General features: G+C 66.3%; 56 protein-coding genes (2 of these 56 only partly in view). 38 read left to right on the top strand and 18 right to left on the bottom strand.

All coding sequences use genetic code 11. The annotated features are described in order from the left end of the window. On the top strand, window positions 1-1125 hold the 3' portion of the coding sequence (locus IAE24_RS01745) for an alpha-hydroxy acid oxidase (RefSeq protein ID WP_013800969.1). It extends 51 nt beyond the left edge of the window; only the last 1125 of its 1176 coding nucleotides appear in the window; the start codon falls outside the window, past its left edge; the stop codon is at window positions 1123-1125. A gap of 63 nt (window positions 1126-1188) precedes the next feature. Here IAE24_RS01745 and IAE24_RS01740 read toward each other — a convergent pair whose 3' ends face one another. After that, the gene (locus IAE24_RS01740; protein WP_013800970.1) at window positions 1189-2889 is read right to left on the bottom strand and encodes a 2-isopropylmalate synthase; all 1701 of its coding nucleotides are present in this window, start codon (window positions 2887-2889) and stop codon (window positions 1189-1191) included. 295 nt (window positions 2890-3184) lie between these two features. Between IAE24_RS01740 and IAE24_RS01735 the strand changes: the two genes are divergently transcribed. Continuing rightward, window positions 3185-4081, top strand: a complete 897-nt coding sequence (locus IAE24_RS01735; protein WP_199960004.1) for an AraC family transcriptional regulator — start codon at window positions 3185-3187, stop codon at window positions 4079-4081. Between the two features lie 15 nt (window positions 4082-4096). Here the strand turns inward: IAE24_RS01735 and IAE24_RS01730 are convergent, their stop codons facing one another. Then, window positions 4097-4645, bottom strand: a complete 549-nt coding sequence (locus IAE24_RS01730; RefSeq protein ID WP_013800972.1) for a DUF3455 domain-containing protein — start codon at window positions 4643-4645, stop codon at window positions 4097-4099. 314 nt (window positions 4646-4959) lie between these two features. Here IAE24_RS01730 and IAE24_RS01725 point away from each other — a divergent pair, with 314 nt between their 5' ends. The 5 genes from IAE24_RS01725 to IAE24_RS01705 all read left to right on the top strand — a co-directional run bounded on the left by IAE24_RS01725 (window position 4960) and on the right by IAE24_RS01705 (window position 10696). After that, window positions 4960-5544, top strand: coding sequence for an RNA polymerase sigma factor (locus IAE24_RS01725; RefSeq protein ID WP_199960002.1), 585 nt, complete (start codon window positions 4960-4962; stop codon window positions 5542-5544). Window positions 5545-5581: 37 nt separating this feature from the next. After that, window positions 5582-6409 carry an anti-sigma factor gene (locus tag IAE24_RS01720; RefSeq protein WP_200016348.1) on the top strand — a complete coding sequence of 276 codons (828 nt, stop codon included), beginning with the start codon at window positions 5582-5584 and terminating at the stop codon, window positions 6407-6409. A gap of 232 nt (window positions 6410-6641) precedes the next feature. Further along, window positions 6642-7580, top strand: coding sequence for a DMT family transporter (locus tag IAE24_RS01715; protein ID WP_199959997.1), 939 nt, complete (start codon window positions 6642-6644; stop codon window positions 7578-7580). A 42-nt stretch (window positions 7581-7622) separates the two neighbouring features. Further along, entirely contained in the window at window positions 7623-8945 is a 1323-nt protein-coding gene (gene dinB, locus IAE24_RS01710; protein ID WP_199959995.1) for a DNA polymerase IV, read from the top strand. Between the two features lie 191 nt (window positions 8946-9136). Beyond that, window positions 9137-10696, top strand: a complete 1560-nt coding sequence (locus IAE24_RS01705) for a methyl-accepting chemotaxis protein (RefSeq protein WP_013800977.1) — start codon at window positions 9137-9139, stop codon at window positions 10694-10696. A 23-nt stretch (window positions 10697-10719) separates the two neighbouring features. Here IAE24_RS01705 and queF read toward each other — a convergent pair whose 3' ends face one another. The 4 genes from queF to IAE24_RS01685 form a co-directional block, all read right to left on the bottom strand. Then, window positions 10720-11568, bottom strand: a complete 849-nt coding sequence (gene queF / locus IAE24_RS01700) for an NADPH-dependent 7-cyano-7-deazaguanine reductase QueF (protein ID WP_199959987.1) — start codon at window positions 11566-11568, stop codon at window positions 10720-10722. 156 nt (window positions 11569-11724) lie between these two features. Beyond that, window positions 11725-12609: a 2OG-Fe(II) oxygenase gene (locus IAE24_RS01695; RefSeq protein WP_199959985.1), complete on the bottom strand. Its 885-nt coding sequence runs from the start codon at window positions 12607-12609 to the stop codon at window positions 11725-11727. Between the two features lie 80 nt (window positions 12610-12689). Continuing rightward, the gene (gene yaaA, locus IAE24_RS01690) at window positions 12690-13475 is read right to left on the bottom strand and encodes a peroxide stress protein YaaA (protein ID WP_199959983.1); all 786 of its coding nucleotides are present in this window, start codon (window positions 13473-13475) and stop codon (window positions 12690-12692) included. A gap of 118 nt (window positions 13476-13593) precedes the next feature. Beyond that, complete coding sequence (locus IAE24_RS01685; RefSeq protein ID WP_013800981.1) at window positions 13594-16728, bottom strand: Rne/Rng family ribonuclease; 3135 nt, start codon at window positions 16726-16728, stop codon at window positions 13594-13596. Window positions 16729-17051: 323 nt separating this feature from the next. On the opposite strand from IAE24_RS01685, the gene IAE24_RS01680 reads away from it, so the two are divergent. From IAE24_RS01680 to IAE24_RS01660, 5 genes are read left to right on the top strand one after another with little or no spacing between them, the layout of a single operon-like run. Then, on the top strand, window positions 17052-17306 hold the full coding sequence (locus IAE24_RS01680) for a hypothetical protein (protein ID WP_230355005.1): 255 nt from the start codon (window positions 17052-17054) through the stop codon (window positions 17304-17306). Next, window positions 17264-18325 (top strand): RluA family pseudouridine synthase, encoded by a 1062-nt coding sequence (locus IAE24_RS01675; protein WP_199960035.1) that lies wholly within the window; start codon window positions 17264-17266, stop codon window positions 18323-18325. The genes IAE24_RS01680 and IAE24_RS01675 overlap by 43 nt, the downstream gene beginning before the upstream one ends. 24 nt (window positions 18326-18349) lie before the next feature. Continuing rightward, a complete protein-coding gene (locus IAE24_RS01670; protein ID WP_012207078.1) occupies window positions 18350-19036 on the top strand; it encodes an HAD family hydrolase in 687 nt (228 codons plus the stop codon). Window positions 19037-19085: 49 nt separating this feature from the next. Continuing rightward, the gene (locus IAE24_RS01665; protein ID WP_197944088.1) at window positions 19086-19454 is read left to right on the top strand and encodes a Rieske (2Fe-2S) protein; all 369 of its coding nucleotides are present in this window, start codon (window positions 19086-19088) and stop codon (window positions 19452-19454) included. Window position 19455: 1 nt separating this feature from the next. Then, window positions 19456-20502, top strand: a complete 1047-nt coding sequence (locus IAE24_RS01660) for a S49 family peptidase (protein ID WP_012207076.1) — start codon at window positions 19456-19458, stop codon at window positions 20500-20502. Window positions 20503-20588: 86 nt separating this feature from the next. On the opposite strand, the gene IAE24_RS01655 is transcribed toward IAE24_RS01660, so the two are convergent. After that, a complete protein-coding gene (locus IAE24_RS01655) occupies window positions 20589-21380 on the bottom strand; it encodes an SAM-dependent methyltransferase (RefSeq protein WP_013800987.1) in 792 nt (263 codons plus the stop codon). Next, the gene (locus IAE24_RS01650; RefSeq protein ID WP_063328139.1) at window positions 21377-21997 is read right to left on the bottom strand and encodes a Maf family nucleotide pyrophosphatase; all 621 of its coding nucleotides are present in this window, start codon (window positions 21995-21997) and stop codon (window positions 21377-21379) included. Before IAE24_RS01650 ends, IAE24_RS01655 begins: the two co-directional genes overlap by 4 nt. 25 nt (window positions 21998-22022) lie before the next feature. Here IAE24_RS01650 and IAE24_RS01645 point away from each other — a divergent pair, with 25 nt between their 5' ends. The 25 genes from IAE24_RS01645 to purT all read left to right on the top strand — a co-directional run bounded on the left by IAE24_RS01645 (window position 22023) and on the right by purT (window position 44687). Then, window positions 22023-22580: a YceD family protein gene (locus IAE24_RS01645; protein WP_034396686.1), complete on the top strand. Its 558-nt coding sequence runs from the start codon at window positions 22023-22025 to the stop codon at window positions 22578-22580. 137 nt (window positions 22581-22717) lie between these two features. Next, window positions 22718-22900, top strand: coding sequence for a 50S ribosomal protein L32 (gene rpmF, locus IAE24_RS01640; RefSeq protein ID WP_012207072.1), 183 nt, complete (start codon window positions 22718-22720; stop codon window positions 22898-22900). Between the two features lie 113 nt (window positions 22901-23013). After that, window positions 23014-24054 (top strand): phosphate acyltransferase PlsX, encoded by a 1041-nt coding sequence (gene plsX, locus IAE24_RS01635; protein WP_013800990.1) that lies wholly within the window; start codon window positions 23014-23016, stop codon window positions 24052-24054. Window positions 24055-24059: 5 nt separating this feature from the next. Further along, on the top strand, window positions 24060-25037 hold the full coding sequence (locus IAE24_RS01630) for a beta-ketoacyl-ACP synthase III (protein ID WP_013800991.1): 978 nt from the start codon (window positions 24060-24062) through the stop codon (window positions 25035-25037). Window positions 25038-25093: 56 nt separating this feature from the next. Then, window positions 25094-26038 carry an ACP S-malonyltransferase gene (fabD, locus tag IAE24_RS01625; protein WP_034398898.1) on the top strand — a complete coding sequence of 315 codons (945 nt, stop codon included), beginning with the start codon at window positions 25094-25096 and terminating at the stop codon, window positions 26036-26038. Continuing rightward, entirely contained in the window at window positions 26035-26781 is a 747-nt protein-coding gene (fabG, locus tag IAE24_RS01620) for a 3-oxoacyl-ACP reductase FabG (RefSeq protein ID WP_013800993.1), read from the top strand. Before fabD ends, fabG begins: the two co-directional genes overlap by 4 nt. Before the next feature lie 149 nt (window positions 26782-26930). After that, on the top strand, window positions 26931-27170 hold the full coding sequence (gene acpP, locus IAE24_RS01615) for an acyl carrier protein (RefSeq protein WP_003058049.1): 240 nt from the start codon (window positions 26931-26933) through the stop codon (window positions 27168-27170). 39 nt (window positions 27171-27209) lie between these two features. After that, a complete protein-coding gene (fabF, locus tag IAE24_RS01610) occupies window positions 27210-28454 on the top strand; it encodes a beta-ketoacyl-ACP synthase II (protein ID WP_099751101.1) in 1245 nt (414 codons plus the stop codon). Between the two features lie 85 nt (window positions 28455-28539). After that, on the top strand, window positions 28540-29061 hold the full coding sequence (locus IAE24_RS01605) for a hypothetical protein (protein ID WP_199959981.1): 522 nt from the start codon (window positions 28540-28542) through the stop codon (window positions 29059-29061). A gap of 38 nt (window positions 29062-29099) precedes the next feature. Beyond that, window positions 29100-29729 carry an RNA polymerase sigma factor RpoE gene (gene rpoE / locus IAE24_RS01600; RefSeq protein WP_043783676.1) on the top strand — a complete coding sequence of 210 codons (630 nt, stop codon included), beginning with the start codon at window positions 29100-29102 and terminating at the stop codon, window positions 29727-29729. Window positions 29730-29806: 77 nt separating this feature from the next. Further along, a complete protein-coding gene (locus IAE24_RS01595) occupies window positions 29807-30523 on the top strand; it encodes a sigma-E factor negative regulatory protein (RefSeq protein ID WP_013800997.1) in 717 nt (238 codons plus the stop codon). Window positions 30524-30827: 304 nt separating this feature from the next. Next, window positions 30828-32300, top strand: a complete 1473-nt coding sequence (locus IAE24_RS01590) for a DegQ family serine endoprotease (protein ID WP_063328587.1) — start codon at window positions 30828-30830, stop codon at window positions 32298-32300. 428 nt (window positions 32301-32728) lie between these two features. Continuing rightward, the gene (lepA, locus tag IAE24_RS01585) at window positions 32729-34537 is read left to right on the top strand and encodes a translation elongation factor 4 (RefSeq protein ID WP_012207063.1); all 1809 of its coding nucleotides are present in this window, start codon (window positions 32729-32731) and stop codon (window positions 34535-34537) included. Next, window positions 34537-35514: a signal peptidase I gene (lepB, locus tag IAE24_RS01580; protein ID WP_012207062.1), complete on the top strand. Its 978-nt coding sequence runs from the start codon at window positions 34537-34539 to the stop codon at window positions 35512-35514. The genes lepA and lepB overlap by 1 nt, the downstream gene beginning before the upstream one ends. 75 nt (window positions 35515-35589) lie before the next feature. Beyond that, window positions 35590-35943, top strand: coding sequence for a DUF4845 domain-containing protein (locus IAE24_RS01575; protein ID WP_199959978.1), 354 nt, complete (start codon window positions 35590-35592; stop codon window positions 35941-35943). A gap of 9 nt (window positions 35944-35952) precedes the next feature. Next, the gene (gene rnc, locus IAE24_RS01570; RefSeq protein ID WP_199959976.1) at window positions 35953-36636 is read left to right on the top strand and encodes a ribonuclease III; all 684 of its coding nucleotides are present in this window, start codon (window positions 35953-35955) and stop codon (window positions 36634-36636) included. Further along, window positions 36633-37667: a GTPase Era gene (gene era / locus IAE24_RS01565; RefSeq protein WP_012207059.1), complete on the top strand. Its 1035-nt coding sequence runs from the start codon at window positions 36633-36635 to the stop codon at window positions 37665-37667. The genes rnc and era overlap by 4 nt, the downstream gene beginning before the upstream one ends. Before the next feature lie 27 nt (window positions 37668-37694). Beyond that, window positions 37695-38465: a DNA repair protein RecO gene (recO, locus tag IAE24_RS01560; RefSeq protein ID WP_012207058.1), complete on the top strand. Its 771-nt coding sequence runs from the start codon at window positions 37695-37697 to the stop codon at window positions 38463-38465. Continuing rightward, a complete protein-coding gene (locus IAE24_RS01555; protein WP_043821481.1) occupies window positions 38462-39235 on the top strand; it encodes a pyridoxine 5'-phosphate synthase in 774 nt (257 codons plus the stop codon). Before recO ends, IAE24_RS01555 begins: the two co-directional genes overlap by 4 nt. Window positions 39236-39255: 20 nt before the next feature. Then, window positions 39256-39651 (top strand): holo-ACP synthase, encoded by a 396-nt coding sequence (acpS, locus tag IAE24_RS01550; RefSeq protein WP_013801000.1) that lies wholly within the window; start codon window positions 39256-39258, stop codon window positions 39649-39651. Window positions 39652-39710: 59 nt separating this feature from the next. Next, a complete protein-coding gene (gene nagZ / locus IAE24_RS01545) occupies window positions 39711-40802 on the top strand; it encodes a beta-N-acetylhexosaminidase (protein ID WP_199959974.1) in 1092 nt (363 codons plus the stop codon). Between the two features lie 111 nt (window positions 40803-40913). Continuing rightward, on the top strand, window positions 40914-42011 hold the full coding sequence (locus IAE24_RS01540; protein ID WP_197944083.1) for a 6-phosphofructokinase: 1098 nt from the start codon (window positions 40914-40916) through the stop codon (window positions 42009-42011). Between the two features lie 7 nt (window positions 42012-42018). Beyond that, on the top strand, window positions 42019-42678 hold the full coding sequence (locus IAE24_RS01535; protein ID WP_199959966.1) for a DUF1294 domain-containing protein: 660 nt from the start codon (window positions 42019-42021) through the stop codon (window positions 42676-42678). A gap of 18 nt (window positions 42679-42696) precedes the next feature. Next, on the top strand, window positions 42697-43359 hold the full coding sequence (locus IAE24_RS01530; RefSeq protein WP_199959955.1) for an HD domain-containing protein: 663 nt from the start codon (window positions 42697-42699) through the stop codon (window positions 43357-43359). Between the two features lie 110 nt (window positions 43360-43469). After that, window positions 43470-44687 carry a formate-dependent phosphoribosylglycinamide formyltransferase gene (gene purT / locus IAE24_RS01525; protein WP_199959953.1) on the top strand — a complete coding sequence of 406 codons (1218 nt, stop codon included), beginning with the start codon at window positions 43470-43472 and terminating at the stop codon, window positions 44685-44687. A gap of 67 nt (window positions 44688-44754) precedes the next feature. Here the strand turns inward: purT and IAE24_RS01520 are convergent, their stop codons facing one another. From IAE24_RS01520 to IAE24_RS01500, 5 genes are all read right to left on the bottom strand, one after another. Next, complete coding sequence (locus IAE24_RS01520; RefSeq protein WP_013801006.1) at window positions 44755-45423, bottom strand: mechanosensitive ion channel family protein; 669 nt, start codon at window positions 45421-45423, stop codon at window positions 44755-44757. Window positions 45424-45531: 108 nt separating this feature from the next. Continuing rightward, entirely contained in the window at window positions 45532-46554 is a 1023-nt protein-coding gene (locus IAE24_RS01515; RefSeq protein ID WP_180319604.1) for a GGDEF domain-containing response regulator, read from the bottom strand. A 192-nt stretch (window positions 46555-46746) separates the two neighbouring features. Next, on the bottom strand, window positions 46747-47763 hold the full coding sequence (locus tag IAE24_RS01510) for a hypothetical protein (protein ID WP_199959952.1): 1017 nt from the start codon (window positions 47761-47763) through the stop codon (window positions 46747-46749). Window positions 47764-47855: 92 nt separating this feature from the next. Beyond that, window positions 47856-49415, bottom strand: a complete 1560-nt coding sequence (lysS, locus tag IAE24_RS01505; RefSeq protein ID WP_013801009.1) for a lysine--tRNA ligase — start codon at window positions 49413-49415, stop codon at window positions 47856-47858. A 246-nt stretch (window positions 49416-49661) separates the two neighbouring features. After that, window positions 49662-50336 carry an LON peptidase substrate-binding domain-containing protein gene (locus tag IAE24_RS01500; RefSeq protein ID WP_199959950.1) on the bottom strand — a complete coding sequence of 225 codons (675 nt, stop codon included), beginning with the start codon at window positions 50334-50336 and terminating at the stop codon, window positions 49662-49664. Window positions 50337-50426: 90 nt separating this feature from the next. On the opposite strand from IAE24_RS01500, the gene IAE24_RS01495 reads away from it, so the two are divergent. Beyond that, window positions 50427-50984 carry a YggT family protein gene (locus IAE24_RS01495; protein WP_013801011.1) on the top strand — a complete coding sequence of 186 codons (558 nt, stop codon included), beginning with the start codon at window positions 50427-50429 and terminating at the stop codon, window positions 50982-50984. Between the two features lie 77 nt (window positions 50985-51061). Here the strand turns inward: IAE24_RS01495 and accD are convergent, their stop codons facing one another. The 5 genes from accD to truA form a co-directional block, all read right to left on the bottom strand. Further along, on the bottom strand, window positions 51062-51937 hold the full coding sequence (gene accD, locus IAE24_RS01490) for an acetyl-CoA carboxylase, carboxyltransferase subunit beta (RefSeq protein WP_013801012.1): 876 nt from the start codon (window positions 51935-51937) through the stop codon (window positions 51062-51064). 65 nt (window positions 51938-52002) lie between these two features. Continuing rightward, window positions 52003-52812, bottom strand: a complete 810-nt coding sequence (gene trpA / locus IAE24_RS01485; protein WP_013801013.1) for a tryptophan synthase subunit alpha — start codon at window positions 52810-52812, stop codon at window positions 52003-52005. Continuing rightward, a complete protein-coding gene (trpB, locus tag IAE24_RS01480) occupies window positions 52809-54065 on the bottom strand; it encodes a tryptophan synthase subunit beta (RefSeq protein WP_012207042.1) in 1257 nt (418 codons plus the stop codon). The genes trpA and trpB overlap by 4 nt, the downstream gene beginning before the upstream one ends. Further along, window positions 54043-54765 carry a phosphoribosylanthranilate isomerase gene (locus tag IAE24_RS01475; RefSeq protein WP_199959948.1) on the bottom strand — a complete coding sequence of 241 codons (723 nt, stop codon included), beginning with the start codon at window positions 54763-54765 and terminating at the stop codon, window positions 54043-54045. The genes trpB and IAE24_RS01475 overlap by 23 nt, the downstream gene beginning before the upstream one ends. Before the next feature lie 32 nt (window positions 54766-54797). Next, a protein-coding gene (truA, locus tag IAE24_RS01470) for a tRNA pseudouridine(38-40) synthase TruA (RefSeq protein WP_034396664.1) crosses the window boundary here: on the bottom strand, window positions 54798-55541 show its 3' portion. The gene runs 105 nt beyond the window's last position; only the last 744 of its 849 coding nucleotides appear in the window; its start codon lies off the right edge, out of view; it ends in the stop codon at window positions 54798-54800.

Here is a 55541-nt window from a genome sequence, read left to right as displayed (position 1 = left end):
GCCCAGCGCCGCGTGCCGCGCATGTTCTATGACTACGCCGACTCGGGCTCCTACACCCAGGGCACCTACCGCGCCAACGAGGACGACTTCCAGAAGATCAAGCTGCGCCAGCGCGTGGCCGTGAACATGGAGGGGCGCAGCACGCGCACCACCATGATCGGCCAGCAGGTGGCCATGCCCGTGGCCATTGCGCCCACGGGCCTGACCGGCATGCAGCACGCCGATGGCGAGATCCTGGGCGCGCGCGCGGCCCAGGCCTTCGGCATTCCGTTCACGCTGTCCACCATGAGCATCTGCTCCATCGAGGACATTGCCGAACACACGGCCCGCCATCCGTTCTGGTTCCAGCTCTATGTGATGCGCGACCGCCGGTTCATGGAGCGCCTGATCGAGCGCGCCCGTGCCGCCAACTGCTCGGCCCTGGTGCTGACGCTGGACCTGCAGATCCTGGGCCAGCGCCACAAGGACATCAAGAACGGCCTGTCCACGCCCCCGAAGCCCACGCTGCGCAACCTGGCCAACCTGGCGACCAAGCCGCACTGGTGCCTGGGCATGCTGGGCACCAAGCGCCGCACCTTCGGCAACATCGTCGGCCATGTGGATGGCGTGGCCGACATGAGTTCGCTGTCGTCGTGGACCGCCAGCCAGTTCGACCCCAGCCTGAACTGGGGCGATGTGGAGCGCATCAAGAAGCTCTGGGGCGGCAAGCTCATCCTCAAGGGCGTCATGGACGCCGAGGACGCGCGACTGGCGGCCGACAGCGGCGCCGATGCGCTCATCGTCAGCAACCACGGCGGCCGCCAGCTCGACGGCGCACCCTCGTCCATCGAGGCGCTGCCCGGCATTGCCGAGGCGGCGGGCAAGGACATCGAGGTCTGGATGGACGGCGGCATCCGCAGCGGCCAGGACGTGCTCAAGGCGCGTGCCCTGGGCGCCCAGGGCACGATGATCGGCCGCAGCTTCCTCTACGGCCTGGGCGCCTATGGCCAGGACGGCGTGACGCGTGCACTGCAGATCATCCAGAAGGAGCTGGAGACCACGATGGCCTTCTGCGGCCATACGCAGATCGATACCGTGGACCGCAGCATCCTGCTGCCCGGAACCTATCCGGGCGCCGTGCGCTGAACCGGCAAAAGCCGCACGAGAAAAGGACCGCCTCGGCGGTCCTTTTTCCTTTCAGGCTGCGCCTCAGGCTTGGGCAGGTACGCGCCGGCTTTCCGGCTGCGCCGCCACCAGCCGGCCCGCCGCATGCAGCACGGCCAGGATGGACGCGGTCACGATGTTGGCATGGCGCCCCGCACCGAAGCGCGTGCCCGCCACGCCGGGCAGGGCGGCCTCGACGATGGCCAGCGCCATGGCCCCGGCGCCCTGGCCCAGGCTGCGCTCCTCGTAGTGGTCAATGCGCAGCGCCACGCCCAGGTGCTGGCCGAGGGCGGCGGCCACGGCATCGATGGGGCCGCTGCCTTCGCCATACAGCTGCAGCCGAAGGCCGTCTGGCCGGACCACTTCCAGCGCAATGCCCTGGCCCTGGGCGCTGTCGAACAGGTGGTGGCTGCGGTAGTGCCAGGGAAGCTGCAGGGGTGCGAGGTAGGTGGCCTCGAACAGCTTCCACAGGTCGTCGCTGGCCAGCTCGGCCTCGCAGGCGTCCGCCTGTTTTTGCACCACGGCGCTGAACTCCACCTGCATGCGGCGCGGCATGGTCACGCTATGGTCGCGCTGCAGCAAAAAGGCAATGCCGCCCTTGCCCGACTGGCTGTTGACGCGAACGATGCTGTCGTAGGTGCGGCCCAGGTCCTGCGGGTCGATGGGCAGGTAGGGAACGCGCCAGGGCGCATCGGGCCGCTGCGCCGCAAAGCCCTTGGCGATGGCGTCCTGGTGCGAGCCCGAGAACGCCGTGAACACCAGGTCGCCCACATAGGGGTGGCGCGGATGGATGGGCAGGGCCGTGCATTCCTCCGCAATGCGCGCCACGGCGGCGATGTCCGAGAAATCCAGGCCCGGCGCGATGCCCTGCGTGTAAAGGTTCAGCGCCAGCGTCACCACATCGAGGTTGCCGCTGCGCTCGCCATTGCCGAACAGGCAGCCTTCCACGCGCTGGGCTCCCGCCAGCAGCGCCTGCTCGGCGCAGGCCACGCCCGTGCCCCGGTCGTTGTGCGGGTGCACGGACAGCACGATGTGCTCGCGCCGTTCCAGGCGGCGGTGCATCCACTCGATCTGGTCGGCGAAGACATTGGCCGTGCTCACTTCCACCGTGGTCGGCAGGTTGATGATCATGGGCCGCGCGGGGCCTGCATCCCAGGCGCGGATGGCCGCGTTGCACACGGCCAGCGACACGTCGAGCTCGGCCATGCAGAAGGTCTCGGGCGAGTACTGCAGCACCCATTCGGTCTCGGGGTGGGCATCGGTCAGTTCGCGCAGCAGGGCGATGTGGTGCTCCACCATGGCGATGATCTCGGGCACCTGCATGCCGAAGACGATCTCGCGCCAGGCTGGGGCAATGGCGTTGTAGAAGTGCACGATGGCGCGCCGCGCTCCGGCCACGCTGTCCACCGTGGCGCGGATCAGGTCCTCGCGCAGCTGGGTGATGACCATGGGCGTCACGTCGCCGGGGATCAGCCCGTTGTCGATCAGGTGGCGCACGATGCCGTAGTCGGTCTGCGAGGCCGAGGGAAAGCCCACCTCGATCTCCTTGAAGCCTATGCGCACCAGTTCATGGAACAGGCGCAGCTTGCGCTCGCGGTTCATGGGCTCGAACAGGGCCTGGTTGCCATCACGCAGGTCGGTGGACAGCCACACGGGCGCCTGGCTCAGCTGGCGTGAGGGCCATTGGCGCTCGGGCAGGTCGACGGCGGGGAAGGGACGGTATCTGGACGCGGGATTCTTCAGCATGCGGGCCTCGCAGGAAACGCTGGGGTTTGCAGCCACCGGATCGGCCGGCGGCCCCGCTCTCCTGGCTTCCCGGTGTGGGAAGCTGCGCCAGGCCGGGATCAGGGAGAGTCGGTGCGAAATGCGGCGCCTGCGCAGGCGCCCGGACCCCGGCCATGGGCCAGGGATAGTAGGGAGGGCGAGGGCAGGCGGTGCATGGTGCGATGGCGGTGAATCACAGGGAACAGGTGCCAGTTTGCGGGCAGGGTGCTTGTCTGTCTTTATAGAATTTCTCATTTTCTATATGGATCTGGACAATATGCGCACGACCCATGCCCCGGCTTCGGCAGCCGCCGTTCCCTGCAGCCATGCCGGGCTGCCCGAGCTGCAGGCCGCCGCACCGCTGCCGGTCACGGGCGTGGCCGCCGACTATCCGGCGGGGCTGGAGGTGGAGGAACACTCCCACGAATGCTGCCAGCTGCTCTACGCCGTGCAGGGGGTGCTGGAGGTGCGCGCAGGCAGCGGGCGCTGGGTGGTGCCGCCCACGCGCGGCGTCTGGCTGCGCTCGGGCGTGCCCCACGGCCTGCGCATGCGCGGCGCGGTACAGGTGCGCAGCCTGTTCGTCGATGCGCAGGCCGCTGCAGACCTGCCGGGTACGGACTGCGTGATCGAGGTCTCTCCCCTGCTGCGCGAGCTCATCAGCGAGGTGGCGCGCTGGCCTGCATCGGCACCGCCGGGGCGGCGCGAATCCATGGTGGTCGAGCTATTGCTGCAGGAACTGCGCCAGCCGCCCGTGGTGCCGTTTCACCTGCCCTGGCCGCAGGATGCGCGCATGGCCGCTGTCTGCCATGCGCTGGCCGAAGGAGAGGGGGCGGATGGCTTTGCCGCCGCAGCCGCGACAGGCGCCGCAACTGCCATAGGCGCCGCAACTGCCATAGGCGCCGCAACTGCCACAGCCGCCGACTGGGCCGCACGGCTGGCCATGGGCGAGAAGACCTTCCATCGCCACTTTCTGCAGGCCACGGGAATGAGTTTTGGCCGCTGGCGTCAGCGCGCACGGCTGCTGTCATCCATGCAGGCGCTGCTGGCCGGAAGGCCCATCGTGCAGGTGGCGCTGGAGGCCGGCTATGAAAGCCACAGCGCCTATTCGCTGGCCTTCAGGCGCCAGTTCGGCATGCCGCCCTCGGCCTTCGGGGCCAGGGGCGACAGGCCGTAGCGGGGCCGGGCCGCGTCAGGCGGCCTTCCAGATGATGTAGTCGGCCTGGTACTGCACGACCTGCTTCTGGCCCAGCGTGGAGCTGTTGCAGGCCATGGCAGGGGCCACGCCGCCGCGCGTGGCCACGCGCTGGATATAGGTCACGCCCTGCATGGCGCCCATGCCGGTGGCGGGCTCGGCCTTGACCAGTTGCATGGGGATGTTGCCCGCGCTGGACGGCGCCACGGCGACCTGGGTGGCCGTGACCTTGGAGCCGTCCTGGTGCGCCCAGGTGGCGGGCGGGCCGAAGTAGCGGCCGATGACGCGGCCCTGGCGGTCCGTCAAACGCGCATCGGGGCCGACAAAGGCCCATTCCTGCTCCATCGCCTGGTCCTTCTTGGCGCGGCATTCATAGGTGATCTGGCCTATGCCCACCGTCTCCATGGCAACCTTGTGGCCTGCGGGCACCTGCACGGCGGCCGGCAGGTCGGACTGGGAATAGCTCTTGCCCATGTCCATGGAGGAGCAGGCGCCAAGGGTCAGTGCGGCCATGGTGGCCAGGCCGAGGGGGAGGATGTAGCTCATGAAGGTCTCCAGGTCGATGGGTTGAGGGGTGTCGCCTTGGACCGCTTTCCGGGGCGCGACACAGGGAATACGCAGCAAGGCAGCCGCTGGATTCACCTGAATGGAAAAAAAATTTATCCGCATCCGGTTCGCAATGCGCTGCGTATTGCTCACGGAGGGCCGGTGCAAGCCGGGAGACCCCTGCCAGACCTTCTGCAACCCCCCCGGCTGAGCACCGATATGCCCCTTGAATCCGATCGAAAGACAGAACAAGCCCCCGGGCGGCCACGCAACAGTGCGGGCCACGGGGCCGCCCGCTCGCCCACAATGCGTGCATGGGCACCACACCAACCGACCAAGAGCTGATGGACCTTCTGGACCGCATCGCAGCGCAGGACGAGCCCGCGCTCCGCAGCCTGTACGAGGCCACCTCGTCCCGGCTGTACGGACTGGCGTTGCGCATCCTGCGGCACAAGGACTGGGCCGAAGACGTGCTGCAGGACAGCTACCTGCACATCTGGCGCGGCGCCTCGGGCTACCGGGGCACGCTCAGCCCGCCGCTGGCCTGGATGGGCCTGGTGGTGCGCAGCCGGGCCCTGGACTTTCTGCGCCGGCGCCGCGCCGAACGCCTGCACCTGAACGAAGAGTTCGACGAGGCGCAACCGGCGGCCCATGGCGGTGGGAACGATGAAAGCCAGGGACCGCTGCAACTGGCCGAGGCCAGCGAACAGGCCGTGGCGCTGTACCAGTGCCTGGAGCGGCTGGAAGGCCGCCAGCGTGAGGTGGTCAGCCTGGCCTATCTGCGCGACCTCAGCCATGGCGAGCTGGCGGGCCAGCTGCAACTGCCGCTGGGCACGGTCAAGACCTGGATACGGCGCGGCCTGGAGCAGCTGCGCCGCTGCCTGTCACGCCATGCGTGAAGCAGTTGACATGCTCTGAGCGGCCAAAGGATTTGCCATGAATATTTCCCGACACCCCGAACTGCTGGACCGGCTGGCCGCCGCTTACGCCCTGGGCACGCTGCGGGGCGCGGCACGCCGCCGCTTCGAGCAACTGGCCCGTGACCAGGCCCCGGTGCGCGCCGCCGCCTTGCTGTGGCAGGGCCGCTGGTCGGCCCTGTCCGAAATGCAGGCGCCCGTGCGCCCTGACGATGCGGTCTGGGTCCGTATCGATAACCTGCTGCAGGCCGAAAAGGCCCGCGCCGCCCAGGCGCACCGGCGGCGCGCCGACGATGCGCCTGGCATGGCCCGGCGCACGGAATCCGCCGTGGGCCGCGCCCTGGCCTGGTGGCGCGGCGCCGCCGTGCTGGGCGCCTGCGCCACCGTGGCGGCCGTGGCCGTGGGGCTGTGGTCGCACCAGGACCTGCGCCAAAGCGGCGAGCGCCAGCTGGCCGTGCTGAACAACCAGTTGCAGGCCACCCAGGCTGCGCTGCAGGCCGCGCCCCAGATCCAGTACGTGGCCGTGCTGGCCGACGACAAGGCCGATGCCTCCATGCTCGTGACCTTCGACCCCGGCAAGAACATCCTGGTGCTGCAGCGCGTGGGCGACTTCCATGAGGCCTCCGACAAATCACTGCAGCTGTGGGCCCTGCCGCCCCAGGGCGGCCCGCAATCGCTGGGCGTGCTGGGACGCGACAAGCTGGTCAAGCTGACCGCCGCGGCCGCCGAGGTCCAGGGCGTGCCTGCCCTGGCCATCAGCCTGGAGCCCAAGGGCGGCGTGCCCAGCCAGACCGGGCCCACGGGGCCGGTGCTGTTCAAGGGTGCGCTGATCCGGCGCGACCTGTAGCGCGCAGCGCAGGCCCGCTCGCCATTGGCGACGGCCGTGCTGCTGCACAACGCAGCCTGCTTGCCCTGGCCAGAGCAGGGCGCGCGTGCAGCGCTGGCTGGCCGGCCTCTGTTTCGCTGCCGGGCGCGGCAGCCTTCTCCAAGCGCGTGCGCCTGGTGCCCGACCGGCGGCTATGCTGGCCGGCACTCAGTCGCCCGCGCCTTGCCGGCGGTGCCTTCCCTTTTTTGCCGACATGCTTTCTTCCCTCCAAGACCTGACCTGGCTGTGGGTGCCCGTGGTGCTGTTCGCCGCAGCCGCCCAGACCGTGCGCAACACGGCCCAGCGCTCGCTGACCGCCGAGCTCGGCACCCTGCCGGCCACCCTGGTGCGCTTTCTGTACGGCCTGCCGTTTGCCGGCATCTACCTGCTGGCGCTGTACCTGGGAGGCGATGGCGCCTGGTCGCTGCCCCGGTTCTCATGGGCCTACCTCGGCTGGATCGCGCTGGGGGCCTTCTTCCAGGTCGCGGCCACGGCGGCGCTGCTGCTGGCCATGAAGGAGCGCAACTTCGCCGTGGCCGTCACCCTGTCCAAGACCGAGGTGCTGCAGGTGGCCCTGTTCGCCGGCATCTTCCTGCACGAGATGCCCACGGTCGTGGCCCTGTTGGCCATGGGGCTGGCCACCTTTGGCGTGCTCATCCTGTCGCTGCCGCCGCGCGGCCAGATGCTGTCGCTGTCGGCCTGGGCCAGCCGCTCGGCACTTTACGGCCTGGCCTGCGGTGCCTGCTTTGCCATTGCCACCGTGGGCTACCGGGGCGGCGCCGTGGAACTGGCGCGCCTGGGCGAGATATCTCCCTGGCTGTCGGGCGCCTGGGGCGTGCTGATCGCCCAGCTCATGCAGACCCTGGGCCTGGGCGCCTGGATCGCGCGCACCCACGCGCAGGGCCTGCGCCCCATCTTCCGCGCCTGGCGCGTCTCGCTGCTGGCCGGTGGCATGGGCGCGGCCGCCTCGCTGGCCTGGTTCACTGCCTACGCCATGCAGGGCGCGGCACCCGTGCGCACGCTGGGCATGGTCGAGGTGGTGTTCAGCTATATCGTCTCGCGCCGCGTGCTCAGCGAAAGCCTGAGCCGCCAGGAAATGATCGGCATGGGCCTCATGGTGCTCGGACTGGTGCTGATCTGCCTGCAGGGATGAATGGTCCAGGGCCTGTGTGAACAAGCCTTGCAAGCTGTATGAATGCACAGTTGCCGCAATAATGGCGGCGTGCCTGAAACGACACCCACGACACCCCCGACACCCGCAAGCCCTGCCGATGCTGCGCCCCCGCGCCGCATCGCCCACCTGGACATGGACGCCTTCTATGCCTCGGTGGAGCTGCTGCGCTATCCGCAGCTCAAGGGACTGCCCGTGGTCATCGGCGGCGGACGCCGCGCGCACGACGAGGCGCTGGATGCGCGCTACGCCGGCCGGCTGAACGAGATTCCGGTGGACGAGTTCTCGCGCCTCAAGGACTACGTGGGCCGGGGCGTGATCACCACGGCCACCTACCCGGCGCGCCAGTTCGGCGTGGGCTCGGCCATGGGCATGATGAAGGCCGCGCGCCTGTGCCCCCAGGCCATCCTGCTGCCCGTGGACTTTGCCGAGGTGCGGCGCTTCTCGCGCATGTTCAAGGAAATCATCGTCTCCATCGCCCCGCTGATGGAGGACCGCGGCGTGGACGAGGTCTACATCGACTTCACCGATGTGCCCGGTGGCCAGCGCGAAGGCGGGCGCGTGCTGGCGCGGCTGATCCAGAAAACCATCACCGATGCCACGGGCCTGACCTGCTCCATCGGCGTGGCGCCCAACAAGCTGCTGGCCAAGATGGCCAGCGAATTCAACAAGCCCAACGGCATCTCCATCGTCCAGCCCGACGATCTGCAGGCCGTGATCTGGCCGCTGGCCTGCCGCAAGATCAACGGCATAGGCCCCAAGGCCGACGCCAAGCTGCAATCGCTGGGCATACAGACCATTGGCGAGCTGGCCAAGCAAAGCCTGCCCCAGCTCGTGCAGTGGTTCGGCCGCGCCTACGGCAACTGGCTGCATGGCGTGTCCTGGGGGCGCGATGAGCGGCCCGTGGTCACGCACAGCGAGCCCGTCTCCATGAGCCGCGAAACCACCTTCGAGCGCGACCTGCACGCCGTGCGCGACCGGGCCGAACTGAGCGCCATCTTCACCGACCTGTGCGAACGCTTGGCCCAGGACCTGCAGCGCAAGGGCTACATGGGCCGCACCGTCGGCATCAAGCTGCGCTACGACGACTTCAAGACCGCCACGCGCGACCACACGCTGGAGCTGCCCATGGCCGATGCCGCCACCCTGCGCCGCGCCGCAGGCCAATGCCTCAAGCGCGTGCCCCTGGCCAAGCGGCTGCGCCTGCTGGGCGTGCGCGTGGGCAACCTCGTTCGCACGGCCGACTGGAATGCCACCGCCCACGACCCGCTGGCGCGCGAGCAACTGCTCAGGGGACCGGCCCAACCCGCGCCGGACAGCGATCCCTTTACACCTCAACTGTTCTGAATCATCACCACAAATCTGGCGCACACGCTGTAAACCCATGCACCAGTTCCGAGCATGAGACTGCGGTTGCCTTGCTGTGAGATGATTTGGAAATGTGAATTTGTGTTTCCGTTTGATGGATTCCGGTGGCTTCTGAGCGTTTTGCCATGCCATTTCACAAGAACAAGAGACATCCCAAAGGAGTGGTACCCATGCGCGTGAATTTGCCCGTCAGCCAGCTCAACTACGACTTTCCGGGCGATGAGCTGCTGGTATCCGTCACCAACACCAAGGGCGAGATCACCCATTGCAACCCGGCCTTCGTGCGGGTCAGCGGCTATTCCTACGAGGAACTGATCGAGCAGCCGCACAACCTGATCCGCCACCCGGACATGCCGGCCGCCGCCTTCAAGGACATGTGGCGCACCATCGCCCACGGCTACCCGTGGACTGCCCTGGTCAAGAACCGGCGCAAGAACGGCGACCACTACTGGGTGCGCGCCAACGTCACGCCCATCATGGAAGGCGGCAGACCGCGCGGCTACCTGTCGGTGCGCACCAAGCCCCGGCCGGACGAGATCGAAGCCGCCGAAGCCCTCTATGCCCGCATGCGCGCCGAAGCCGATGCCGGCCAGGAAACCCTGCGACTGCGCGGCGGTGAACTGCGCCGCCTGGGCCTGGCCGGGCTGTGGGACCGCCGCAGCGACCTGGGCCTGACAGCCCGCATGGCGCTGATGCTGGGCGGCGTGGGCCTGGCCGCCATGCTGCCCGACCTGCTGGGCTGGCAGGGCGCCGCAGCCTGGGGCACGCGCCTGGCCGCCTTGCTGGCGGGGGGCAGCTTTGTGCTGTGGCGCTTCCAGCAGCGCTGCGTGGCGGGCCTGGAGCAGGCCAGCGGCTTTGCCGCCGACATTGCCAGCTGCCAGCTGGGCACCAACATGCAGCACGACTACAGCGGCCCCATGGGCGCCCTGATGCAGCGGCTGCAGCAGATCCAGATCAACCTGCGCGCCGTGGTCGGCGACGTGCGCACCGAAATGCGCGGCTTTGCCACCACCGCCCACGAGATCGCCCAGGGCAGCTTCGACCTCGCGCAGCGCACAGAATCCCAGGCCACCAGCCTGCAGCAGACGGCGGCCTCGATGGAAGAGATATCGGGCACCGTCGCACAGACCGCCGACACGGCCCAGCTCATGGCCCATGAAAGCGACCAGAGCCGCCAGGTCGCCGGCAAGAGCGGCGCCGCCATCCAGGAAGTGGGCTCTGCCATGGAGCACATCCGCGGCTCCTCGCGCCGCATGGGCGAGATCATCGGCGTGATCGAAAGCATTGCCTTCCAGACCAACCTGCTGGCCTTGAATGCCGCCGTCGAAGCAGCACGCGCAGGCGAGCAGGGCCGCGGCTTTGCCGTCGTGGCCGGCGAAGTGCGCGCCCTGGCCCAGCGCAGCGCCTCCGCCGCCAAGGAAATCAGCGGCCTCATCAACCGCACCGTGGACGGCATCAACGATGGCAACGCCCGCATGGACGCCGCAGGCCGCACCATCGACGGCATGGTCGACGCCGTGGGCCGCGTCAGCGACCTGGTCCACCAGATCAGCATCGCCACGCGCGAACAATCCGTAGGCATCGCCCAGGTCAACGACGCCGTGGCCCAGCTCGACTCCGTCACCCAGCAAAACGCCGCCCTGGTCGAGCAATCGGCCGGCGCGGCGGGCTCGCTGCGCGCCAGCGCCCAGTCGCTGGAGCGGTCGCTGGAGGTGTTTACGTTGCGGTGAGGGGAAGGGGCCGGCCGCCTTTTTTACTGCCGCGCCGAGCGCACGTTGGCCGGCAAGGCGCCAGGATGGCTGGTGCGGAACGGGTTGATGTCCAGGCCGCCACGGCGCGTGTAGCGTGCGTACACCGAGAGCTTGAGGGGGCGGCAGCGGGTCCAGATGTCCATGAAGATGCGTTCCACGCATTGCTCATGGAATTCGTTGTGGTTGCGGAAGCTCACCAGGTATTGCAGCAGGCCTTCCTGGTCGATCTGCGCGCCGCTGTAGCGGATCTGCACGCTGCCCCAGTCGGGCTGGCCTGTGACCAGGCAGTTGCTCTTGAGCAGGTGGCTGACCAGGGTTTCGGTGACGGGGCCTTCTTCATGGTTGGCGTGCAGCAGCTCTGGGGCGGGCTGGTACTGCGTGCATTCCACGTCCAGGCGGTCCAGCAGCAGGCCATCCAGTTCCTGCACCATTTCCTGGTCGAATCGGTCCAGGCCGATGATCTTCACGCCGATGCTGCCCTTTTGCTCGCTGCCTCGCCACAGTGCTTCGGCCAGGTCGGTGCGCAGGCGTGCCTGGACTTCGGCCGCGTCGGCCAGGCGGGTGTTGTTGAAGCTGTTGAGGTAGAGCTTGAAGGACTTGCTTTCGATGAGATTGGGGGTCTCGCAGGGAATCGTGAAATGCACGAGCGCCACCTGCGGCTTGCCGCGCAGGTTGAGCCAGGACAGCTCGAAGGCCGTCCACAGGTCGGCGCCGAAGAAGGGCATCTGGCTGCCCTGAATGCCGATTTCTTCGCGCTTGGGCGCGCGGGGCAGGGGGAACAGCAGCGAGGGGGCGTACTGGTCGATGTAGGCGGAGCTTTTGCCCAGCTGGGATTGTTCGGGAGTGTTCATGGAAAAAGGGCCGGCCGTGCCGGCGCTGGTCAGGCATGGACGGTCCGCGCGGAGCGCGTGGACCCAGGCTTTGAAGCTAACTGAATTTCCATGCCCGCAGGCATGGGCGGCCATATAAGGTCAATAAGGGTCGGTGCGCCCGGGTTCGCTGGCTCTTCAGTGGAATTCGCGCTCGCGCAGCCATTTGGTGGCGATCCATTTCTCGCCGGCCAGCACGGGCGCGCCGCCGTGCAGGGTACGCGTGGAGGGATCGGGGCGCTCGTAGCTGAAGAAGACGGCGTTGCCCCGGCGCGGAACCACTTGCAGTGGCACTTCGGGAAAGATGGTGGCGCCGCCGCGCTCGGGCTCGTTCAGGTAGATGACCAGGGTGCCCACGCGCTGGCCGCCGCGCTTGAGGATGGTGGGCGTGCCGGGTTCGCCGGGCGCGAAGTAGTCGTGGTGGGGCTTGTATTCGGCGCCCGGGCCGTAGTGCAGCACCTGCAGGCCCTCGCCATGGTCCAGCGGCCAGCGCAACAGGCGGGCGATGCGTTCTTCCAGCTGGCTGACGATGCCGGTTTCCCCGCGCTGGAAGAACATGCCGTTGCTGGTTCGGTCGTCATTGATCTCTTCGCCGCCGCTTTGCGTGGCCACGGTGAGCGAGCGCGCCATGCGCGGACGTGCGGCAGCGATGATGGCGTCGCACTCCTCATGCGAGAGCAGGTTGCCGAAGACCACGATGCGCGGGTTGCGCATGCTGACCAGTACCTGGACCTGGCGGTCGCCGACATCGATGCTGCTGGGGTCCTGGGCAAGGTCCGGTTCGGGCAGGCTCGAGGCCGAGACGACGACGGCCGGTGGCGACACCTCGCCCTGTTCGGGCAGGTCCAGCGCCCGCCTTGCCAGTTCTTCGCTCCAGCCCACGTCGCGCATGGAGCGCAGCAGGGCCGCAGGCCCTATGCCGGATGCGCGCTGGTCGCGCACCCATTGCATGAGTTCAGGCGTGAGACCCACGGGCAGGTCCCGCGCGGCGGTCTGGGAATCTGGTGAGGATTTGAGGCTCATGGCGTGCAGTGCGGCCCTTGCCGCGGTGAATGGACTCCAAAGGCATCGAGGCCGGGGCCGGCCGGTGGGGCCGGCGAAGCTCAGTCAGCGGTCTTGCGACGGAACACCAGGCGCGCAGGCGTCGAGGAAGCTGGCGCCAGCGCGTAGCCCTCCAGATCGAAGGCTTCGAGTTCAGCCGCGCTGCGAGCGCGTCGTTGTATGGCAAATCGTGCCATCAGCCCGCGCGCACGTTTGGCATGGAAGCTGATGATCTTGTAGGCGCCGTTCTTGTAATCCTCGAATGCGCATTCCACCACCGGGGGCTTGAGGTGCTTCAAGTCTACCGATTTGAAGTATTCCTGCGAAGCCAGGTTGACGATGACGCGCTCGCCCGCCGGCTGCTTGGCCGCGCGCTGGTTCAGGTGCTCGGCAATGCGGCTGCCCCAGAACTGGTAGAGGTTGCTGCCATGCGCGGTTTCCAGCCGGGTGCCCATTTCCAGGCGGTAGGGCTGCATGCGGTCCAGCGGGCGCAGCACGCCATACAGGCCGCTGAGGATGGCCAGGTGCTGCTGTGCCCAGTCCAGGTCCTCGGCATCCAGGCTGCGTGCCTGCAGGCCCTCGTAGACATCGCCGTTGAAGGCGAGCAGCGCCTGCCGGGCGTTGGTGGCCGTGAAGCGCGGGCTGAAGGCCTCGTAGCGCGCCACGTTGAGCGCGGCCAGCTTGTCGCTGATACCCATCAGTTCCGACAGTTGCTGGGGCGACTGGCGGCGCAGCACTTCGATCAGCTCCAGCGGCTGTTCGGAGAAGACGGGCAGCGTGTGCGGCAGTTTCAGGGGCAGTGGCGTGTCGTAGTCCAGCGATTTGGCGGGGGAGAGCAGCAACAGCATGGCGGGACGGAAGCTCCTGGAAAGAGGTGGACGGAAGGCGTGGGGAGACAGATGAGGTGAGGGCGGAGGCGGAAACAAACAGGGGCCGCGAGGGCCCCTGTGTTGTCACTGTCTGTGGTCAGACCTGGGCCGCGCCCTGTGGCTGCGGCTGCTGCTCGAACGGCAGCTGCAGTTCGCTGAGGTCCTTGCGTGTTTCCACGAGGATCAGCGGGCCGTCATCCAGAGCGACCACGGGCGGGCGCTCGCGCACGACGCGCTCGGGCTGCGGTTCGGCGGCGATGGCTGCCTGGGCTGCCGCCACCTTGTCGGCATCGGAGCCCACCCATTGCAGGCCCGAAGCGGCGGCCAGCGCCTGCAGCTCGGACATGGGCAACTGGTAGGCCTGGACCTTGGGCAGGCCGCGTTCGGCGGTTGCTTCAACGGCCTTGGCTGCTGCGGGCGCGACTGCCACTGCGGCAGGAGCGGCCACGGGTGCAGGTGCTGCCACGGGTGCCACCACGGGGGCGGGTGCGACCGGCGCGGGGGTCACCGCAGCCACAGGCGCGGGAGCGGCAACCTGCTGCTCGGGCACGGGGGCCGCGACGGGTTGCTGCACCGCTTGGGCTGCTGCAGCTGCTGCGGGCTGCGCAGGCACTTGCGCTTCGGCCATGGCTTCAGAAGCCTGGGCTTCGGCGGCAGGGCTGGCTGCGTTGAAGTAGCTGCGGCGGGCAGGCTGGTCCTGCTCGGGAGCGGCGGCTTCGAAGGATTGGACGGCTTCGCCCTCCGCTTCGCGCGGTGCGCGCTCTGCACGGTCACCGCGATCGCCACGCTCGCGGCGGTCACGGCCATAGCGGTCGCGCGAACGGCGCTGGCGCGGCTGCTCTTCGCCGGAGGCGGGGGCAGCGTTGTCCAGGGACGGGTCCTGTTGCTGGGCCTGGTTGTCCAGGTTCTCTTCGGTCTCGGGAGCGACTTCGAACTGGCGGGGCTGGCGCTCGCTGCGTTCGGCGCGTTCACCACGTTCACCGCGCTCGCCACGTTCGCGGCGGCCTTCGCCGCGCTCCTGGCGCTCGCCACGCGGGGCGCGCTCGGGACGCTGCTCGATGGTGCTGCCATCTGCAGCGACAGCGGCCACGCCGTTCACGGCTTCCAGCGGCTGGCGGCTTTCACCGTCACGGCTGCGTTCACCACGGCCACGGCGTTCGCCGCGGTCGGCGCGCTCACCGCGCTCGCCACGATCCGGGCGCTCTCCACGCTCCGGGCGTTCACCGCGTTCAGTGCGCTCACCACGCTCGGCATTGCGGCGGTTGCGGTCACCGTTGCCGGCCTGGCGTTCGGCATTGGGGGCGCCAGCGCGCTCTCCATTGCGCTCCGAGCGCTCGCCACGCTCACCATTGCGTTCGTTGCGGCGGCCACGGTTGTCGTTGCGGCCGTCACGGCGTGCTTCGCGAGCGGGGGCTTCGGCGGCCGGAGCGGGCGCTGCGACTGGCGCAGGTGCCGCGCTAAAGCCGAACAGGCTCTTGAGCCAGGCAAAGAAGCCTTGCTCGCGGACCACGACGGGGGCGACGGCCGGTGCGGGCGCTGCAGCGGTTGCCGCAGGCTTGGCATCGCGCTGCTGGCCGTTGGCCGGGCGGTTGCGGCTGCCTTCGGGACGGGGCTCGGCGATGGGGGCCGGCATGTCGGGCAGCACGCCCTTGATCATGGGCGTCTGCTTGTTGGTGGGCTCCTGCGAGCGGCGCGTCACCGTGGTTTCCGCGTCCAGCTCCTCGGCCAGCTTGTAGCTGGCTTCCATGCTTTCCAGGCGCACGTCGTCGTGCTTGAGGCGCTCGAGCTTGTAGTGCGGCGTGTCCATGGACTTGTTGGGAACCATGATCACGTTGACGCGCTGCTTGAGTTCGATCTTGGTGATCTCGCCGCGCTTTTCGTTGAGCAGGAAGCTGGCCACTTCCACGGGCACCTGGCAGTGCACGGCGGCCGTGTTGTCCTTCATGGACTCTTCCTGGATGATGCGCAGGATCTGCAGCGCCGAGCTTTCCGTGTCACGCACGTGGCCGGAGCCACCGCAGCGCGGGCAGTTGATGTGCGCGCCTTCGGACAGGGCCGGCTTGAGGCGCTGGCGGCTCATCTCCATGAGGCCGAACTTGCTGATGGTGCCGAACTGCACGCGGGCACGGTCCTGGCGCAGCGCGTCGCGCAGGCGGTTCTCGACCTCGCGGCGGTTCTTGCTCTCCTCCATGTCGATGAAGTCGATGACGATCAGGCCGCCCAGGTCACGCAGGCGCATCTGGCGCGCGACTTCGTCGGCGGCTTCCAGGTTGGTGCGTGTGGCGGTTTCCTCGATGTCGCCGCCCTTGATGGCGCGGGCCGAGTTCACGTCGATGGAGACCAGCGCTTCGGTGTGGTCGATGACGATGGCGCCGCCTGAGGGCAGGGTCACGGTGCGCGCGTAGGCCGATTCGATCTGGTGCTCGATCTGGAAGCGGCTGAACAGCGGGGCGTCGTCACGGTAGCGCTTGACGCGGGCGGCATGCTCGGGCATGACGTGCTGCATGAACTGCTGCGCCTGCTCGTAGATGTCGTCGGTGTCGATGAGGATGTCGCCGATGTCGCCATTGAAGTAGTCGCGGATGGCGCGGATCACCAGGCTCGATTCCTGGTAGATCAGGAAGGCGCCCTTGGCCGACTTGGCGGCGCCGTCGATGGCGTTCCACAGCTTGAGCAGGTAGTTCAGGTCCCACTGCAGCTCGGGCGCGGTGCGGCCGATGCCGGCGGTGCGCGCAATGATGGACATGCCCTTGGGGTACTCAAGCTGGTCCATCGCCTCCTTGAGTTCGGCACGGTCCTCGCCCTCGATGCGGCGCGAGACGCCACCGCCGCGCGGGTTGTTGGGCATCAGCACCACGTAGCGGCCGGCCAGCGAGATGAAGGTGGTCAGGGCCGCGCCCTTGTTGCCGCGCTCTTCCTTCTCGACCTGGACGATCAGTTCCTGGCCTTCGCGGATGACTTCGTTGATGCGGGCCTGGCTGGGGGAGACGCCTTCGGCGAAATACTGCTTGGAGATTTCCTTGAAGGGCAGGAAGCCGTGGCGGTCCTCGCCGTAATCGACGAAGCAGGCCTCGAGGCTGGGCTCCACGCGCGTGACCACGGCCTTGTAGATGTTGCCCTTGCGCTGCTCGCGCCCTTCGATTTCGATTTCGTAGTCGAGCAGCTTCTGGCCATCGACGATGGCAAGGCGACGTTCTTCCGACTGCGTGGCGTTGATGAGCATCCGTTTCATGATGCGTTTCCTTTATTCGTTTTCTCTGGGGCGCGCCGGAGTGCAGCCTCTGCTGCCAGACCGTCACGCCTTTGACTTGTAATCAAAGACAGGCTCGCGAGGGAGCCGAGATGCCGGACTGACGCGTCGAAACGAAAGGAATCGCCGGATGCCTTGATGCTTGAGACCTGGCTCAAGTCAGCAATGGGGGCAAGGGCAGGGGGACGAGAGCGATGAGAGAGGCACGCCGTCCAGCTTCAAGCGAAGCTGCTGCACGTGCGGGGCAGGCGGGAGGCTTGGGGGCGGCAATGATCCTGGGCGCAGGCGTTTTCCTGCTCCACAGCGTGACCATCCATGCCCAAAAGATCCACATGCTCGCTTTTGATCCGCTGGCAGCGGTGGACGCCGGGTCCGACCCCTTCTGCCAGCTTGAGATTCCGTATCAGTGTTTCAATTCGTCAGCCACAACCGATGCAACGACGAACTTCGCAGGCCATCTTTTCCTGCTGTTTCGCGTGCATGACACCGGATGGCATCGACCTGCCTGTGCGGGGAAATGGTTGTTTGGACTAAACTCCATGAGAATCAACCACTTATAAATAGTTCGGCACAGGTGAAACACATTATAGAGGGCAAACCGGCAGACGACCGTTCCCTGAACGCAGCCACTGCCGCAGTGCGGCTGATCGAAGTCGATGACGATTCGGCCGGACAGCGGTTGGACAACTTTCTCATACGCCATCTCAAGGGCGTTCCCAAGACCCATGTCTATCGCATCATCCGCAGTGGAGAAGTGCGCATCAACAAAGGGCGCGTCAGTGCGGAAACCCGCGTTTCTACCGGCGATATCGTCCGCATACCGCCCGTGCGCATTTCCGAAAAAGTCGCCGAAAAGGCCGAGCGGCCAGCGCCAGCCAGGGATTTCCCCAGTCTGCTGGAAGACGAGCACCTGATCGCCATCGACAAGCCCGCCGGTGTGGCCGTGCATGGCGGCTCGGGTGTGAGTTTTGGTGTCATCGAGCAACTGCGCCAGGCGCGGCCGCAAAGCCGTTTTCTGGAGCTGGTGCATCGGCTCGACCGCGAGACATCCGGCATCTTGCTGGTGGCCAAGAAGCGCTCGGCGCTGACCCATCTGCAGGACCAGTTCCGCGAGCGCGAGACCGGCAAGACCTACCTGGCCCTGGTCCAGGGCACCTGGCCGGCCAACCACAAGGTGATTGATCTGCCGCTGCACAAATACCTGCAGGCCGACGGCGAACGCCGCGTGCGGGTGACCACGGTCGATGATCCTGACGGCATGCGCTCCGTCACGCTGGTGCGCGTTCGCAGCACGCTGGCGCCCCAGCCCCTGCTGGGACTGCCGGCCATGAGCCTGCTGGAGGTGACCATCAAGACCGGGCGCACGCACCAGATCCGCGTGCACCTGTCCAGCCAGGGGCACCCGATTGCGGGCGATGACAAATATGGCGACTTCGACCTGAACCGACGCCTGCAGAAACAGGGTCTCAAACGCATGTTCCTGCACGCATGGCGGCTACAGTTCACCCACCCGGCCAGTGGCGAGCGGGTGGAGCTGCGCGCCGAGCTTCCCGAAGAACTGGCCCGTTTCGCCGGCTGACGCTGGCTCCGACTCCTTGTAGATATGACAAATCCTGGTTCTTCCGAGATGCACCGTGCGCGCCGCTTCGATCTCATTGCCTTCGACTGGGATGGGACGCTGTCGGATTCCACCGCGGTGATCGTCAAGTGCATTCAGGCGGCCGTGGCCGATGTGGGGGGCACGCCTCCCAGCGATGAGGCGGCGTCCTATGTGATCGGCATGGCGCTGATGCCCGCATTGGCGCGTGCAGCGCCCGATGTGCCTCCCGAAAAATACCCCGAGCTGGGCAACCGCTATCGCCACCATTTCATCAAGCACCAGGACGACATCAGCCTGTTCGCCGGCGTGCTGCCCATGCTGGCGGCGCTGCGCGAGCGAGGGCACCTGCTGGCCGTGGCCACGGGCAAGAGCCGCCGTGGTCTGAACGATGCGCTGCAGGACCCGCAGCTGCGCGGCATGTTCGACAGCTCGCGCACGGCGGACGAGACCGCCGGCAAGCCGAATCCGCTGATGCTGCAGGAGCTGATGGCCGAATTTGGTGCGGACCCTTCGCGGGTGCTGATGATCGGCGACACCACGCACGACCTGGAACTGGCCCGCAATGCAGGCTGTGCCAGCGTAGGCGTGGGCTATGGCGCGCATCCCACCGACGGCTTTGGCGTGCTGAAGCCGTTGCATGTGGCGCAGAGTGTTGCGGATTTGCATCAGTGGCTGTTGGCCCATGGCTGAGTCGTCATGCCCGCGTCAGCGCGTTGATTCATGCTCGTGAGGTGTGCCGTTGACCGTTGAACGCATCGTTCTGTGCGCCAGCGATGCCCTGCAGGAAGGGGCGAATGCCGTGCCTTTCGACGTGGTCTACGCGGGTCATGCCTGCCGCGCATTCGCCATCCGCTTCGAGGGACAGGTGCATGCCTATCTGAATCGCTGCACCCATGTGGCCATGGAGATGGACTACCAGCCGGACCGCTTTTTCGATGACACCGGACGCTGGCTGCTGTGCGCAACCCATGGAGCGGCCTACGCGCCCGACAGCGGCGCCTGCGCTGGCGGGCCCTGCCGTGGCAGCCTTGTGAAAATCTCCCTGAGCGAAAGCGCGGGGGTGGTGCACTGGCATACTGCCGATAACCTGAAACCCGTCGAGTTCTGACATGACTTCCCCCATACCTCCGGAAAATCCTGGCTCCGCATCGCACCCATCCCCGGGGGCGGACCTGTGGGCCCGGGCCACGCCCGCCACGGCGGCTGCCGATGCGCGCACGGCGGCATCGAGTGGCTGGGAGCGGGAGGTGCTGGAAAAGCTGGTCTTCGCCACCATCAACGAGCAGCGTGCCTCGCGCCGCTGGCGCCTGTTTGGCCGCCTGCTGTGGACGGCGCTCATCCTCGTGGTGCTGTGGGTGCTGTTTGCCAAGGACACGGCGACCACGACCAGTTCCTCCCCGCACACGGCCGTGGTCGAGGTCAAGGGCGAGATCGCCGCAGGTGCCGACGCCAGCGCGGAATTCGTGGTGGCCGCCATGCGCAGTGCCTTCGAGGATTCGGGCTCGCGCGCCGTGGTGCTGCTGATCAACTCGCCGGGCGGCAGCCCTGTGCAGGCCGGCATCATCAATGACGAAATCGTGCGGCTCAAGGGCAAGTACGACAAGCCCCTGTATGCCGTGGTGGAAGAGACCTGCGCTTCGGCCGCCTACTACATTGCCGCCGCCGCCGATGAGATCTTTGTGGACAAGGCCAGCATCGTGGGCAGCATCGGCGTGCTCATGGATGGCTTTGGCTTCACCGGCGCCATGGAAAAGCTCGGCGTGGAACGCCGCCTGCTGACGGCTGGCGAGAACAAGGGTTTCCTGGACCCGTTCAGCCCCATGTCCGAAGGGCAGCGCGAACATGCCCACAAGATGCTGGGCCAGATCCACTCGCAGTTCATCAACGTGGTCAAGGCTGGCCGTGGTGACCGCCTGCATGAGACGCCCGAGACTTTCAGCGGCCTGTTCTGGACCGGCCAGCAGGCGGTGGAGATGGGCCTGGCCGACAAGCTGGGCAGTCTTGACTATGTGGCCCGTGAAGTGGTCAAGGCGGAAGAGGTGGTGGATTACACGCGCCGCGACAACGTGGCCGAGCGCCTGGCCAAGCGTTTCGGCGCGGCTTTTGGCGGCGGTGCGGTGCAGGCACTGCGTTCCAGCCTCCCGGCTCTGCGCTGATTCTTGCGGGGTTTCCCGCTCGGGTCTGCCAAGACGAAAAAGCCCGCCTTCTTGTCGAAGGCGGGCTTTTTCGCTGGTGGGCGGCTTCAGCGGCCGATGGAGAACACTACCGGCGTGCGGTTGTCCGGCGCTTCCTTGTGCTGGCGCCATTCGCGCACCAGTCGGCTTTCGATGCGGGCGCTCTCGAGCGTCAGGCCGCAGGCCAACGCCAAACGGGTATGGGGTTGCAGCGTCTGCAGCAGGGCTTGCCAAAGCGCGGCGTTGCGGTAGGGCGTCTCGATGAACTGCTGGGTCTGGCCTTGGCGCAATGCCAGGGCTTCAAGCTCCTTGATGCGCTGCACCCGTCCGCCGGCATCCTGGGGCAGGTAGCCCACAAAGGCATAGTTCTGTCCGTTGAGCCCGCTGGCGGCCAGTGCCAGCAGCAGCGATACGGGTCCGATCAGCGGCACGACGCGTATGCCCAAATCGTGCGCGGCGCGCACGATGGAGCTGCCGGGGTCGGCCACGGCGGGCATTCCGGCCTCGCTGACCAGTCCCATGTCGTGTCCGGCCAGCAAGGGGGCGAGCAGTGGCTTGGCGTCAAAGACGGCGGCACCCTTGTCGCCATGGTCCCCCTTCTTGTGTGCCTCGCGCGGCAGCTCGGTGATCTGCTGGGTCTGCAAGGGCTGGGCCAGTGCATGCAGCGCGTCGATGCGCTTGAGATAGGCGCGTGTGCTCTTGGCGTTTTCGCAGATCCAGTGGGTCAGCCGCGCAGCGGTGCGCAGTGTCCCGTCGGGCAGGACCTGCGTCAGCGGCGTTTGCTCATCGCAGCCGAAGTCCAGCGGCGCGGGCACCAGGTAGAGCGTTCCTGTCAGGGGCTTGGTGATGGCATCGCTCATGGCAGCACGGCTCCTGCGGCGCGCAGCAACTGGCATGTGCGGATCAGCGGAAGGCCGATCAGTGCCGTGGGGTCGTCGCTGACGATGGCGTCGAGCAGGGCAATGCCCAGGCCCTCGCTCTTGGCGCTGCCTGCGCAGTCATAAGGCTGCTCGGCGCGCAGGTAGCGCTCGATTTCCGCATCGTTGAGATCGCGAAAGCGCACCTGAACCGTCACCACGTCGGTCTCGGAAAAGCCGGTTTCCTGGCAGACCACGCTCACGGCAGTGTGGAAATTCATCTGGCGCCCGCTCATCTGGCGCAACTGTTCGGTGGCGCGTTCATGGTTGCCGGGCTTGGACAGCGGCAGGCCATCGAGCTCGGGCACCTGGTCGGAGCCGATGACAACGGCGCCGGGGTGCAGCGCAGCCACGGCCTGGGCCTTGGCCAGGGCCAGGCGCAGGGAAAGGGCGTGCGGTGTCTCTCCGGCCAGAGGTGTTTCATCGACTTCCGGGGAGACGGTCTGGAATGGCAGCCGCAGCCGCTCCAGGAGTTCGCGGCGGTAGCGTGAGGTGGAGCCAAGGATCAGGGGACGCGCCAGGCCGGGAGCCTGGGCTAAGGCGGGGTGGGGAGCTTGCATGCCCGGATTCTCTTACACTGCCCGCATGAGCAAGGAATTTTCTGCGGCCCGCCTCGATGTTCGCGCTTTCGCGCAATCGCAGGGCCATCTTCAGGACCAGACAACACTGTCAGTCTTCCCGCGTCTGGCCCAGGATGCGCAGCCGGATGCCGGTGACACGCACGGCCAGGTGCACTGGCAGGCGGACGGCGAGCTGGTCGAGCAGACCGGCGGCCCCGGTCAGGTGTGGCTGCATCTGCAGGCCGATGCCGTCGTGCCCATGGTGTGCCAGCGCTGCCTGGCCCTGGCGCCCATCACCCTGCAGGTTGATCGGTCTTTTCGCTTTGTTGCGGATGAAGCCACGGCCGAGTCCGAGGACGACGAAAGCGATGAGGACCTGCTGGTGCTCAGCCGCGAGTTCAATCTGCTCGAGCTCATAGAGGACGAGTTGCTCATGGAACTGCCCGTGGTGCCGCGTCACGATGTCTGCCCCGAGTCTGTGAGCTTGCAGTCCAGCGACGCGGACTTCGAGCAGGCCATCGAGGACAAGCCCAACCCGTTCGCCGTCCTTCGCGGCCTGGATGTGGGCAAATCCGCAGACTGATCGAGATGCCCGGAAAAAAGGTCGAGGCCGGGAAAAGCGATTGCGCTATAATCAAGGGCTTCGCGCGAAACCCCCTCGTGTCTTTAATGGGCTGATCGCGTTTTTTACCAACCCTTTTCAGATACACAGGAGCCATCATGGCTGTTCAGCAGAACAAGAAGTCCCCCTCCAAGCGCGGTATGCACCGTTCGCACAATGCACTGAATGTGCCTGGCATCGCCGTGGAACCCACCACGGGTGAAACCCACCTGCGTCACCACATCAGCCCCAACGGCGTGTACCGCGGCCGTCAAGTGCTGAAGAACAAGTCCGAAGCCTGACCTTCGACCGTTCCCGCAGAGCCCGCGGCTACAGTTTTCGTAGCGCGGGCTTTTGTTTTTTCTGATGGCCGTTCCTATCTTTCCAGGCCTCGCAACAGGCTTGCCAGTCGCTCATGATCACTTTGGCCGTTGACTGCATGGGGGGTGATCACGGCCCCCGCGTCACGCTCGCGGCGTGCCGCCAGTTCCTCGATTCCCATTCCGACGCCCGGCTGCTGCTGGTCGGCCAGCCCGATGCGCTGGCTGGCTTTGCGCATGAGCGCGCCAGCGTGGTGCCGGCCTCGGAAGTCGTCGGCATGGATGACCCGATCGAGGTGGCGCTGCGCAGGAAGAAGGATTCCTCGATGCGCGTCGCCATCCAGCAGGTCAAGGATGGCCAGGCTGCTGCTGCCGTGTCGGCTGGGAATACGGGTGCGCTGATGGCCATCTCGCGCTACCTGCTCAAGACGCTGGATGGCATCGATCGTCCCGCCATCGCTCCCCAGTTGCCCAATGCCAAGGGTGGTGCCACCACGGTGCTGGACCTGGGTGCCAACGTGGATTGCTCGGCTGAGCATCTGCTGCAGTTCGCCGTCATGGGCTCGGCTCTGGTGTCTGCGCTGAACAACGAAGAGGCGCCTTCGGTGGGCCTGCTCAATATCGGCGAAGAGCAGATCAAGGGCAGTGAAGTCATCAAGCGTGCGGGCGAACTGTTGCGCGCGGCAGGCAAGGCCGGTCACCTGAACTTCTACGGAAACGTCGAAGGCAACGATATCTTCAAGGGCACGACCCAGGTCGTGGTCTGCGACGGCTTTGTGGGCAACGTGGCCCTCAAGTCTTCCGAGGGGGTGGCGTCCATGATCTCCAATGCCCTCAAGCAGGAGTTCAAGCGCAACATCTTCACCAAAATGGCTGCAATCGTTGCCTATCCGGTGCTAACTGCGCTGATGAATCGTGTGGACCATCGGCGTCACAACGGTGCGGCGCTGCTGGGCCTTCGTGGGCTGGTGTTCAAAAGCCATGGGTCAGCCGATGCCTTGGCTTTCGAGCACGCGCTGAACCGCGCGTATGATGCGGCCCGCAACAACCTGCTCGACCGTGTCCGTACCCGCATCTCCGCAGCCCTGCCTCTTTTGCTGGCTGCGCAGTCGGAATCGGGACCGTCGGCGCCCTAATACAGATGAGACGCTACGCACGCATCACCGGCACGGGCAGCTACCTGCCACCCCGCCGACTCACCAATCACGATCTGGCAGCCGAGCTGGCTCAGCGTGGCATCGAGACCTCGAACGAGTGGATCGTCGAGCGCACCGGCATCCATGCCCGTCACTTTGCCGCGCCCGACGTGGCCAGCAGCGATCTGGCCCTGGAGGCGTCGAAGAAAGCGCTGGAGGCCGCTGGCTGCCAGCCACAGGACATCGACCTGATCATCGTCGCCACCTCGACGCCAGACATGGTCTTCCCGTCCACGGCCTGCATCCTGCAGAACAAGCTTGGCGCCAATGGCTGCGCGGCCTTTGACGTGCAGGCTGTGTGCAGCGGCTTTGTCTACGCTCTCACGGTGGCCGATGCCATGATCCAGTCCGGCGCCGCAAGCCGCGCGCTGGTGGTGGGTTCCGAAGTCTTCAGCCGCATCCTTGATTTCAACGATCGCACGACCTGCGTGCTGTTCGGCGACGGCGCCGGCGCGGTGGTGCTGGAGGCGTCCGAGCAGCCTGGGATCCTGGCGTCCGACCTGCATGCCGATGGCAAGCATGTCGGCATCCTCTGCGTGCCGGGCAATGTGTCCGGCGGACAGGTGCTTGGCGATCCGCTGCTGAAGATGGATGGACAGGCCGTGTTCAAGCTGGCGGTCGGCGTGCTGGAAAAGGCCGCCCGCGCGACGCTGGACAAGGCCGGGCTCACCGATGCCGATATCGACTGGCTGATCCCTCACCAGGCCAACATCCGCATCATGCAAAGCACGGCGCGCAAGCTCAAGCTGTCCATGGACAAGGTGGTGGTGACCGTGGACCAGCATGGCAATACCTCGGCCGCCTCGATCCCGCTGGCGCTGGACCACGGCGTGCGCAATGGCCAGGTCAAGCCCGGGCAGACCGTGCTGCTGGAAGGCGTGGGCGGTGGCTTCACCTGGGGTGCGGTGCTTCTCAAGATGTGATGCGGGATGCCTGCCTGACGGCAGGCTCCCATGGCGCGGCTTTTATTTTTGAAAATATGAAGAAGTTTGCATTCGTCTTTCCCGGCCAGGGTTCGCAATCGGTGGGCATGCTCGACGGATGGGGTGACCATCCTGTCGTGGCGCAGACGCTGGCCGAAGCCTCCGAGGCGCTGGGTGAAAACATCGGCCAACTGATCCAGCAAGGACCGAAGGAAGCCCTGGCGCTCACCACCAACACCCAGCCCGTGATGCTGGTGGCCGGTGTGGCCGCCTGGCGCGTGTGGCAGGCCGAAGGCGGCGCGCTGCCCGATGCCGTGGCAGGCCATTCGCTGGGCGAGTATTCCGCCCTGGTCGCCTCGGGCGTGCTGACGCTGGCCCAGGCTGCCCCGCTGGTGCGCCTGCGTGCTGCAGCCATGCAGGAGGCCGTGCCCGTGGGCACGGGCGCCATGGCGGCCATCCTGGGCCTGGACGCCGACAAGGTGCGCGCAGGCTGCGCCGAGGTCACGGCTGCCCTGGGTGGCGCTGAAGTCGTCGAAGCCGTCAATTTCAACGATCCTTCGCAGACCGTGATCGCCGGCAGCAAGGCTGCTGTCGAAAAGGCCTGCGAAGCCCTCAAGGCCGCAGGCGCCAAGCGTGCCCTGCCGTTGCCCGTGTCGGCGCCGTTCCATTCCAGCCTGATGAAGCCTGCGGCCGAAAAGCTCAAGGCGGCGCTGGCTGCCACGGCGCTGGCTGCGCCGCAGATTCCCGTGCTCAACAACATCGACGTGGCGGTCGAGCAAGACGCCGACGCCATCCGCGATGCGCTGTATCGCCAGGCCTTTGGCCCGGTGCGCTGGGTTGAATGCGTTCAGGCCATGAAGGCGCGCGGCATCGTGCATCTCGTCGAGTGCGGTCCCGGCAAGGTGCTCATGGGCCTGACCAAGCGGATTGACGCGGACCTGACGGCCGCTGCCCTCTATGATCCGGCCACGCTGGCCGACGTGAAAGAATCCCTCGCATGACTGACAACCAGAACAAGCCCCAGGTTGCCCTGGTGACGGGTGCCTCGCGTGGCATTGGTGCTGCCATTGCCCAGGAGCTGGCAGCGCGCGGCTACCGCGTGATCGGCACGGCCACCACCGACGGTGGCGCGGAAAAGATCGGCCAGGCTCTGTCGGCCCATGAGGGCTGCCGCGGCGTGAACCTCAATGTCACGGATGGGGCGGCCGTCGATGCCTTGATCGACAGCATCGTCAAGAATGACGGCGGCCTGCATGTGCTGGTCAACAACGCCGGCATCACACGCGACACCCTGGCCATGCGCATGAAGGACGACGACTGGGATGCGGTGATCGACACCAATCTCAAGGCGGTTTTCCGAGTCAGCCGTACGGCCATTCGGCCCATGATGAAGCAGCGTTTTGGCCGCATCATCAACATCACCAGCGTCGTTGGCGCCTCCGGCAACCCCGGTCAGGCCAACTATGCAGCCGCCAAGGCCGGCGTTGCCGGCATGACGCGTGCGCTGGCCCGTGAACTGGGCAGCCGCGGCATCACGGTCAACTGCGTGGCGCCTGGCTTCATTGCCACCGACATGACGGCGGAGCTGCCCGAAGAGCAGAAGAACGCCCTCAAATCGCAGATCGCCATGGGCGATTTGGGCCAGCCCAGCGACATCGCCCATGCCGTGGCCTACCTCGCATCTGCGGGTGCGGGATACGTCACCGGCCAGGAATTGCACGTCAACGGCGGCATGTACATGTAAGTGCTGCGGCGGCTGCGGGCAGACCCCTGCCAGAAGCCGGCGTTGCTTGCAACAGAAGAGGCCGTTTCCTCGCGACGGCCGGCTGAAGAGGGCCTGAGGCCCGAAGCAGCTAGAATCGCGGGTTCATTCACAACCCCCAGAGGGAAACCATGAGCGATATCGAAGCACGTGTCAAAAAAATCATTGCCGAACAACTCGGCGTTGAAGAGTCTCAAGTCACCAACGAAAAGGCCTTCGTGGCTGATCTGGGTGCTGACTCCCTGGACACGGTGGAGCTGGTGATGGCCCTGGAAGATGAATTCGGCATCGAGATCCCCGACGAAGACGCGGAAAAGATCACGACGGTGCAAAACGCCATCGACTACGCCAACACCCACCAGAAGGCCTGATAGGGCCCTGACCCGAGCGATCAGCAGAAGGTTTTACGCATGAGCCGTCGTCGCGTTGTCGTGACCGGCCTGGGTTGCATCTCCCCCGTGGGTAACACGGTGGGCGACGCCTGGGCCAATCTTTTGGCCGGCCAGTCCGGCATTGACCTCATCACCAAGTTCGATGCCTCGAACTTTGCCTGCAGGATTGCGGGTGAGGTCAAGGGATTCGATGTGGAGTCGTACATGAGCGCCAAGGATGCGCGCTCCATGGACACCTTCATCCATTACGGCATCGCTGCTGCGGCGCAAGCCGTGCAGGACTCAGGTCTGCCCACGGGCGAGGCCTTGTCGGATGATCTGGCCACGCGCATCGGCTGTGTGATCGGTTCGGGCATCGGCGGCTTGCCGCTGATCGAGAACACCCACGCGGAACTGGCTGCGCGCGGACCGCGCCGCATCACGCCGTTCTTCGTGCCTGCCTCCATCATCAACATGGTGGCTGGCCATGTGTCCATGCGCTTCGGCTTCAAGGGGCCGAATCTTGCTGTGGTGACTGCCTGCACGACCGGGCTGCACTGCATAGGCGAGGCGGGACGCATGATCGAATACGGCGATGCCGATGTGGTGGTGGCTGGTGGCACGGAAGCCACGGTCTCCCCCCTGGGCGTCGGCGGCTTTGCCGCCATGCGCGCCCTGTCCACGCGCAATGATGATCCCAAGGCCGCTTCGCGCCCCTGGGACAAGGACCGCGACGGCTTCGTGCTGGGCGAAGGCGCGGGCGTGCTGGTGCTGGAAGAGTACGAGCATGCCAAGGCCCGCGGTGCCAAGATCTACGCCGAACTGTGCGGCTACGGCATGAGTGCCGACGCAGGCCACATGACGGCACCCAACATGGACGGCCCGCGCCGCGCCATGCTGGCAGCTTTGCGAAATGCCGGCATCAATGCCGACCAGATCGACTATCTGAACGCGCACGGCACTTCCACGCCGCTGGGCGACCTCAACGAGACCAACGCCATCAAGGCGGCTCTGGGCGATCACGCCAAGAAAATCGTTGTCAGTTCGACCAAGTCCATGACAGGTCACCTGCTGGGCGGTGCTGGTGGCATCGAGAGCGTCTTCACCGTGCTGGCACTGCACGAGCAAAAGATTCCTCCGACCATCAACCTGGACAACCAGGACCCGGAGTGCGATCTCGACTACTGCGCCAATACGGCGCGGGACGCGACGATCGAGGTGGCGGTGAAGAACAACTTCGGCTTCGGAGGCACCAACGGAACGCTGGTGTTCAAGCGGATCTGAGGCCTGCGCAACGCACATGAAAAGCCCGCCCCGCAAGGGAGCGGGCTTTTTTATTTCGTGCATGTGCCAGGTGAAAGCAGGGTAAATGTCGGTCATGCTGCGGTTTTGCGACACTGCAGGCATGCCGTCTCGCCATGCGCCGCCCGCAGTTCGCCATCCGCTGAAGCCCTCGCGCACCGTGGCAGCATGCCTTTGTGCGCTTTGGCTGCTGGCCGCCATGCTTTTGCTGGCATGGGCCTTGAATCTCCAGTCAGGGTGGTGGCCTGCAGCCGTGGCCGTTGCGGTTTGCCTGGTTGCTGCTGCAGGCATGTGGCATGGATGGCACAGCCTGGGTAAAGGTTTCATCGCCTGGGATGGCGTGCAGTGGTCGATCGGCGAGGCGGATCCAGGCCAGGCTGCGCAGCCGGTGCTGCTGCAGGTACGAGCCGATGGTGGATCGTGGTTGTGGGTGCAGGTCCTTCCCCTGGTTTCCATGGTGCCGGCGGGGCCCTTGCGTTGGCGCAGCTCCCGCTGGCTTCTCCTGTTGTGCAGGCAGAGTCCGGAAACCTGGGGTGATTTGCGGCGTGCTGTATATTCCCCGGCCAGACCTACAGAACGGGCGCAATGACTGCGCCAGGGCCGCCGCGGCCCGTCTTCACCGATTTCATGACGCCTCCCGAATTCCCGCCTTCTTCTGCCGATAGCGACCTGGCTCTGGTCGAGCGCACCAACGCAGGAGACATGCGGGCCTTCGAGCTACTGGTCATCAAGTACCAGCGCCGCATCGAGCGCCTCATCGGCCGCATGGTGCGCGACGTGGACCTGGTGCCGGACATTGCGCAGGAAACCTTCATCCGCGCCTATCGTGCCCTGCACCAGTTTAGGGGTGATGCCCAGTTCTATACCTGGCTGTACCGCATTGCCGTGAATACTGCCAAGAAGGCGCTGCTGGACATGAAGCGCTCGCCGCTGATCACCGAAAGCGCGTTACACAACGGGGATGACGATGATGAAACTTCCCGGGTCAGCCAGGAACTAACCACCGAAGAAACGCCCGAAACGATCCTGGCAGCCCAGGAAATTGCCCAGGCAGTCAACGCCGCCATGGAGGCTTTGCCCGAGGATCTCCGACAGGCTGTCACGTTGCGGGAAATTGAAGGCCTGAGCTACGAGGAAATCTCGAACGCCATGGGTTGCCCCATCGGCACCGTGCGCTCACGGATTTTTCGCGCACGGGAAGCGATTTCAGCCAGGGTCAAGCCTTTGCTGGAGCGCCAGTCGGGCAAGCGTTGGTAGGCGTGACGGGGTTGTGGCCGCCGGGTGGTGCATTTTTTGGGTACAGGGTCTCAAAGCAGACAAGCAGGTGATTGATCATGAATGACGATCTGACGAAGCGCGAACAATTGTCGGCATTGGCTGATGGTGAACTCTCTGCCGCAGAGTTGCAGGCCGTGCTGGCCTATGCGGAAAGCGATGCAGGCCAGCAGGAGTGGCGCATGTACCACCTCGTGGGCGATGTGCTGCGGTCCCCGGAATTGGCGCATCACAGCCGGCACGATGTGCTCTCCGGAATCCGCGCCCAACTGGCCAACGAGCCTCGTCGTCCGCTGGTTTCCGTGGCCACTGAAGAGCTGGCGCAAATTGCGCATCCGGCGCAGGACCGGGCTGTGATCAATGGCGCGCCGCTGCGCGATGCGGCCAATGCCTCGGTATTCCGCTGGAAGATGGCGGCGGGCTTTGCCTCCGTGGCGGCCGTGGCTGCCATTGGTTGGAGCGTGATGCTGGGCGCGCCTGCCGGTCCCGGCGCAGCGCCGGGCCGGGCCCTGGCGGCCCTTGAGACGGGTGCTCCGTCGGCGCCGGTTGCGGTGGCTGGCAATGCCCAGGACTTCCCGCTTGGCGATACGGCCCAGTCTTCCTCGGTCGTGGCGGTGGCCGGACCCTACGGGCAGAGCGTGATGCTGCGTGATCCGCGCCTGGATGCGCTGCTGGCATCCCATCCGCAATACAGTGGGCCGGCCACGTTGCAGATGCCTGCCAGCTTCTTGCGCAACGCCAACTTCGCCTCGGCACCGCGCGCCAACCAGCGCTGAATCTCACAGGAGAGCATTGCTCTCCTGCCTTCTTTTGCACCCGCGTCCAGCCTTTCGGCATTGAAATGGACGCGGGTGCAGTCATTTGTGCTCCATGCACGGCGGCTTGTGCCCCATGCATGCTGCCGATTCGGGAACTAACCGCGTCTTTCAGGCTTCTGAGCCATCGTCTGGCCGATGCTCGCCAGGACTGCGCCAGAATGTGACGTTCGTCCGAAAGCAAGTCGGCTGCCATGTGTCCGAACAAACCGCCTGGGCGCGATGGCGTCGGGGCAACGTAATGATTGAGATGGAAAGGATGACCATGACCACTGTTCGATGGAAGACGCTGCAGTCCTGCACACTGGCCGGCGTTCTGGCGCTGGCTGCAGGCAGCGCAGGAATGCTGGTGCCGGTGAGTGCCGCCCATGCGCAAAGTGGCGCCGTGGTGCGGGGGCTGCCGGACTTCACCGATCTGGTCGAGCAGGTCGGCCCTTCCGTGGTCAACATCCGCACGCTGGAGAAGGTGTCGGCCAACTCTGCCGAGGCGCTGGGCATGGACGAGGACATGCTCGAATTCTTCCGCCGCTTCGGCCTGCCCGTGCCCAATGTGCCGCGCCAACGTCCCCAACCGCGTTCACAGCCTGACGAGGAGCAGCCGCGCGGCGTGGGCTCCGGCTTCATCCTGACGGCCGATGGCTTTGTGATGACCAATGCCCACGTGGTCGAAGGCGCTGACGAAGTCATCGTCACGCTGACCGACAAGCGCGAGTTCAAGGCCAAGATCGTGGGCAGCGACAAGCGCACCGACGTGGCCGTGGTCAAGATCGACGCCACAGGGCTGCCGGCCGTGAAGATCGGCGATGTGAACCGCCTCAAGGTCGGCGAGTGGGTGATGGCCATCGGCTCGCCCTTCGGCCTCGACAACTCCGTCACGGCGGGCATTGTCAGTGCCAAGCAGCGCGACACGGGCGACTATCTGCCCTTCATCCAGACCGATGTGGCCATCAACCCCGGCAACTCGGGCGGCCCGTTGCTGAACATGCGCGGCGAGGTCGTGGGCATCAACAGCCAGATCTATTCGCGCTCCGGCGGCTTCATGGGTATCAGCTTCGCGATTCCGATCGATGAGGCCGTGCGTGTCAGCGACCAGTTGCGCGCCACCGGCAAGGTCACGCGAGGCCGCATTGGCGTGCAGATCGGTCCGGTCACCAAGGACATTGCCGAATCCATTGGCCTGGGCAAGGCGCAGGGCGCACTGGTTTCGGCCGTCGAGCCGGATTCGCCCGCTGCCAAGGCGGGCGTCGAGGCCGGTGACGTGATCATCAAGTTCGACGGCAAGGCCATCGACAAGGTGGCCGACCTGCCGCGCCTGGTGGGCAATACCAAGCCCGGCACACGCAGCACCATCACCGTCTTCCGTCGCGGCGCAGCCAAGGATCTGACCATGGTGATCGCCGAGGTTGAGCCGGACGGCGCGGCTCCGCAGGCCAAGGCCACCGGCAAGGGCAGCACCCTGGTTTCCCAGCCGCTGGGCCTGACGCTGGCCGAGCTCACGGATGCCCAGAAGAAGGAGCTGGGCATCAAGGGCGGCGTGCGCGTGACGGCGGCCGTCGAGGCTGCGGCACGTGCGGGCCTGCGCGAAGGCGACGTGATCCTGCAGCTGGCCAATGTCGAGATCACGGGGCTCAAGAGCTTCGAGGCCACGCTGGCCAAGGTGGACAAGAGCAAGCCGGTGAACCTGCTGGTGCGCCGTGGGGAATGGGCACAGTATGTGCTGATCCGTCCGACGCGCTGAGGCCGCAGGGGAGGGCGGTTTTCCGGATCCTGGGGAATACCCTCGGAATCCTGACCCGGAGCCGCCCATGCCCCTTGGGGCATTGGGTAAAATGACCCACCAAAGCGTGACGGCTCAAGGCGTCAGAAACCTGTTTTCAAAGGGGATTGTTGCGGTGCAAAAGCACCGCACTATCCGGTGATCGACGGGCGAGAAATGGCTCGGCGGTTCTGTTGATAAACTGTTGATAAATAATTGTGACAGATCAAGCCCGGACCTTTGCAGGCCTTGTCAGGGCTTGGTTTTCAGCCCGTTTTGCCTACAATAAAGTCCCAACTATCGCAGTTGCCAGAGATTGTTGGTTCGGGGCGCGTCGTTCATGGACGCGCCCTTTTTTCTTGCGCGCCGGCCCTGTCGTTTTCCACTTTCACTAGCAGTCCTTCCCGTTGATGAACCACATCAGAAATTTTTCCATCATTGCGCACATCGACCATGGCAAGTCGACGCTGGCTGACCGCCTCATCCAGCGTTGCGGAGGCTTGGCTGACCGTGACATGGAAGCCCAGGTGCTGGACTCGATGGATATCGAGAAAGAGCGCGGCATCACCATCAAGGCGCAGACCGCAGCCCTGCAGTACAAGGCCAAGGATGGCCAGGTCTACAACCTCAACCTCATCGACACGCCCGGCCACGTTGACTTCTCTTATGAAGTCTCGCGTTCGCTGTCGGCCTGCGAGGGAGCGCTGCTGGTGGTGGACGCCTCGCAGGGCGTCGAGGCGCAGACCGTGGCCAACTGCTACACCGCGCTGGAACTCGGCGTGGAAGTGACGGCTGTTCTCAACAAGATGGATCTGCCCCAGGCCGATCCCGAAAATGCCAGGGCCGAGATCGAGGATGTCATCGGCATCGATGCCAGCGACGCCATTCCCTGCTCGGCCAAGACCGGCATGGGCATCGAGGAGATCCTGGAAGCGGTTGTCGCCAAGGTGCCGCCGCCAAAGGGCGATCCCAATGGCCAACTGCGCGCCATGATCATCGACAGCTGGTTCGACACCTATGTCGGCGTCGTGATGCTGGTGCGCGTGGTCGATGGTGAACTCAAGCGTGGCGAGCGCTTCAAGATGATGGCCTCGGGCGCTGCCTATGAAGCCAACAACCTGGGCGTGTTCACCCCGGCCGACGTGCCGCGCGACGTGCTGCGCGCTGGCGAGGTGGGCTACATCATTGCCGGTATCAAGGAGCTCAAGGCAGCCAAGGTGGGCGACACCATCACGCTGGAAAAGAAGCTTCCCAACAATCTGGGTCCTGCCACCGAGGCCCTGCCTGGCTTCAAGGAAATCAAGCCCCAGGTGTTCGCGGGTCTGTACCCCACCGAAGCCAGCGAGTACGACCAGTTGCGCGATGCGCTGGAGAAGCTGCAGCTCAACGATTCGTCCCTGCAGTTCGAGCCTGAAGTCTCGCAGGCGCTGGGCTTCGGCTTTCGCTGCGGCTTCCTGGGCCTGCTGCACATGGAAATCGTGCAGGAGCGCCTGGAGCGCGAATTCGACCAGGACCTGATCACCACCGCGCCGAGCGTGGTCTACGAAGTGGTCAAGGGCGATGGCGAGGTCATCCAGGTCGAGAACCCGTCCAAGATGCCCGATGCCGGCCGTATCGAGGAGGTGCGCGAGCCCATCGTCACCGTCCACCTGTACATGCCCCAGGACTATGTGGGCCCGGTGATGACGCTGGCCAACCAGAAGCGCGGCGTGCAGATCAACATGCAGTACCACGGCCGCCAGGTGATGCTCACCTATGAGATGCCGCTGGGCGAAATCGTGCTGGACTTCTTCGACAAGCTCAAGTCGGTCTCGCGCGGCTACGCCTCCATGGACTATGAGTTCAAGGAATACCGCGCCTCCGACGTGGTGAAGGTGGACATCCTGCTCAACGGCGAGAAGGTCGATGCGCTGTCCATCATCGTGCACCGCTCCCAGGCCACGTACCGCGGCCGGGCCGTGGTGGCCAAGATGCGCGAGATCATCAGCCGCCAGATGTTCGATGTGGCCATCCAGGCCGCCATCGGCGCCAACATCATTGCGCGGGAAACCGTCAAGGCCATGCGCAAGAACGTGCTGGCCAAGTGCTACGGCGGCGACATCACCCGCAAGCGCAAGCTGCTGGAAAAGCAAAAGGCCGGCAAGAAGCGCATGAAGCAGATCGGATCGGTGGAAGTGCCCCAGGAGGCCTTCCTGGCCATCCTGCAAGTGGAGGATTGATGCAAGCCATGCAATGGATTACGGCCGTCGTACTCGCGGCCTTCGTGGGCTATATCGGCGCCTGGTACACAGGCTTCATCGAGGGCAACTTCGCGCTGCTGCTGTTCCTGGCCACCGTGGTCACGGGCCTGTACTGGGTGGCCGAGCGGCTGTACTTCCTGCCGCGCCGCCGCCGCGCTGCCGTGGCCATCGAGGAGGCTGCCGTGGCACGCCGCGCAGAACTCGACCGCATGGGCATCGCCAAGACCGACATCGAGGTGTCGGAAGAGGCCAAGGGCCGCATCCTCATGCAGCCCTGGTGGCTGGACTGGACGGCAGGCCTGTTCCCGGTGATCGCGATCGTCTTCGTGCTGCGCTCGTTCCTGTTCGAGCCGTTCAAGATTCCGTCTGGCTCCATGATCCCCACGCTGCTCGTGGGCGACCTGATCCTGGTGAACAAGTTCACCTATGGCGTGCGCCTGCCGGTGATCAACACCAAGATCACGCAGGGAACGCCGCTGCAGCGTGGCGATGTGGTGGTGTTCCGCTACCCGCCCCAGCCCAGCCTGGACTACATCAAGCGGGTGGTGGGTCTGCCGGGCGACGAGATCGCCTACCTGAACAAGCGGCTGACGATCAATGGCAAGGAAGTCCCGGTCAATGCACTGCCCGACTTCTTCGACAAGGATGCGATGCGCTACTTCAAGCAGTACGAGGAGTCGCTGGGCGACAAGCCGCACCGCATGATCGTGAACCAGGACGTGCCCGCCTTCATCCAGGGCGCCAGCGGCTTCGAGTTCCGCGAGAACTGCCGTTACAGCGTCGAAGGCATCACCTGCAAGGTGCCGGAGGGCCAGTACTTCATGATGGGCGACAACCGCGACAACTCGCTGGATTCCCGCTACTGGGGCTTTGTGCCCGACAAGAACATCGTGGGCCGGGCTTTCTTTGTCTGGATGAACTTCGGGGATTTCAAGCGCATCGGCAGCTTCCATTGATCACATCACATGCATGCCTGAGGACCGCAGTGGCCCGGGCATGCGCGAGGGATTCACATCGGAGGAGGAAAAAGCATGTTGACATCGAACAACCGGCGTTCGCGCCAGCGCGGCCTGTCCTTTCTGGGACTGGTGTTTGTGATTGCCCTGGGCGTGGGCGTTGTGGCCGTGGGCGCACAATCCCTGCCGGTCTTCCTGGAGTACCAGGCCATCGTCAAGGCCGCCAACAAGGCGGCCAGCGAAGGCAATTCCGTGGCTGAAGTGAGGGCCAGCTTTGAGCGTTCCTCCGCCATCGATGACTTCACTTCAGTGAAGCCGGCTGACCTCGAAGTGACCAAAATCAACGACCGTGTGGTCGTTGGGTTCGAGTACTCACGCGAGATACACCTCGTGGGCCCCGCCTACCTGACCTATCGTTTTAAGAAGTAGACCCAATAGGTGCCTCCCTTACTGAATGCGCTGCAGTTGAGGCTGCAGCATCAATTTGCCGAGCCTGCATTGCTGCAGCGTGCCCTCACGCACCGCAGCTTCTCGGCAGACAACAACGAGCGCCTGGAATTCCTCGGTGACTCGGTGCTGAACCTTGCCATTTCCAGCCTGCTCTACCAGCGGCTCAGTTCCATGCCCGAGGGCGATCTGTCCCGCGTGCGCGCCAACCTGGTCAAGGAAGGCACGCTGCACCAGATCGCGCTGAGGCTGCAGTTGCCCGATCTGCTGCGCCTGGGCGAGGGTGAATCCAAGTCGGGCGGCAAGCAACGCCCCTCCATCCTGGCCGATGCGGTCGAGGCCCTGATCGGCGCGGTCTATCTGGATGCCGGCTACGCGGCGGGCGAGAAGGTGGTACACCATCTTTTCGAGGGCGTGGACATCAATCCCCACATGCGCGCAGCCGAAAAGGATGCGAAGACGGCCCTGCAGGAATGGTTGCAGGGACGGCGCATGAAGCTGCCGCAGTACGAGGTGGTCGCCACCACGGGAGCCGCCCACCGCCAGACCTTTGAAGTGGCCTGCGCGATTGCCGAGCTGCAATTGCAGGCCCGGGGAACGGGTGCCTCGCGCAGAGCCGCAGAGCAGACGGCTGCCACAGCCATGCTGGAACTATTGAAAGCAAGACACGCATGAACCAAGACAAACCTCCAGCGCCGGCACAGACCGCCGCCGAACTCGATGCCCTGCTGGCTGCGGCCAAGCCCGGCGCCGGCGCAGCACGCACGGCATCCGCCCCTGATGAAGCCCAGGCGCCCGAGGTGCCGACAGGCCCGCAGCGCTGCGGCCTGATCGCCATCGTCGGCAAGCCCAATGTGGGCAAGTCCACGCTGATGAATGCGCTGGTGGGCCAGAAGATCAGCATCACCTCGCGCAAGGCGCAGACCACGCGCCACCGCATCACGGGCATTCGCTCGCGTGCCGCGACGCAGTTCATCTTCGTCGATACACCGGGCTTCCAGACCAAGCACAGCACGGCGCTGAACAAGTCGCTCAACAAGACCGTGATGGGCGCCATCGGCGACGTGGACCTGATCCTGTTCGTCGTGGAAGCCGGCCAGTTCACGCTGGCCGATGCCAAGGTGCTGTCGCTGTTCAAGCCCGGCATTCCCACGCTGCTGATCGCCAACAAGCTCGATACCGTGGGCCGCCGTGCCGAGATCGCCCCCTGGCTCAAGAGCATGCAGGAGCGCCATCCGTTTGCCGAGTTCGTGCCCATGTCGGCCAAGAGCAAGGGCGACATCGAGCGCCTGTTCGGCATCTGCGAGAAGTACCTGCCCGAGCAGGACTGGATGTATGCGCCCGACGAGCTGACCGACCGCAGCGAGAAGTTCCTCGCCTCGGAAACCGTGCGCGAGAAGCTGTTCCGCTTCACGGGCGACGAGCTGCCCTACACCTCCACGGTGGTCATCGACAAGTTCGAGGAAGAGGCCAGCAAGCAGCACAAGCGCTTCATCCGCGTGGCGGCGACCATCGTGGTCGAGCGCGACGGACACAAGGCCATGATCATCGGAGAGAAGGGCGAGCGCCTCAAGCGCATCAGCACCGAGGCCCGCCAGGAGCTGGAAAAGCTCATGGATGCCAAGGTCTTCCTCGAAGTCTGGGTCAAGGTGCGCTCGGGCTGGGCCGACGACGAGGCCCGCGTGCGCTCCTTCGGCTACGAGTGAGAAACCTCCCCGCAAGGCCCTCTGTCCATGGCTAGCGCCAAGCGTGTCTCGGATGAGCCGGCCTATGTGCTGCACAGCTATGACTGGAGCGAGTCCAGCCTGATCCTCGAGGTCTTCACGCGGCACCGGGGCCGCGTGGCGCTGGCGGCCAAGGGCGTCAAGCGCCCGACCTCGAACTTTCGCCCCGTGCTGCTGCCGCTGCAGCCGCTGAGCCTGAGCTACAGCCTGGGCGGCGAGGGCAATGCCGAGATCCACACCCTCAAGGGCGCCGAGTGGGTGGGCGGCCATGTCATGCCCCAGGGCGACGCCCTGATGTCGGGCCTGTACCTCAACGAGCTGCTGATGCGCCTGCTGGCGCGAGACGATCCCTATGCGGCGCTGTTCGACATCTATGCCGGCGTGGTGCGCGTGCTGGCGGGCCAGCATGGCGATGCCATCGAGCCCGTGCTGCGCACCTTCGAGCTGCTGCTGCTGCGCGAACTGGGCCATCTGCCCGCCTTGAATGAGGAAAGCGCCACGCTGGCGCCGCTGGCCGAAGGCCGCCGCTATGCGCTGGTGGCCGAGGGCGGCCTGCGCCCGGCGCTGCAGGGCGAGCGCGCCGTGCTGGGCGCTGCGCAATGGCAGGCCATTGAAAGCGCGCTGCAGGCCCGGCAGGCCTTCAACGCCACGCTGCATGTGGTGGCTCAACCCGAGCAGGCGCTGGCCCTCAAGCCCCAACTGAGGGCGCTGCTGCAATACCATTGCGGCAGTCCCATGCTGCGCACCCGCCAGCTGATGATGGATCTGCAATCGCTATGAATCTTTCCCACGCTTCGCAGCGCACGGCGCTGTCGGTCAATGTCAACAAGGTTGCGCTGCTGCGCAACACGCGCCATCTGGGCATTCCCAGCGTGACGCGCGCCGCGCGCATCTGCCTGGAGGCCGGTGCCCAGGGCATCACCATCCATCCGCGTCCCGACCAGCGCCATATCCGCAGCGAGGATGTCTATGAACTGCAGGCGCTGATGACACAGTGGCCGCAGGCGGAGTTCAACATCGAGGGCAACCCGACGCAGAACCTCATGGACTTCATCCGCGACACGCGCCCGCACCAGGCCACCTTCGTGCCCGACAGCGAGGACCAGTTCACCAGCGACCATGGCTGGAACTTCCCGCAGGACGCCGAGCGCCTGAAGCCGCTGATTGCCGAATGCCGCCAACTCGGCGTGCGCGTCAGCCTGTTCATGGACCCCGTGCCCGCCCAGATGGCCGCTGCGCGCGCCGTGGGCGCCGACCGGGTCGAGCTGTATACCGAACCCTACGCAGCTGCCTGGGGCACGGCAGACCAGGAAGCGCAACTGCAGGCCTATGCGGCGGCGGCCCAGGCGGCTTTGGATGCCGGGCTGGGCATCAATGCCGGCCACGACCTCAGCCGTGACAACCTGGCCGCCTTCGTGGCGCGCGTGCCGGGCCTGCTCGAAGTCTCCATCGGCCATGCGCTGATCGCCGACGCGCTGGAGCTGGGCTACGCCGAAACCGTGCGCGCCTACCAGCAGTGCATAGACCAGGGCATGGCGGCGCGCGCCTGAAGCTTTCGCGGAGCGAATCCATGATCTACGGCATCGGTACCGACATCTGCGACGTGCGCCGCATCCGCGCCAGCCTGGAGCGCCATGGCGACCGTTTCGCCGAGAAGGTGCTGGCCGAGGGCGAGCTGGCCACCTGGCGTGCCCGCCGCGCGCGCTGGCCTGAGCGCGGCATCCGCTTCGTGGCCACGCGCTTTTCCGCCAAGGAGGCCTTTTCCAAGGCCATAGGCATGGGCATGGTCATGCCCATGACCTGGCGCAGCTGCGAGGTCGTCAAGCTGCCCAGTGGCCAGCCTGCCATCGTGCTGCACGGCGCGCTCAAGGAATGGTTCGAGGCGCGCAACCTGCAGGTGCACCTGTCCGTGACCGACGAGAGCGACTACGCGGCCAGCTTCTGCGTGGTCGAGCGCCGCGCCTGATACCCGGCCAGCGTGACGCTGGCTTTTTTGACTCCACAGGATTCATAGGAACTCCCGGCATGACCGAGCACGCACCCCTCATCATCGACATCGCCGGCAAGGCACTCACCGATGTGGACCGCCAGCGCCTGGCGCACCCGCTGGTCGGCGGCATCATCCTCTTTGCCCGCAACTGGGAAAGCCGCGATCAGCTGGTGCAGCTGTGCGCCGATATCAAGGCGGTCAAGCCCGATTTGCTGATCTGCGTGGACCATGAGGGCGGGCGCGTGCAGCGTTTTCGCGCTGACGGCTTCACGCACCTGCCGCCCATGCGCGCCTTCGGCCAGATGTGGATGGACGACGGCAAGGGCAGCAAGCACCGTGAAGGCAGCGGCGCCCTGGCCGCCATGAATGCCGCCACGGCGGCCGGCTATGTGCTGGGCACCGAGCTGCGTGCCTGCGGCGTGGATTTCAGCTTCACCCCGGTGCTGGACCTTGACTACGGTGCCAGCAGCGTCATCGGCGACCGCAGCTTCCACCGCGACCTGCGCGTGGTGGCCGCGCTGGCCCGCAGCCTCATGCACGGCCTGCTGCAGGCCGGCATGGGCAACTGCGGCAAGCACTTTCCCGGCCACGGCTTCGTCAAGGCCGATTCGCATGTGGACATTCCGGTCGATGGCCGCAGCCTCACCGCCATCCTGGGCGAGGACGCCGCTCCCTATCCCTGGTTGTCCAGCGTGCTCACGGCCGTGATGCCGGCCCATGTGATCTACCCCAAGGTCGACAAGCGCCCGGCCGGTTTTTCCGCCAAGTGGCTCAAGGACATCCTGCGCAGCCGCCTGCGCTACGACGGCGCCATCTTCAGCGACGACCTGAGCATGGAGGGCGCGCGCCGCATCGACGGCCAGCTCATCGGCTATACCGACGCGGCCCTGGCCGCGCTGGAGGCGGGCTGCGACATGGTGCTGCTGTGCAACCAGAGCCTGGGCCTGGGCGAGCATGTGGACGAGCTGCTGGCCGGCATGGAGGCCGCGCAGCGCAGCGGCCGCTGGCAGCCCGATGCCGACAGCGAATCGCGCCGCGTGGCCCTGCTGCCGGAGACCGTGCCCCAGCCCTGGGACGACCTCATGCGCCAGCCTGCCTATCTGCAGGCGCTGGACCTGCTGCCTTGATGAATTGAAGGACGCCGCCGCTGGCCGCTCCGAGGGCCAAGGCGGGCTTTGCAAAGGCATGAGCGTGTCGTAAAGGGCGCGTCGGCCGGTGTTTCACAGGAGAGTTTTCCCATGCGCGTTGGCGTGCTGACCGGAGGTGGCGACTGCCCCGGCCTGAATGCGGTGATCCGTGCGGTCACCAAGTCCCTGATCAACCACGGCCAGTGCGAGGTGCTGGGCATTGCCGACGGCTTCGAGGGCCTGATGCTCGACCCGCCCGGCGTCAAGCCGCTGGGCTGGGACGAGGTCTCGGGCATCCTGCATGTGGGCGGCACCATCCTGGGCACCAGCAACAGCGCCAACCCCCTGCGCGATGCGGCCACGCTGGAGCATGTGGGCCGCAATGTCCGGGCGCTGGGCCTGGACGTGGTGGTGGCCATCGGCGGCGACGGCACCATGAGCCTGGCGCATGGCCTGGCCGAACAGGTGGGGCTGACCTGCGTGGGCGTGCCCAAGACCATCGACAACGACATTGCCAATTGCGAGCGCAGCTTTGGCTTCGACACCGCCGTGGCCACGGCCACCGAGGCGCTGCGCCGCATCGAGAGCACGGCCAACAGCCACCACCGCGTGATGATCGTCGAGACCATGGGGCGCCATGCCGGATGGCTGGCGCTGGAGGCCGGCATTGCCGGTGCGGCCGACGTCATCCTGCTGCCCGAGATCGATTACGACCTGCAGGCCATCGTCGACTTCTGCCGGGGCCGCGAGCAGCGTCAGCGCTACACCATCATCTGCATCGGCGAGGGCGCCAAGGAAAGCGGCACCAGCCTCACGGTGCGCGAGCGCATCGAGCAAAGCCCCGACCCGGTCCGCCTGGGCGGTGTCGGCCATGTGCTGCGCGAGCGCCTGCAGCCCTACCTAAGGAGCGAGGTGCGCACCACGGTCCTCGGCCATGTACAGCGCGGCGGCGACCCCACGCCCTTTGACCGCGTGCTGGCCACGCAGTACGGCCACCATGCGGCGCAACTGGTGCTGTCGGGGCGCTTCGGCCGCATGGTCACGCTGCAGGGTGGCGAGATCGGCAGCGTGGAAATCTCCCGCGTGGCCAACACCCAGCGCACCGTGCCCCTGGACCACGGCCTGCTCACCATGGCGCGCGACATAGGCATTTGCCTGGGCGAGCCAGGCAAGCAGGATGCGCGGCCGGCCGCAGCCGGCAGCCACTGAGCCCGCCATGCGGCAGCAGGGGCGTCTCACCGGCTGGAAGGACGAGCAGGGCTTCGGCTTCATCGAACCCGATGGAGGCGGCGCGCAGGTCTTTGTCCATATCAAGTCCTTCACCGATCGCCGCCGCAGGCCCGAGGGCGGAGAGCGTGTCAGCTATGTGCCCAGCCGCAACGCCCAGGGGAAATGGCGCGCGCAGGATGTGGCCTTCATTGGCGAACCAAGGACCGGCCGCCCGCAGCCTGCGCGGCGAAGCCGTGCCGGCATGCCTTCGCGGCCTCAGTCACCTGTGCGAGGCCCGGTGGCGGTGGGCCTGGCCGTTGCCTTCTTCTGCGTGCTGCTGGCTGTTGCCTGGAGCGGCCGCATGCCCTGGACACTGGTCGGCCTGTATGCGGCGGCAAGCTTTGTGACCTTCATGGTCTATGGATTCGACAAGTCCGCCGCCAGGCACGACCGCTGGCGCACCAGCGAAAGCCGTCTGCACCTGCTGGCGCTGCTGTGCGGCTGGCCCGGCGCGCTGCTCGCGCAGGGGCTGCTGCGGCACAAGTCCAGCAAGGCTTCATTCCAACTGGTGTTCTGGATCACCGTGGTGCTCAACTGCGGCCTGCTGGCCTGGCTGCTGTCATCGGCAGGTGCGCCGCTGCGGGCGCTGGCGCCCGGCATCTTCTGAAAATTGAAGGAACTGGCGATGACCCATGCTGGACCACGGCCCCAAATGCCCTCCGCCAACGATGCATCGCTGCAGACCTGGCAGGCGTCTTGGGATAGCGCCTGGTCCGCACTGGGTGCCAGCGCTCCGCAGCCTGTGCTGGCCGAGCTGCTGCAAAGCTACAGCGAGCCCCAGCGCCACTACCACACGCTGCAGCACCTGGGCGAGGCCATGGGCCTGCTGCAACCGGCGCTGGGCCTGGCCGAGCACTCCGGCGAGGTGGCACTGGCGCTGTGGTTCCATGATGCCGTCTACGAAACCCAGGCCAAGGACAACGAGGCGCGCAGCGCCGACTGGGCCGCCGCCGTGCTGCGCGGACAGGGTCTGCCGGCGGAAGTGGCCGGGCGCGTGCACGGCCTGATCATGGCGACTTGCCACGCTGCACAGCCGTCCGGAATCGACGCCCAACTGCTTGTGGATGCCGACCTGGGCATTCTGGCGGCCGACCCTCTGCGGTTTGCCGAGTACGAGGTACAGGTGCGGGCCGAGTACGAATGGGTGCCCTTGCCGCTGTACCGCGCCAAGCGCCGCGAGGTGCTGCAGGGCTTCATGCAGCGCGAGGCCATCTACTGCACCGACTGGTTCCGGCAACGGCTGGAGGCGCGGGCGCGGCGCAACCTCGCGCAGGCGCTGGGTTTGTAGGCGGCGCCTGCGTCGGCGTCCTATGATCGGGGGCTGCTGCGGGCCGTGCAGGCCTGCCTCCCTCTCTTTCTTATCTTGCCCAGGCTCCGCCTGGCTCACAGGACGCGCAGATGACCACCCTTGGAACCCCTTACTCCCCCCATGCCACCAAAGTCATGCTGCTGGGCAGCGGCGAACTCGGCAAGGAAGTGCTGATCGCGCTGCAGCGCCTGGGCGTGGAGACGATCGCCGTGGACCGCTACGAGAACGCGCCCGGCCAGCAGGTGGCCCACCACGCGCGCACCATCACCATGAGCGATCCGGCCCAGCTCAAGGCCTTGATCGAGGCCGAGAAGCCCGACCTGGTCGTGCCCGAGATCGAGGCCATTGCCACGTCCATGCTCGAAGAGCTGGAAGCAGCCGGTGTGGTCACCGTGATCCCCACGGCTCGCGCCGCGCGCCTGACCATGGACCGCGAAGGCATCCGCCGCCTGGCCGCCGAGACGCTGGGCCTGGCCACCAGCCCTTATCGCTTCTGTGATTCGCAGCAGGAGCTGCAGGCCGCCATCGACGGCACGGATGGCCAGCCCGCCATCGGCTTCCCTTGCGTGGTCAAGCCCGTGATGAGCAGCTCGGGCAAGGGCCAGAGCAAGCTGGACGGCCCGGACGACGTGGCCAAGGCCTGGGACTACGCCATGGCCGGCGGCCGCGTGAGCCATGGCCGCGTGATCGTTGAGGGCTTCATCGACTTCGACTACGAAATCACCCAGCTCACGGTGCGCGCCAAGGGGCCGGACGGCCAGGTGCAGACGCATTTCTGCGATCCGATCGGCCACATCCAGCAGTCCGGCGACTATGTGGAAAGCTGGCAGCCCCATCCCATGCACCCGGCGGCGCTGCAGAAGTCGCGCGACATCGCCAAGGCGGTGACCGATGACCTGGGCGGCCTGGGCCTGTTTGGCGTGGAGCTGTTCGTCAAGGGCGAGCAGGTCTGGTTCAGCGAAGTCTCGCCGCGCCCGCACGACACGGGGCTGGTCACGCTGGCCACGCAGTGGCAAAGCGAGTTCGAGCTGCATGCGCGCGCCATTCTGGGCCTGCCCGTGGATGCCTCGCTGCGCAACCCCGGCGCCAGCGCCGTGATCTATGGCGGGCAGGATGCCGAAGGCCTGGTGTTCGACGGCGTGGACGAAGCCCTGGCCGTGCCGGGCACGGACCTGCGCCTGTTCGGCAAGCCAGAGAGCTTCGTCAAGCGCCGCATGGGCGTGGCCCTGGCACGTGCCCAGAATGTGGAGCAGGCGCGCACCAATGCCAAGCTGGCCGCCAGCAAGGTCAAGCCGCGCAAGCCCTGAGGCGTTGCTGAACGACAAAGCCGCCGTCCCTGCACCGGGCGGCGGCTTTTTTCGTGGGAAGGTGAGCTTAGTTGGTCGTGTGCATGGGAGGCTGCGATGGCTGGGCATCATGCGGCGTGGTCAGCCGGATGGCGCGCTCCTCCTCGCCATGGCTGGCATGCTCGCCATCCACACCCAGGCCGCCCTTCCAGCGCCGGACCACGCGCTGGAAGATCAGCGAGTTGGGGATCTGCAGCAGGTTGGGTGAGCCATCGGGCGCATGGGCGTCCTGCAAGGTGGTGTAGAGCATGTTGATGTCGATCACGCGGCCCTTGGCACCGGGCTTTTCAGCCGTGTCCAGCACCTCGATGTAGTCACCCAGGCGAAAGGGCCCGACGATGACGATGAGCAGGGCGCAGAACAGGTTGGACAGCACGCTCCAGGCCGCGAAGAAGGCCACGGCGCCCACGGTGGCAAAGCCGGTGAAGGCCGTCCACAGCACGGTGGCCGAGACGCCCAGACGCTCCAGTACCAGCGGTACGGTGGCGGCAATCAGAATCCAGCGGAACACGCCGCGCAGCGGCACCAGCAGCTCCGGCGGCAGGCCGTAGTGCCGGCCTGCGCGTGCGATCAGCCGGCGAACCAGGCGATTGAGCAGCCAGGCCGCACCGATGATCAGCAGGATCTGGGCACCGGGGATGATGAACTCCAGCCAATCCTGCATCCAGGTGGGCAGGTGCGCTTGAAAACGACGCATAACTTCAAACATTCAGGAAACAGGAATCCGCTTTCGGGACCCGGATGCGCAGCTCGCGCGCGCCCGGCATTGAGCTGCGATCGTAAGCGCAGGCGCAAGGCCCGGCAGTCAGGTGCGGCGCTGCTCCACCGTGTCCATCTGCATCTCGAAGCTGAAGAAGCGGTCGCGCCCCTGCGCCTTGGCCGCGTACAGTGCCTGGTCGGCGCGCATGAGCATGGCTTCGGCGCTGGTGTATTCGTCGGGAATGCAGGTGGTGATGCCGCCCGACAGCGTGAGACCCGATTCATGGGGCGAATCGGGGTGGCGTATGCGCAGCACGCGCAGCATCTGGCCCACGGCGCGCGCAAACGTCATGGCGCCCGAGCGTGGCGTGCGCGGCAGGATGAGCGCGAATTCCTCACCGCCATAGCGCGCCGCCACGTCACGGGGGCGTACGCAGACCTCGCGCAGAAGGCGTCCGATCTGTTTCAGGCATTCATCGCCATGCACGTGGCCATAGGTGTCGTTGTAGCGCTTGAAATGGTCCAGGTCGCAGAGCATCAGCGTCAGCGGCTGGCCTTCGCGGCGGGCCGAGGCGATCTCGGCATGCAGGATGCGGTCGAAGCCTCGGCGGTTGACCAGGCCCGTGAGCTGGTCGAGCTCGACCATTTCGTTGAGCTTCTGGTTGGCCTCGTGCAGCTCGGCCGACAGCGATACCAGGCGCCTGCGCATGTCCAGCAGGCGGCGCATGGCGCGCAGCTTGGCCACGAGCACGATGGGCTTGACGGGCTTGACCAGGTAGTCGTCGCCTCCGGCCTCGATGCCGCGCCACACATCCAGGTCATTGTCCAGGCCGGACAGGAAGATGACGGGCGTCCACTCGCCGGGCTCGGCCTCGCGCAGCTGGCGGGCGACCCAGTAGCCATCCTCGCCGGGCAGGCGGATGTCCAGCAGCACCAGGTCGGGGCGCTGCTCGCGGAACAGGACCAGGGCGCTGGGGCCATCGGCAGCCTCCAGCACGCGGGTCACGCCCGCGTGCAGCAGCTCGCTGACCAGGCTGGTGCGCACCGAGGCCTGGTCTTCCACGACCAGCACGCAAAAGGGCGCGGACTCGTCCGTCGGCTTGGCGAAGCGTGCTCCGCTGGGCTCGATGGCGGGAGAGTCGGCGCTGTCGGTGGGCTGGGGGGGGGGGGGGGGGGGCGGGGGCGGGGGGGGGGGGGGGCATGGCCTTCATGGTTGCGAAACCAGGAATGGATCAAGGGGCCGCGCAGTGCGCGGCGGGGGATGGCGCCAGTGTAAGTCGGGTGTCGCGTCCGTGTGCGATTGTGTGCAACGGGGCTTTTGCTAGGCCAGCGGCAGATCCGTGCGGGCGCGGCTGGCCTCGTCATGCCACTGCACAAAGGCGTCGGCAGCCGGGCAGATGCGCGGGTTGCCCAGTTGCTGCAGCAGCCTGCAGGCCGCAAAGCCCTGGGCTTTGCTGTCATAGGCAAGTGCCCACTGGCGGCGCTCCTCCTGCCGGTCTTCGGGAACGGGCCAGCTGCGCAGCGAGGTGGATAGGCCGGTCAGGCCCATGCGCCAGGGCTTGCCGGAGACACGTGCGCGAAAGCATTGCTGACGCTCGCACAGCAGGGCATAGAGCGGGTCCACCTGCAGGGCGTCGAACAGCCGCCCGACGGCCGGATCGTCCGATGCGAAATCGGCATGCGTGACGATGACGCGCAGGCCCTTGGGTGTTTCGTAGACGCGCAGGCCCCAGTCGGGGTGGCTTTGTTGGAAGGTCTGGACGCGCTCCATGGCGCGCGCGGCCGGCGAGTCCGTGGCCGCACGCTGGCGCGCCTGGCGTGCTTCCCACCAGCGCTGCACGCGCCGCATGGCCAGGAACAGCAGCAGCACGACCAGTGCCGTGGCCACCATCCGCGAATTGTTCTTGTGCGGTGCCAGCCGGGCCAGCCAGATGGCGACCGAAGCCAACAACAGCAGGGTCACGACGGGAAAGCGCACGGCGCTGGGCGGCTCGGGCAGGTCGATATCGGCGATGGCCACGCGCTCGGTGTTCAGGCAGTGGGCGCCGTAGCTGTTGCGCGTCATCACCGTGCCGTCGCGGCGCTGCAGGACTTCTTCGCGGATGGGGGTGGTGAAGCCGTCGAGCGCGTACTCGTTCTTCCATTCCATGCGGGGCTCGCCCTTTGGAAGCGCCGCATTGCGGGCGGCTTCCAGGGCCTGGCCAGCACGCTCCTGTGCGTGGGCCTGGGCGGCTTCCTGGCTGGTGTCGGACCATCCCCAGCGCTGGACAGTGATGCCGTGGGTGGGGCGGCTTTCATGCCGCAGGCGCGCCTGCGCCCAGTAGGTGGGGATGTGCATGGCGAGCCAGTATAGGGAAAAGCCGCCTGGCTCCCAAGGGAACGCAGGCGGCTTCAGTTGGCAACGCGCGCAGGCGCTGGATGCCGTGGGTTTTACTGTTCGCGGCGCAGGGCGGGGAACAGGATGACGTCGCGGATGCTGGCGCTGTCGGTCAGCAGCATCATCAGGCGGTCGATGCCGATGCCGCAGCCGCCCGTGGGGGGCATGCCGTACTCGAGGGCACGCACGAAGTCGTGGTCGAAGTACATGGCTTCGTCGTCGCCACCGTCCTTGGCCTGGACCTGGGCGTTGAAGCGCGCGGCCTGGTCCTCGGCGTCGTTGAGCTCGGAAAAACCGTTGCCGAATTCGCGGCCCGTGATGTACAGCTCGAAGCGCTCGGTGACCTCGGGGCGCTCGTCATTGGCGCGCGCCAGCGGCGAGATCTCGGTGGGGTGCTCCATGATGAAGGTGGGCTGCCAGAGCTTTTCTTCCACCACTTCCTCGAAGTACAGCACCTGCAGGCTGGCCAGGGTGCGGGCGGACAGGCGGTCCTTTTCTTCCGTCATGCCCAGCTTGCGCAGCGCATTGGTCAGCCATTCGCGGTCGGCCACCTTGTCACCGGCCTCGGTGAACTTGACGATGGCCTCGGGAATGGTCAGGCGCTGGAAGGGCTGGGACAGGTCCACGGGCTTGCCGCCGTAGGTCAGCTGCAGCGTGCCCACGGCCTTTTGCGCGGCGTCGCGCACCAGGGCCTCGGTGTAGTCCATCAGGTCGCGGTAGTTCCAGTAGGCCGCGTAGAACTCCATCATGGTGAACTCGGGGTTGTGGCGAACCGAGATGCCTTCGTTGCGGAAGTTGCGGTTGATCTCGAACACGCGCTCGAAGCCGCCGACCACCAGGCGCTTGAGGTACAGCTCGGGCGCGATGCGCAGGTACATCTCCTGGTCCAGCGCGTTGTGGTGGGTGACGAAGGGCTTGGCGTTGGCGCCGCCGGGAATGGGGTGCAGCATGGGCGTTTCCACTTCCAGGAAGCCGTGCTCCACCATGAATTCGCGGATGCCCGAGACGGCCTTGCTGCGTGCGATGAAGCGGCGGCGGGCCTGCTCGTCCATCATCAGGTCCACGTAGCGCTGGCGCACCTTCTGCTCCAGGTCGGCCATGCCGTGGAACTTGTCGGGCATGGGGCGCAGGCTCTTGGTGAGCAGGCGCAGCGTCTGCACCTTGACCGACAGCTCGCCCGTCTTGGTCTTCATCAGCGTGCCCTCGGCGCCCAGGATGTCGCCCAGGTCCCAGCGCTTGAAGGCCGCATAGACCTCCTCGCCCACGGTGTCGCGCGTGATGTACAGCTGGATGCGGCCGTGCGTGGGGCCCAGCGATCCGTCCTGGATGGTGGCAAAGCTGGCCTTGCCCATGACGCGCTTGAGCATCATGCGGCCGCCCAGGCTGACCTGCACGGCTTCGGCGTCCAACTGCTCGGCGCTCTTGTCGGCATGGGCCTGCTGCAGCGCCTCGGCGCGGTCGGCGGGCTTGAAGTCGTTGGGGAAGGCCACGCCGCCCTGTTCACGGACCTGTTCGCGCAGGGCCTTGAGTTTTTCGCGGCGCTCGGCGATGAGTTGGTTTTCGTCCTGGGGAGCGGTCTGGTCCGCTGCGGATGGGGTGTTGTGTTCGGTCATGACAATGAGCGCCAGCGCAAAACGCCGAGGGGCCGGAAAAAAGTCGGAGGAAAAAAAGCGGGAAAAGCCGAAAAAAGCCAGGCGCAAAGGGCTGGAGGGTGCAGAGGCGGCAGCAAATGCCACCGGCAAGCCCCGCAGCTGGCGGGCTGAATCCGCGATTTTAAGTTTTTTGGCGCGCTTTCGGTGCGCGGTGCTGCCAATGTGCCGGAAGCCGCTGCGGTATGACGCCGCAGTCCTGCCAATTCGTCAGTGCCCGGCGGAAGGGGAGCCGGGTGCCGGCCCCTGGGTATGGCCTATGCCGCTGCGCTCCAGCACATCGGCCACAAGCTCCAGCCGCACCAGCGGGCTGTCCAGCGCCATCAGTTGCTGCTTGATGGAGACCGGCATGGGCAGCAGCTCGGTCCAGCGGTTGGCCACCCAGCCGCAGTCGCCCATCTGTTCGGCGCTGGGCAGCCGGGCATGGTCGGCGTCTGTGGAGCGCGCGTGCAGCTGCATCAGCACCTGGGCCAGGGCCTGGGCGGTGGCGAGCAGGTGGCTGGGGATGGGCACGGCGGCATCGGCAGGCAGCATCTGCACATCGGCCACCCACAGGCCGTGGGGCAGCTGGCGGTGCTCCTGCATGCGAAAGCGCTGCGTGCCTTCGCACTGCAGGTGCAGCAGGCCGGGTTGGGGCTGCTGCAACTGGACGATGCGGGCCAGCGTGCCCACGGCGTGCAATTGCTCGGCGGCCGCGCCGGCCTTGCGCACTTCGCTGCCGGCCTGCAGCGCCACCACGCCGAAGGGAGCGCCCGTGCGCTCGCACTTGCGGATCATGTCCAGGTAGCGGACTTCAAAGACGCGAAGGCTCAGCAGGCCTTGGGGAAAGAGGACGCTGCCCAGGGGGAACAGCGGCAGGGAGTGCAGTGCGGTAGGGGCGGTCATGTGATGGGCGGGATGCGGCAGCTATCATCCCATGCTGTGCCAAGGCCGGATGGCCGTGGTCCGATCTTCCTCCCGCAGTCCTACAACGCCATGCTTTTTCAGATCGTTTCCTTTTTGCTCGACGTGGTCGTTGGCCTGTTGACCGGCGTCTGCCTGCTGCGCATGTACATGCAGGCCCAGCGCGTGCCCTTCGGCAACCCCGTGGGGCAGCTGGTGTTTGCGCTGTCCGACTGGATCGTGATGCCGCTGCGCCGCATCATCAAGCCGGCCGGGCGCTGGGACATGTCCAGCCTGATCGCCGCCTTCCTGCTGCAGATGCTGCAGTTCGTGCTGCTGTGGCTGTTGATGGGTGGGCAGTCCACCGTGGTTGCCCTGCCCTGGCTGGCGCTGTGCGGCCTGGCGCGCGTGGCGCTGTCGGGCATGGTGGGCGTGCTGCTGATCTATGCCATCTTGTCGTGGGTGCAGCCGCAGTCGCCGATGTATGGCGTGCTGCAGCGCCTGTCCGAGCCGATGCTGCGGCCCATCCGCCGTGTTGTTCCGCTGATCGGCGGTATCGATCTGTCGGCACTGGTGGCTCTGGTGCTGCTGCAGATCGCGCTGATGGTGCTGGGGTATATCCAGGGATCGGGCCTGATGCTGCTGGCCTGATTTCCCTGGTTTCCTGGACGTGAAAAAGCCGCCGCAGGCATCAACCTGCGGCGGCTTTTTTGTGTCTTCGCGAGGCTTTACTGGACCGCGTCGGCCGGCAGGCGCTGCAGCATGGCAAGCGATGCGGCGATGCGGTCGCGCAGCTCGCGGCGGTCCACGATCATGTCCACGGCGCCCTTGTCCTGCAGGAACTCGGCGCGCTGGAAGCCTTCGGGCAGCTTCACGCGCACGGTGGTCTCGATCACGCGCGGGCCGGCGAAGCCGACCAGTGTCTTGGGCTCGGCAATGACGATATCGCCGACGAAGGCAAAGCTGGCGGAGACGCCACCGAAGGTGGGATCGGTCAGCACCGAGATGTAGGGCAGGCCCTTCTTGGCCAGGCGCGTGAGCGCTGCATTGGCCTTGGCCATCTGCATCAGGCTCAGCAGGCCTTCCTGCATGCGCGCACCGCCCGTGGCGGTGAAGCAGATGAAGGGGACCTTCTGCTCGATGGCGGTCTCGACACCGCGCACGAAGCGCTCGCCGACCACGGAGCCCATGGAGCCGCCCATGAACTCGAACTCGAAGCAGGCTGCGACCACGTTGACGCTCTTGATGGCGCCGCCCATGACGACCAGGGCATCGGTCTCGCCGGTGTTCTCCAGCGCTTCCTTGAGGCGCTCGGGGTACTTGCGGCTGTCCTTGAACTTCAGGGCGTCGACGGGAATGACTTCCTGGCCGATTTCATAGCGGCCTTCGGCATCCAGGAAATGGTTCAGGCGGGCGCGGGCGCCGATGCGGTGATGGTGGCTGCAGCTGGGGCAGACGTTCTGGTTTTTCTCCAGATCGGCCTTGTAGAGCACGGTCTCGCAGCTCGGGCACTTGATCCACAGACCCTCGGGGATCTGCTGGTGGCGATCCGTGGGGTTGGTTTGCTGGATTTTGGCAGGCAGGAGTTTTTCAAGCCAGGACATGGTGTTTCCTTTTCAGGCGCAGGGCATGCGGCACCGGGCCGCATGCAAGGGCTGCATTATGCGACCTACGCGTCGAGTGCCTTGCGCACGCCGCGCAGGAAGTCGATGGTCAGGGGGACGATCTTTTCGTGGGGCTGGCCGTCCAGCATCTCGATGATGCGGCTGCCGATGACCACGGCATCGGCCACCCGGCCAATGGCCTGGGCCGTGGCCGCGTCGCGGATGCCGAAGCCCACGCCCACGGGAATACTCACATGCTCGCGGATGCGCGGCAGCATGGCTTCCACGGCCGCCGTGTCGAGCGTGCCTGCTCCGGTCACGCCCTTGAGCGAGACGTAGTAGACATAGCCGCTGGCCACGCGCGCCACCTGCTGCATGCGCTCGGTGGTGGAGGTGGGCGCCAGCAGGAAGATGAGGTCCATGTCGCGCGCACGCAGTTGCGCGGCGAATGCCTCGCACTCCTCGGGCGGGTAGTCCACGATGAGCAGGCCATCGACGCCGGCCTCGGCCGCATCGTCCACGAAGCGGTCATTGCCGTGGATCTGGTCGTAGCGCTCCACCGGGTTGGCGTAGCCCATCAGCACCACGGGCGTGGTCTGGTTCTTCTGGCGGAACTCGCGCACATAGGCCAGCACCTGCACCAGGCCCACGCCATTGGCGATGGCGCGGTCGCCTGCCTTCTGGATGGTGGGGCCGTCGGCCATGGGGTCCGAGAAGGGCACGCCCAGCTCGATCACGTCGGCGCCGGCCTCCACCATGCCGTGCATCAGCGACGGCGTGATGGCCGCGAACGGGAAGCCTGCTGTGATGTAGGGGATCAGGGCCTTGCGGCCTTCTTCCTGGAGTTTGGCGAAAGTCGTGGTGATGCGGCTCATTGAGCTGCTCCTCCCTTGACCGTGAGCCCGCGCATGGAGGGACGGTCGTAGTAATCGGCGCCCGAGAGGTCGGCCACGGTGCCGATGTCCTTGTCGCCGCGACCGGACAGGTTCACGAGGATGGACTGGTCGGCGCGCATGGTCTTGGCCAGTTGCATGGCATAGGCCACGGCATGGCTGGACTCCAGGGCGGGAATGATGCCTTCGGTGCGGCACAGATAGTGGAAGGCGTCCAGCGCCTCCTGGTCGGTGATGCCCACGTACTGGGCCCGGCCCAGTTCCTGCAGCCAGGCGTGCTCGGGACCGACGCCTGGGTAGTCGAGGCCGGCGCTGATGCTGTGCGTCTCGGTGATCTGGCCGTTCTCGTCCTGCAGGATGAAGGTGCGGTTGCCGTGCAGCACGCCGCTGCTGCCGCGCTGCAGCGAGGCCGAGTGCTTGCCGCTGTCCAGGCCTTCGCCGGCCGCCTCCACGCCGATCAGGCGTGTGTTCTCGAACGGGATGTAGGGGTGGAAGATGCCCATGGCATTGCTGCCGCCGCCCACGCAGGCGACCACGGCATCAGGCTGGCGGTCGGCGCCCAGGAATTCGGGCATCTGCGTCAGGCACTCCTCGCCGATGACCTTCTGGAAGTCGCGCACCATCGCCGGGTAGGGATGGGGGCCGGCCACGGTGCCGATGATGTAGAAGGTGTTGTCCACGTTGGCCACCCAGTCGCGCATGGCCTCGTTGAGCGCGTCCTTGAGCGTGCGGCTGCCCGACTCCACCGGCACCACGGTGGCGCCCAGCAGGCGCATGCGGTAGACGTTGGGGCTTTGGCGCTTCACGTCCTCGGCACCCATGTAGACGATGCATTCGAGGCCGTAGCGCGCGCAGATGGTGGCCGTGGCCACGCCGTGCTGGCCCGCGCCGGTCTCGGCAATGATGCGGGGCTTGCCCATGCGCCGGGCGAGCATGGCCTGGCCGATCACGTTGTTGATCTTGTGCGCGCCCGTGTGGTTGAGGTCTTCGCGCTTGAGGTAGATCTGCGCGCCGCCCATCTCGCGCGACATGCGTGCCGCGTGGTAGACGGGCGAGGGACGGCCGACGAAGTGGGCCAGCTCGGACTGGAATTCGGCAACGAATTCCGGGTCGTTCTGGTACTTGGCGTAGGCATCGCGCAGCTCGGTCAGAGCGTGTGTCAGGGTTTCGCTGGCAAAGCTGCCGCCGAAGCGGCCGAAGTGGCCGGATGCGTCAGGGTACTGGTATTCGAACATGGCTTGTCTGCAAAAGTTGGTCATCGGCCGCGCGCACGGCGGCGATGAATCGGTGTATCTTGCCGGCGTCCTTGATGCCCCTGAGGGGCTTGCCGTCGGGACCATCGGCCTCGACGCCGGAACTGACATCAACGGCCAGCGAGAGTCCTCGCGGGCGCACTTGCAAGATGCCATCGGTCACGTTTGCAGGCGTGAGTCCACCAGACAAAACGAGGTGAGAGGCGACGTTTGGTGGAAGGAGTGACCAATTGAATGCTTTTCCGCCACCACCATAGCCGTCGACATGGGCGTCGAGCAGTATGGCCTGGGCTTTCGAGTAACGCTGGGCATATTCTACGAGGTCGAAGCGCGCGGCGTCGGGACCAAGGGGAATGCGTGCGGCGCGCAGGAAGGCGCGGGTGCCGCCCGATGTGGCGGCAAGGCAGTCCTCGGGGGACTCGTCGCCGTGGAACTGCACGCAGGCGCCCGCGATGGCGGCGCAGGCAGCCATCACGTTGGCGGCGCTTTCATTGACGAACAGCAGCACCGGGGTCACGAAGGGCGGCAGGCGCCGCGCCAGTTCTGCAGCGCGCTGCACCGTCACGGCGCGCGGACTGGGGGCGTAGAGCACAAAACCCACCGCATCGGTGCCCGCAGCCACGGCGGCGTCCACGTCCTGTTCGCGGGTGAGTCCGCAGATCTTGATTCGAGTGCGCTGCATGGGGGCTGAAGAATGGGGGAGGGCTTGTCCGTTCACGGGAGCCAATCATAGGCCGGGCTGCGCGAAGGAAGGCCCCATGAAGGATCGTATACGGGGCCCAGAAAGTACAGGCCGTCGGGCGAGAAGGTGGGCGCGGCGGCATCGCGGGAACGGGCGTCCAGTACCTGCTGCATCCACTGCGGCGCATATGCGCCCTGGCCGATGGCGATCAGGCAGCCCATGATGTTGCGCACCATGTGGTGGAGGAAGGCGCTGCCTTCGAACTCGAAGCGCCAGTAGCAGCATTCCATGGCCGCGTCGCCGGGCCGCATGGAGCTGGCTGCGGCCATCTGGGCGCCATCGCCTGCCATGCGGCGGGTGATGGACAGGCGGTGCAGCGTCTTGACGGGGGACTTGGCCTGGCAGCCCGATGCGCGGAACGAGCTGAAGTCGTGCTCGCCCAGCAGGTGCCGGGCGGCGGCCTGCATGGCATCACCATCGAGCGCATGGAACACCCAGCCCACGCGCCCGGCCTCCACGCTGGGGCGCACGGGCGATTGCAGCAGCACATAGGCATAGCGCCTTGCCGTGGCACAGGCGCGCGAATGGAAGGCATCGGGCACGGGCTGGGCCCATTGCACGGCAATGTCCGGCGGCAGGAAGGTGTTGGTGCCACGGACCCAGGAGAACGGGGCCCTGTCCAGCGGCGTGTCGAAGTGGACGACCTGCATGAGGCCGTGCACGCCGGCATCGGTGCGGCCCGCGCAGAGGGTGTGCACCTCCTGAGCGGCAAAGCG

The sequence above is a fragment of the Delftia sp. S65 genome (genome assembly GCF_016516495.1).
Taxonomy (GTDB): domain Bacteria; phylum Pseudomonadota; class Gammaproteobacteria; order Burkholderiales; family Burkholderiaceae_C; genus Comamonas; species Comamonas acidovorans.
This window is presented reverse-complemented; position numbering and strand designations above follow the sequence as displayed.

Excerpts from the sequence above, each read along its gene's own strand:
- lepA (WP_012207063.1), top strand. The coding sequence starts at position 32,729 with ATGAACCACATCAGAAATTTTTCCATCATTGCGCACATCGACCATGGC.
- IAE24_RS01735 (WP_199960004.1), top strand. The coding sequence starts at position 3,185 with ATGCGCACGACCCATGCCCCGGCTTCGGCAGCCGCCGTTCCCTGCAGC.
- IAE24_RS01715 (WP_199959997.1), top strand. The coding sequence starts at position 6,642 with ATGCTTTCTTCCCTCCAAGACCTGACCTGGCTGTGGGTGCCCGTGGTG.
- IAE24_RS01655 (WP_013800987.1), bottom strand. The coding sequence starts at position 21,380 with ATGAGCGATGCCATCACCAAGCCCCTGACAGGAACGCTCTACCTGGTG.
- plsX (WP_013800990.1), top strand. The coding sequence starts at position 23,014 with ATGATCACTTTGGCCGTTGACTGCATGGGGGGTGATCACGGCCCCCGC.
- fabG (WP_013800993.1), top strand. The coding sequence starts at position 26,035 with ATGACTGACAACCAGAACAAGCCCCAGGTTGCCCTGGTGACGGGTGCC.
- trpB (WP_012207042.1), bottom strand. The coding sequence starts at position 54,065 with ATGTTCGAATACCAGTACCCTGACGCATCCGGCCACTTCGGCCGCTTC.
- IAE24_RS01495 (WP_013801011.1), top strand. The coding sequence starts at position 50,427 with ATGCTTTTTCAGATCGTTTCCTTTTTGCTCGACGTGGTCGTTGGCCTG.
- IAE24_RS01670 (WP_012207078.1), top strand. The coding sequence starts at position 18,350 with ATGACAAATCCTGGTTCTTCCGAGATGCACCGTGCGCGCCGCTTCGAT.
- IAE24_RS01520 (WP_013801006.1), bottom strand. The coding sequence starts at position 45,423 with ATGCGTCGTTTTCAAGCGCACCTGCCCACCTGGATGCAGGATTGGCTG.
- queF (WP_199959987.1), bottom strand. The coding sequence starts at position 11,568 with ATGAACACTCCCGAACAATCCCAGCTGGGCAAAAGCTCCGCCTACATC.
- IAE24_RS01575 (WP_199959978.1), top strand. The coding sequence starts at position 35,590 with ATGTTGACATCGAACAACCGGCGTTCGCGCCAGCGCGGCCTGTCCTTT.
- fabD (WP_034398898.1), top strand. The coding sequence starts at position 25,094 with ATGAAGAAGTTTGCATTCGTCTTTCCCGGCCAGGGTTCGCAATCGGTG.
- acpS (WP_013801000.1), top strand. The coding sequence starts at position 39,256 with ATGATCTACGGCATCGGTACCGACATCTGCGACGTGCGCCGCATCCGC.
- lysS (WP_013801009.1), bottom strand. The coding sequence starts at position 49,415 with ATGACCGAACACAACACCCCATCCGCAGCGGACCAGACCGCTCCCCAG.
- rpmF (WP_012207072.1), top strand. The coding sequence starts at position 22,718 with ATGGCTGTTCAGCAGAACAAGAAGTCCCCCTCCAAGCGCGGTATGCAC.
- acpP (WP_003058049.1), top strand. The coding sequence starts at position 26,931 with ATGAGCGATATCGAAGCACGTGTCAAAAAAATCATTGCCGAACAACTC.
- IAE24_RS01660 (WP_012207076.1), top strand. The coding sequence starts at position 19,456 with ATGACTTCCCCCATACCTCCGGAAAATCCTGGCTCCGCATCGCACCCA.
- IAE24_RS01685 (WP_013800981.1), bottom strand. The coding sequence starts at position 16,728 with ATGAAACGGATGCTCATCAACGCCACGCAGTCGGAAGAACGTCGCCTT.
- recO (WP_012207058.1), top strand. The coding sequence starts at position 37,695 with ATGGCTAGCGCCAAGCGTGTCTCGGATGAGCCGGCCTATGTGCTGCAC.
- IAE24_RS01540 (WP_197944083.1), top strand. The coding sequence starts at position 40,914 with ATGCGCGTTGGCGTGCTGACCGGAGGTGGCGACTGCCCCGGCCTGAAT.
- IAE24_RS01705 (WP_013800977.1), top strand. The coding sequence starts at position 9,137 with ATGCGCGTGAATTTGCCCGTCAGCCAGCTCAACTACGACTTTCCGGGC.
- IAE24_RS01645 (WP_034396686.1), top strand. The coding sequence starts at position 22,023 with ATGAGCAAGGAATTTTCTGCGGCCCGCCTCGATGTTCGCGCTTTCGCG.
- IAE24_RS01630 (WP_013800991.1), top strand. The coding sequence starts at position 24,060 with ATGAGACGCTACGCACGCATCACCGGCACGGGCAGCTACCTGCCACCC.
- IAE24_RS01730 (WP_013800972.1), bottom strand. The coding sequence starts at position 4,645 with ATGAGCTACATCCTCCCCCTCGGCCTGGCCACCATGGCCGCACTGACC.
- IAE24_RS01535 (WP_199959966.1), top strand. The coding sequence starts at position 42,019 with ATGCGGCAGCAGGGGCGTCTCACCGGCTGGAAGGACGAGCAGGGCTTC.
- rpoE (WP_043783676.1), top strand. The coding sequence starts at position 29,100 with ATGACGCCTCCCGAATTCCCGCCTTCTTCTGCCGATAGCGACCTGGCT.
- IAE24_RS01500 (WP_199959950.1), bottom strand. The coding sequence starts at position 50,336 with ATGACCGCCCCTACCGCACTGCACTCCCTGCCGCTGTTCCCCCTGGGC.
- purT (WP_199959953.1), top strand. The coding sequence starts at position 43,470 with ATGACCACCCTTGGAACCCCTTACTCCCCCCATGCCACCAAAGTCATG.
- IAE24_RS01725 (WP_199960002.1), top strand. The coding sequence starts at position 4,960 with ATGGGCACCACACCAACCGACCAAGAGCTGATGGACCTTCTGGACCGC.
- trpA (WP_013801013.1), bottom strand. The coding sequence starts at position 52,812 with ATGAGCCGCATCACCACGACTTTCGCCAAACTCCAGGAAGAAGGCCGC.
- IAE24_RS01595 (WP_013800997.1), top strand. The coding sequence starts at position 29,807 with ATGAATGACGATCTGACGAAGCGCGAACAATTGTCGGCATTGGCTGAT.
- IAE24_RS01530 (WP_199959955.1), top strand. The coding sequence starts at position 42,697 with ATGACCCATGCTGGACCACGGCCCCAAATGCCCTCCGCCAACGATGCA.
- IAE24_RS01555 (WP_043821481.1), top strand. The coding sequence starts at position 38,462 with ATGAATCTTTCCCACGCTTCGCAGCGCACGGCGCTGTCGGTCAATGTC.
- IAE24_RS01695 (WP_199959985.1), bottom strand. The coding sequence starts at position 12,609 with ATGAGCCTCAAATCCTCACCAGATTCCCAGACCGCCGCGCGGGACCTG.
- IAE24_RS01605 (WP_199959981.1), top strand. The coding sequence starts at position 28,540 with ATGTCGGTCATGCTGCGGTTTTGCGACACTGCAGGCATGCCGTCTCGC.
- IAE24_RS01510 (WP_199959952.1), bottom strand. The coding sequence starts at position 47,763 with ATGCACATCCCCACCTACTGGGCGCAGGCGCGCCTGCGGCATGAAAGC.
- yaaA (WP_199959983.1), bottom strand. The coding sequence starts at position 13,475 with ATGCTGTTGCTGCTCTCCCCCGCCAAATCGCTGGACTACGACACGCCA.
- IAE24_RS01740 (WP_013800970.1), bottom strand. The coding sequence starts at position 2,889 with ATGCTGAAGAATCCCGCGTCCAGATACCGTCCCTTCCCCGCCGTCGAC.
- dinB (WP_199959995.1), top strand. The coding sequence starts at position 7,623 with ATGCACAGTTGCCGCAATAATGGCGGCGTGCCTGAAACGACACCCACG.
- IAE24_RS01590 (WP_063328587.1), top strand. The coding sequence starts at position 30,828 with ATGACCACTGTTCGATGGAAGACGCTGCAGTCCTGCACACTGGCCGGC.
- lepB (WP_012207062.1), top strand. The coding sequence starts at position 34,537 with ATGCAAGCCATGCAATGGATTACGGCCGTCGTACTCGCGGCCTTCGTG.
- IAE24_RS01475 (WP_199959948.1), bottom strand. The coding sequence starts at position 54,765 with ATGCAGCGCACTCGAATCAAGATCTGCGGACTCACCCGCGAACAGGAC.
- IAE24_RS01720 (WP_200016348.1), top strand. The coding sequence starts at position 5,582 with ATGAATATTTCCCGACACCCCGAACTGCTGGACCGGCTGGCCGCCGCT.
- nagZ (WP_199959974.1), top strand. The coding sequence starts at position 39,711 with ATGACCGAGCACGCACCCCTCATCATCGACATCGCCGGCAAGGCACTC.
- IAE24_RS01675 (WP_199960035.1), top strand. The coding sequence starts at position 17,264 with ATGGTTGTTTGGACTAAACTCCATGAGAATCAACCACTTATAAATAGT.
- era (WP_012207059.1), top strand. The coding sequence starts at position 36,633 with ATGAACCAAGACAAACCTCCAGCGCCGGCACAGACCGCCGCCGAACTC.
- accD (WP_013801012.1), bottom strand. The coding sequence starts at position 51,937 with ATGTCCTGGCTTGAAAAACTCCTGCCTGCCAAAATCCAGCAAACCAAC.
- IAE24_RS01650 (WP_063328139.1), bottom strand. The coding sequence starts at position 21,997 with ATGCAAGCTCCCCACCCCGCCTTAGCCCAGGCTCCCGGCCTGGCGCGT.
- fabF (WP_099751101.1), top strand. The coding sequence starts at position 27,210 with ATGAGCCGTCGTCGCGTTGTCGTGACCGGCCTGGGTTGCATCTCCCCC.